Genomic DNA, 57,671 nt, shown 5'->3' on the forward strand with positions numbered 1-57,671 from the left:
CTGCTCAAGAGAGCTGTTACGTTTTTGTGTTGGCTTACTCGGCGTAAGTATTGCGTTTGCCGATATTGTCTCGCTCGGTATTACGCCACCATTAATTGTGATGGTGAGCATGTTGCTAACGATATTATTTGGCGTGCTGTTTGCTCGAGTTTTAGCTTTACCTAAAATGTTTGGTGTTTTGTCAGGCGGGGCAGTTGCCGTTTGTGGTGTTTCAGCGGCGGCGGCCATATCAACAGTATTACCCAATGATAAATCCCAAGAAAAATATTTTGCGTTAACTGTGATTGGTATTACCACTTTTAGTACACTGTCGATGATATTTTATCCCATCATTGCAAGCTATTTAGGCTTTTCTGACGAACTGGCTGGCGTTTTTATTGGTGGTGCTATTCACGATGTTGCGCAAGTTATTGGCGCTGGCTATAGCATTTCACCCGAAGCTGGCGATGTTGCAACTTATATTAAACTGCTCAGAGTCGCGTTACTAATGCCGATTGTTATGATGGTTTTTCTAGCGTACAAAGAAAAAGATAGCGAGATGCCAGGCGGTGTTAGTGCTTTTATTCCTAGTTTTTTGATTATGTTTTTTGTTTTAGCCTTTGTTAAAAACTTGGGCTTACTGCCGCTTTGGGTGATTGAGATAATTCGTAGTATGTCGAGTAATTTATTGGTGGTGGCAATTGTTGCTATTGGCGTTAAAACTTCGTTGAAACAAGTATTTTCTGTTGGCTGGCGACCGGTATTGTTAATGGGCAGTGAAACGGTAATATTAGCGACGTTAATTATTACTGGGATTATCTGCTTTTATTGATGCTGATATTTTAGTGGCGCTTGAGGTTTTAAGCCCAACACTTATGCAGTTGCGGGCTTAATTTTAAGGCTTAATTTACAGCTTGTTTGAACCCTAGTTAAACAGTGAGTTAAACAGTTAGTTAGTAGTCACTTTCAACAGCATTCGCTTCACTGATGCGTGCTACTCTGGCTTCTTCTTCCTCAAAAGCGGCTTTGATTTCTTCTAAAACGGTATCAACATCAGCACTTTGAGTGTTTTCTTTGAAAAGGCCTGTCAGGTTTGATTCTGCTGTTAGCTCACCACTTTCAAATAGAGCCCACATTTCTTCGCCATACTTACTGTGCTTTAATTCAGGGCAAAATTGAGCGTAGTAGTTGGTCATATTCGCGACATCACGCATTAACATTGCTTTAGCATTGTTGTTAGCTGAAGCATCTACGGCTTGCGGTAAGTCAATAATAACCGGGCCATAGTCGTCAACCAGCACGTTAAATTCAGATAAGTCACCATGAATAATGCCAGCACATAGCATTAACTTAACGTAATGCATGACTAATATGTGATCTTCTTGTGCTTGTTCTGCTGACATGACTACGTCATTTAAGCGTGGTGCAACATCACCTGCGTCATCAGTAACTAGCTCCATTAATAAAACACCGTCGAAGCAGCCGAAAGGCTGTGGCACTCGTACGCCAGCTTCCGCCAATTTGTACAGGGCGTCAACCTCAGCATTTTGCCAGGCAGACTCTTGTTGGTTTCGACCGTATTTTGAGCCTTTTTCCATTGCTCGGGCGCGACGGCTATTGCGACTCTTTCTACCTTCTTGGTATTGTGCCGCTTTTTTAAAGCTACGTTTAATGGCTTCTTTGTAAACTTTCGCACAGCGGACATCGTCGCCGCAACGTACCATATATACAGTGGCTTCTTTTCCACTCATTAATTGGCTTATTACTTCGTCTATTAGGCCATCATCAACGAGTGGCTGTATGCGTTTAGGTACTTTCATAGCGCCGTTATACCTTAGTTGGGCGTTGGAAGAAAGAACAAAATTATAAGTTTTTATTTATCAATAGATTAAAAGATTGTTCTGTTGGGGTATTATAAACAAAACAGCACCCTATTAATGTAACTTAGATGATCCCATTTATTAGTCAATTACCTGAGCAAGAACAAGCTATTTGGATTGCTGCGCTAAATCAAGCGTTGCCAAACGAAACGATTGTTGCTTTCAGTAATATGTCAGCGGCAGAAAAGACACACTGCCAACTTGCCATTGTTGCCAATCCTGATATTAGCCAATTAGCTGAGTTTGAAAACCTGAAATGGCTACATAGTGTTTGGGCTGGCGTTGAGCGCTTGATGATGGCGCTTGCAGATTCTACCATTGAGGTGGTTCGCTTGATTGATCCTACGCTCAGTCAAACCATGGCTGAGGCTGTATTGGCATGGAGTTTATATTTACATCGCGAGATGCCTCTATATGCTCAACAGCAACAAAGTAAGCATTGGCAACAACATCCTCATGTATTAGCAAGTGATAGGCGAATTGGTATTCTCGGTTTAGGCGAGCTAGGCCAAGCCAGTGCTCAGCAATTACAGCAAAATGGTTTTAAGGTGATGGGCTGGAGTCGTACAGCCAAGACTATTGAAAATATAACCACTTACAGCGGTGCTGAAGGCTTAACTGAAATGTTAACGCAAAGTGATATTTTAGTTTGCTTGCTGCCGTTAACTTCCGCAACACAAGGGCTGATCAATAAAGCGCTTTTAATGCAGCTACCTAAAGCGAGTCGTGTGATTAACTTTGCTCGTGGCGCTATTATTAATACCCCTGAGCTATTGCAGATGCTCGAGCTTGGACATATAAGTCATGCGGTGCTTGATGTTTTTGACCAAGAGCCTTTAAGCGCTGATAGTATACTTTGGCAACATCCCAATATAACTGTTCTACCTCATATTTCAGCGCCAACTAACATGGAGAGTGCCTGTGAAATTGTGGCAAAAAATATTCAGCGCTTTCGTGCTACAGGTGAAATACCTCCGTCAGTAGATAAAATTAATGGCTACTAACGGTTGAGTCGTCGGGATAATCGCTTTGCATAGCGACTGGCCCGCGTTTAGATATCGTGAATAAATTAACCTTATTGACTTAGGGATACTGTATTAGGGATATTGTATTAGGAAATAGTGTATTAGCAGTAGCGCATTAGGAATAGTGTTAGATATAGTTGTTTAGAGGTATTAATCTTTTCCAGCTAGCTGCTCTCATAGTTACTTTCAACTAACTAGGCTCAGCTAGCTGCGCTTAACTTGCTATATTTTCCGTAATTATTAGCGTCACGCCTCGCATTTTTTATATTGGCCTTGCGGTGATGACATAGCGCTCATTAGCATCGTTACCTATTCCTTCAAATGGGTAACAAGTGATAAGTACTAAGTTTGACTCATCTGCTAGTAATGGAAGCTGCCCTGAAGCAGCGTCGACAATATCGATACGCTCTACTTGATATAGTTGGTCTCGCCCTTGAGTATCCGTTAACGAAATAATATCTTTCATCGCAACCTCCTTTAAAAATGAAAAGTGACTATCGCGGTGCCCCGCAACCACAAAGGGTTTGGTGCCATTTGTTTGATTAAATGGTGCAATAGCCCCGGCAGAAAAAGCTAAAGTGGTTGGATCGCCGCCATTTAATACTACAAGGCTTTTATCTAAGCGTTGAAATGCTAGCTCAGCTATAGGGAAGGTATCTGCCCAAGGCCAAGGTTTACTTGCTGTTTGCGGATAGTTAGCACTGACCGTGTTTGCTTGTGTCGCCATTGCTTGTTGCCAACTGTGCTGTATTAATTGCTGCGATAGCCAAGCTTTTGCAGGTAGCCAACTTGCTTGAATAGACAGTAACATGCCAATTATTAGTAGGCCCCAGGCCAATAACATCCTACGGGGTTTGCTACTCGTTTTATTGGCCGTTTTATTACTTTGCTCAGCCAGGCTATTCATGTTGATTACCTTCGTGCAGGCCTGCATCGGCCTTACTTTTATTATACCTAAGGAGTAGTGATGCAAGCAGCATCAATAGTACACCGATAAGTAATTGTTGATGCCAACCCAATGCGGTTCTTGGCATAGCGACCATTAAATTTTCATGCGCTCTTGCTAAGGATTTTGCTTGACGTTTGGCGGTTGATGCTCGATTTTTTGCGGTCAATACGTTATTTTCTAGCGGTTTTTCTACAGCAATAAAGCTGGTATACGGTGACAATGTTTGATGGGCAATCGAGGTTGCAATCACTTCAGTTTTCACTTGTTCTTTGTTAGCCCCCGTAACTAAGCTATCAAGCAAGTCTGCGATTTTTTCTCGAGCCCAAAGCGTTGATACAGCTTGGGCTGAGCGGCTATCATCAACAATAACTTGCTGGTACCAAGGTAACGTAGCCGTATCTCCCATGACTTGAACACTGGTGATCGGGAGTTTAGATTTAAGGGTTACTTGCATCGGCTCACCTAGGTATAAATCGGTAATTTTTTTCGGATAAGCCTCAACTTGTTGATGAACCTGATTGTCGAACATTAAAGAAATATTGCTAATAGCAGGATGACTGATTTTTGCCATTAGTGCTGACATTTGGCTTTGCACATCAGCGTTATTTTGAATAAATACATAACTGCCGCGACCAAATTGCGCTGCTTTTTTCATAAAGTAGCCATTCGGTGCTGCGCCGATACCGACGGTAAATAGTCGAAAGTTTCGCTGCGCGCCATCAAGTAATTGCATCAATTCAAACTCATTTGCTACCGCGCCATCGGTAATAAATACTACTTGGCGAATTGCTTTTTCTGTTTGTTGTTGTGCTTTATCCATTATCAGTGCTTGGCTCAATGGTCGATACATTTCTGTACCGCCATCTGCTTGTAAGCGACTAATAAATTGTTGTGCTTGGCCAATATTACGTTGTGATGCCATATGCGTTATAGGAAACAACAAATCAACGGTGTTGTTAAAAGCAATAATGTTAAAACTGTCTTTTTCATTCAGTTGTAAAATAGCTTGCTCAAGGCTCGTTTTTGCTTGTGTCATTGAGTTCCCTTGCATTGATCCTGAGGTATCAATTATGAAGATAATATCGCGCGCTAAAGTTGCTGAGCTTTCAAGTTGAGGCGGGAAAAAAGTCAATAATGTGAAGTACTCACCGTTAACCTGCTCGGTAAAGCTGCTTATTTGCGGTTGTTGACTCGCTTGCAATTGCCAGTGCAGAGTAAAATCTCTATCGGCTAACGCTTGCTCATGAGTGAGTGTGATCAAATATGACGATTGGTCTTGTGTTATTGCTGTGCTATTTATTTTGTGGCTATTACTATTAATCGTTGAAATACTTGCACCAGCGTTGAGGGCAATGTTGATTGACGCTTGGCTGTCTGCTAATGACTTCGCGATTGGAGCGGTTAACTCGATTTCTTGTTGTGTTTTCGATTGCTGATCATCATTACTGTGATAACGCGTGGTTATTGCTAAAGGTAAGGTTAGGCTCAGTTTATTATCAACAAAGGTTACCGGCATAATAAACTCTAAAGTCACCACAACGGTTGATTGCGCAGGAATATTAGCAATATTGTTAGTGAATAAGTTTGGACGTTGTTGTTGTACTAAACTGGCTTTTTTGCCTTGTTGTTTTGCGCTGTTATAAACCGCTTTCGCGGCTTGCTTTTCCATTATTTGACCAATAATCTCTTGCTCGCCAACTTGTACTTTTAAGTGCTTAATCGCTGCATCTTCAGGTAATGGAAATTGATACTTTGCCTCTAGTTCAAGGTTATAAGGGTTAATAAAAACTTGCTTTATTTTGGCATAGGCAACGAGACCATTCACTTCAATATCAGCACTTATGTCTATGGGCAGGGCAATGTTTTGTAATTGCTCAGGATGATTAAATACCAATTGCGGACCGTGAATTAACCCGTTGCTTGCTGTTTCTGTTTGGTTTTCTTGCGCATTATTGACGGTATTTGCGCGCGCTAAAGGGGCAATAACAACGATTAATAGGCTTAAAAGCAGCCCTAAGGCGATTAACTTATACCATTTTCTTCGTTGTTTTTTACGTTTTTGCAGGTAGTAATATGAGTCTTGATAGTCGACAAGTGCTAATTTCTTATTTGATTTAAACATCTGATATCCAATATTTTGCTGATAGGCTTAGGGATATTTCAACAAAATAAAAGGCGTTTAGAGCGGTAAAAAAGAGGCAACTTTATGAGCAATAGTGGCGAGATTATGGCAATAGTGTATGACGTGATGATAAATCAGATAACCCTAAACTTTAGTCGCTTATTGAACAATGTCGGGGGGAAGCAGCTTTTGGCTAGTAGATATATCGTTTGCATAAATGTCAGCATATTTTTTTATGAGCTGAGAAACCCATTCGGAGTATGTAGGCTCTTGCATTAAGGCTTCAATTTCAGGTAGTAGATGTAAGTATTTAGAGTGCTTAGACATAGAGATATAAAGTTTGCCTTGCACAACAGGTTTATCCAAAATAGTAAATTGTTGGCGCATATTTAGTGATTGCAAAAATGCGATGCCAGCGTAACGACCATAAGGGGTAAAGTCCGCTCGTTCTAGCTCCAGTAGACCAAAAACTTGTTTATTATTATTAACGCGTTGTACCTGAATATTTTGCTCTAAAAAGTTATCGAAATCTTTCCCAATACTGACGCCACGCATCATAACACCAACTTTACCATTTAAATCAGACCATTGAGTAAACTGAAATTCACGGCCTTTTTTTACAAAAATTGCGTTTTCATTGTACCCCATTGGTGTTGCTATATATTCACTATAGTTTTGGCGCTTAGGGGTCATAAAAGAGCAAATATTGATATCTATGAGGCTTGCTTCAATATTTTTTTGGCACCTTTTCCAAGGGCCAATGTAGGTTAAGTCAACCTTCACTCCGATATTTGCAAATAGCTTTTCGGTTACTTCTGCACAAACACCAACAATTTTTTTATTTTTTGACCAATTCCAAGGGGGATAGTCGTGATGGCCACAGGCAGAAGCTACTTCTTGACTAAAAAGTGGTGCGTTAAATAAACTCATTAGTATTACTAGCAAGGTTGCTTGATATTTGCTTATCTTATCCATGATAATGCCTCTACTCGTCGAACTATAAATAATAATTTAATAGTAAATCAAACTATAAAAATAAGTGATTTGACTTTCTTGTAGATTAGCATAACTTCTTAAGTTATAAAGTAAAGTTAGAAGGTAAAGTTGCCAGTATCATAATACCTGTGGTAATTAACACTGTGAATGTGATTATTAGTTGTCGTTGTTAATTACATAGGACAACCTTCATTAGATTTACGCTAACTCTTCATGGAATTAGATTTTATTCATATGTGCTTTATTTTGGCGGTACTGTAAATTCTTTGATGTTTAATTGATGCTTTTGCAGTTTTCGATACAGCGTTCTGACGCTGATCTCTAAATGATCTGCGATGATTTTTGGCTGGTTACCATATTGATTGAGCAATTCAGTAATATGGTTTTTTTCGTTTATGGTTAAATTTATCGTGTCATTTTCTAGCGTTTTTAAGCCTTTGATTTGGTTGGGTAAGTGCTCAACACTGATTAGCTCGTCATCGCTCAACAGCGCACTGCGTTGCACTATATTGTTTAGCTCTCTGACATTTCCAGGGTAATGATAATGACTCAAGAGCGCCAAGGCTTCACAGGTGAATTTTTTCTCTGCAAACTCACTTTTTGATAATAAGTGCTCAGCTAATAAGGCGATATCAGGTTTTCTATCGCGCAGTGTTGGTAAGCTAATAGGGAAGGCGGCAATGCGATAATATAAATCTTGTCGAAATTCACCAGACTCTACCATCTGTTCTAAATTTTTATGGCTGGCGCAAATTAATCTAAAATCAGCGATTTGCTTGTCAACACTACCTACCCGGCGATATTGTCCTGTTTCAAGTAAGCGCAATAATTTTACTTGCAAATTAAGCGGCACATCGCCTATTTCATCTAAAAATAAGGTGCCGCCTTTCGCCATGCACACTAAACCTTTTTTACTGGTGCTTGCGCCAGTAAAAGCGCCTTTTTCGTGACCAAATAATTCTGACTCAAATAAAGATTCACTCAGCCCAGTACATTCAACTTCTATGAAGGGTTTAGTTGCTCGCTTACCGGCTTGGTGAATTGACTGTGCAGCCAACTCTTTACCTGTGCCAGTTTCGCCTTGTAGTAAAACACTGATGTTACTATTGGCACTGCGTGTGATCATTTTAAGCAGCGCTTGAAAAGGCTTACTTTTGCCAATTAATCTGCGATCGCTGCTCACGCTGCTGGCAAAATCCACTTTTTCTAATATCTCTAAAAAACCAATGGTTATGCCGTTATTATCTTTAACAGGTTTCATCAAAATATTGCAATAAATCTCGCCAGCGCCTGTTTTATGAATATGAAGCGCAGAACTATTCTTACCGGTTTTTTTACATGACGATAGCGGGCAGCTTTCTCCTTGTTGATCACAAGGTTGATTAGCATTATGTGAAACTTCGTAACACTTACTTTTCCCTAATATCACTTCTTTTTTGTAAGTATCTCGATAGGCTTGGTTTACTGCTTCAATGGCGTAGTCTGGAGTAATAAAAATAGCCGGTTTTTCGACCGACTCGATAATAGATTGAATAGTTTGATGGACCACAGGCTCTGCACCCTTTGCTATTGAAATTGTCAATAATGGCAAAATGATACATAGTTTAGTGACACTTATGGCGCAATTAAAGTGTATTTAAATATTTTTTTTAATCGTAAAGCTATATTTATAATTATTTCAGTCACTTAGTTTTATCTTTAAAGTTAATAATCTACAGATTTTTTTGGCACTCTTATTGCTATATCGATGTTAGCTATGCTTTTTCAGATTTTTTTAGCTTAGTAAATGGATACAAATGCACTGATTTCGACGGTAATCGCTTTTGTTTATAACTAAACTATCGTCGTGATAGTTCGTCAATATTAAGAGCAAATGCTATGTGGGTTAGTTATTCAACAGCATACTTACATCAGCACCTTTTTTTGCATATAAAGAATAATAACGAGAGTAATCAATATGATTAATGAAACATTAGTCGAGTTATCGCGGTGGCAGTTTGCTGTTACTGCTTTATTTCATTTTTTGTTTGTCCCTTTAACATTAGGGTTGACTTGGATTTTATTTATCATGGAATCCGTTTATGTCATGACAGGTCGAGAGATCTATCGTGATATGACCAAGTTTTGGGGCAAATTATTTGGTATCAATTTCGCCATTGGTGTCGCTACAGGCTTAACCATGGAGTTTGAGTTTGGTACTAACTGGTCATATTATTCGCATTATGTTGGCGATGTATTTGGCGCGCCTTTAGCCATCGAAGGTTTAATGGCCTTTTTTCTTGAGTCGACTTTTGTCGGCATGTTCTTTTTAGGTTGGGACAGGCTCAGTAAGCGTCAACATTTAATGGGGACGTTATTAATGGCACTGGGTACTAACTTTTCTGCTTTGTGGATATTAATTGCTAATGGTTGGATGCAAAACCCCATTGGCAGTGAGTTTAATTACCTGACTATGCGTATGGAGTTAGTGAGCTTCAGCGAGATTATTTTCAATCCTGTAGCACAAGTTAAGTTTATTCACACGGTGGCTGCTGGCTATGTTGCTGGCGCTATGTTCGTTTTAAGCATCAGTAGTTATTATTTACTTAAAGGTCGAGATGTAGCCTTTGCTAAGCGCTCATTCTCTGTGGCAGCCGGCTTTGGTCTAGCCGCTATATTTTCGGTTATTTTACTCGGCGATGAGTCAGGCTATGAAGTGGGGGAAGTACAACGGGTAAAACTTGCCGCAATTGAAGCGGAATATCATACCGAGCCAGCACCGGCGGCATTTACCTTAGTCGGTTTGCCTGATGACGAAGCAATGGAAACACATTATGCGGTAAAAATTCCTTACGCATTAGGTATTATCGCGACACGCTCTTTAGATGAAGAAGTGATAGGTTTACGTGATTTACAAAGCGAACATGAGCCGCGTATTCGAAATGGTATGATAGCTTATGAGTACTTAGTGAAGTTGCGCAATGGCGAAGAAACGCCAGAAAACCTCGCGAAATTTGACGAGACAAAACATGATCTTGGCTACGGATTATTGCTAAAACGTTATACCGATAATGTAGTTGATGCGACCGAAGCACAAATACAAATGGCAGTTAAAGACTCAACTCCTCCAGTTGCGCCTGTTTTCTGGGCATTTCGTCTGATGGTCGCGTCTGGTTTTATTATGTTATTGCTATTTTGTCTTGCTTTTTACTTTAATGCTCGACGCGTAATTGAAGAGAAACGTTGGTTATTAAAAGCGATATTTCTTGCACTACCATTGCCATGGATTGCGATAGAAACAGGTTGGTTTGTGGCTGAATTTGGCCGTCAACCTTGGGCAATTAGTGAAGTGTTACCCACCTTTATGTCGACTTCGAACTTAGCTGTTAGTGATGTATTGTTTTCACTGGTCGCCTTTATTGTGGTTTACAGTATTTTATTTGTTATCGAAATGTATTTAATGATTAAGTTTGCTCGTTTAGGCCCAAGTGCTTTACATACTGGGCGTTATCACTTTGAACAAGCGCCAGCGTCAACGTCTGGTCTTCGTAGCCAGAATTCTTAAGGGGAAAATAGATGTTTGATTACGAAACATTAAAACTAATTTGGTGGTGTCTGATTGGCTTCCTTTTCATCGGCTTTGCGATCACCGATGGTATGGATATGGGCGTGGGTGGTTTGTTGCCTTTCGTGGCGAAAAAAGATGATGAAAGTCGTGTTGTTATTAATACTGTAGGTGCGCATTGGGATGGTAACCAAGTGTGGTTTATTACCGCCGGTGCTTCTTTGTTTGCTGCCTGGCCTCTGGTTTATGCTACGGCTTTTAGCGGCTTTTATTTTGCTATGATGTTAACACTGTTTAGCTTGTTTTTACGTCCACTCGCTTTTGATTATCGTAGTAAAATTGAATCATTAAAGTGGCGTACAAATTGGGATAAAGCTTTATTTGTTGGCTCTATGGTGCCGCCACTGGTGTTTGGTGTTGCTTTTGGTAATTTATTACAAGGGGTGTCATTTGGTTTTGACGAATTAATGCGCGTTACCTATACCGGTTCATTTTTCGCTTTGTTTACTCCTTTTACTTTATTAGCGGGGGTGGTTAGTGTCGCGATGATGCTAATGCATGGTTCAACGTGGCTAGTAATGCGCACTGATGCTGATGTAGCAAAACGCTCAGCCAATATTGGCCGCGTGGTAGCGGTAATATTAGCGCTTTGTTTTGCTTTGGCCGGTGTGATGGTTTGGCAAAGTATTGATGGTTATTTAGTGGTGAGCACTATCGATACCATGGGACAAGCTCAACCTACCATGAAAGAAGTTACTACAGGTGCTGGCGCTTGGTTAACTAATTACAATGCGTCGCCGTTGTTATGGCTGGTACCTGCTATTGGTTTACTAGCTCCGTTGTTAGTGGCATTTTTATTGGGGCTAAAGAACAAAAGTACGTCGGTAAAAGTTACTGCCTTTGTTGGTAGTTCTGTCAGCATTATGAGTATTATTCTAACGGCGGGTATTGCTATGTTTCCTTTTGTTATGCCGTCGAGTAGCCAACCAAACCACAGTTTATTAATGTGGGATACGGTATCGAGTGAAGGAACTTTAGGGTTAATGTTTATTGTTGTAGCTGTTTTTATTCCCGTTATTATTGGTTACACCCTTTGGTGTTACAAAAAAATGTGGCGTACGGTCACCATTGCTGAAATTGAGCAAAACAAACATAGCGCCTATTAATTGGCTTGAACGTAATTTAAGCAAAAGTTGAATAACACTGGCTTAGGCGCTAATAAACTAGTGCCTAGCCACGTTAAAACGAGTTAAGCAAGTTAGCAAAAACTTAGTAAAAAAAGGATAAAATTATGTGGTATTTCAGTTGGATTTTAGGTGTGTTGCTCGCGGTTTCTTTGGGCATAATTAATGTTATGTGGTACGAAATGGAGCAGCATGTGGACAATGTTTCTAAAGATCAACATAACGACGATTAAACGCTTTAACTTGCTTTAACGCACTTAGGACTATTCTTAAAGCTATCCGTTATCAAGCGTGAATCAGCAGACGTACATCCTCAGTAAAGAACAATAGAAATGATCAGAATTAATGATCAATGAGTAACGAGCCAGTAATAATGACAGAGCAAACTCCGCAGCAAAAAAAACAAGTGAATAACTGGCTCAAATCTCAAAAAAAATACGCACACGGTAAGTTAAGCCGCGCTATTGCGTTGGGTGCGGTGAATGGCTTGCTGATGATATTGCAAACAGCCGTACTGGCTTATCTTATTAATTTAGTGATCTTTCCAAGTATAGAAAGCATACCAAGCACAGAACTGAGCAGCACAGCCTTCACTGGCACAGCTTTCACTGACACAAGCATGATCATGCTAGCACTAGTGCTGATTATCTGTTGTCGTGCCGGCTTTGGGTATTTTAGCGAATGTTATAGCCGCCGCGGTGCTATGGATATCAAAGCTAATATTCGTTCACGACTACTCCATCGTTTATTCGAATTTGGTCCTGCGTACACACAAACTAAAGGCAGCGCAAAATTAGCGCAGTTATTACATCAAGGAATTGATTCATTGGAGGATTACTTTGCTGGTTATTTACCTGTTGTAGCCTATTGCGCTGTTATTCCTAGCGCTATTCTCTTTGCTGTATTTCCGATCGATTGGCAGTCAGGTTTAATTTTATTGTTTACCGCACCTATGGTGCCATTTTTTATGATCCTTATTGGTCATAAAGCGCAGCGTTTAAATGAAGAACATTGGACTAAGCTGCAACGAATGAGCAGTCATTTCCTCGATATTATTCAAGGATTAACCCAGCTTAAAATATTTAACGCTTCACGCAGAGAAATTGCCGCGGTAAAAAAAATCAGTGATGACTATGGCGATGAAACCATGGGCATTCTAAAAATTGCCTTTCTTTCATCTTTTGTTTTAGAGTTTTTAGCTTCAATTTCTATCGCGTTGGTTGCTGTGGTTCTTGGTTTTCGTTTGTATTATGGCGATGTTGATTATGTTTTTGCCTTGTGGGTGTTGTTACTCGCGCCTGAATTTTACTTACCCTTTCGACAACTTGGCACCCAATACCATGCCAAAATGGCCGGTGTTACCGCCGCTGAAGATCTTGTGCAAGTACTGAATCAGCCCCGAGAACAATCCAGTTCAAAAACCCTTTTTACCGCTCCTTTTACCATCAAACTAGCAAAAGCTGATTTCGCCTATCCTGAGCGAAAAAACGCGTTAAGCCAGGTAAATTTAACCTTTTCACAGCAAGGTTTATATGCCGTAATTGGTGAAAGTGGTTCGGGAAAATCAACGTTAATCGATATGGTTTTAGGCTTTGTTCAACCAAGTGCAGGGCAAGTGACGGTTAACAGCAATGTATTAACGGGTAGTAATCGTGATCAGTGGTTACGCCATTGCGGTTGGATCTCTCAGCAGGCACAAGTGTTCTACGGCTCTTTAGCGTTTAATATTGCCTTATCAGACGACTATCAGCATGAAGATATTATGCAAGCACTTGAAAAATCTGGCTTAGCCAGCTTTGTGGCAAGTCTTGAGCAGGGGATTGAAAGCAAAGTGGGTGAAGAGGGAGCGGGGCTTTCTGGCGGTCAAGCGCAGCGCTTAGCGCTAGCGCGGATGTTTTATCATCAACCTGAAGTGTTAATTCTTGATGAGCCGACCAGCCACCTTGATCAAGAAACAGAGCAAATTATTACTTCTGTGATCAATGCCTATGCTGAGCATCACTTAGTGATCGTTATTGCTCATCGCTTGCAGACCGTGATGGCAGCGAAGGAAATTATCGTACTTGAGCAAGGTAAAGTGATTGAGTTGGGTACCCATCAGTCGCTTTTAGCCCATGGCGGCTATTATGCCAAGCAGGTGAACTTATGATGATTGATCATTTTTTTGAAAGTAAGTTAACCGAAAATAAACTTATCGAGAACGCACCTACCGAGAATAAAATTATTAGCGGTCGGTCACTTGAAAAACCGTCATATAAAAGTAAATCTCTTGAAAGTGAGTATCATGAAAATACATTGTTAAGAGGCATAGTATGAAGATATTTTTTCGCTTACTTGCTCTACTTAAACCTCAGCTACCGTTGATGCTGCTTGGCGCTTTATTGTCAGTTATTACCGTATTAGCTAATATCAGTTTATTGGCGATATCAGGTTGGTTTATTACTTTAATGGCCATTGCAGGCACAACCGGCATAACCGTTAACTATTTTACGCCGGCTGCTATTATTCGATTTTTAGCGATTGTACGTACGGCAGGGCGTTATGCTGAACGTATGTTAACGCATCGAGCAACCTTTAACGCATTAGCCGATTTACGGCATTACTTTTATCAGCAACTTGAACCGTTACTACCCTACTATCGTCTTAATTTACGTTCGGGTGATCTGTTAGCGCGACTTCAGCAAGATATAGATAACCTCGACAACTTTTACCTGCGTGTATTGCTGCCCATCTTCGTAGCCTTGATCTCAGTGCCTATTGTTTGTTTCGCTTTAGCTACGTTCTCAAGTACCATTGCTTGGATAATGCTAAGTGCTTTATTAACTGTTGCCATTATTTTACCTGTGATCAGTTACTTGGCATCAACAACGCTAGCCATAGAAAAGTCTCGTTTAGAAAGTCAGCTCAGTGAAGCGCTCGTTAATGGTATTGGTGCCATTAAAACATTATTGGTGTATCAGGTCGGCATTGGTTATCAGCGCTCAATCGCGCGCACTACTCAAAAATACTATGATGTGCGTTATGGTTTAGCCAAAATTAATGCTCGCTTAAATGCGCTTATATTTCTCCTTATCCATTTATCTGCGTTAGTGTGCTTTATTGTTTTATTGCCACCGTTAGCCACTGCTGACGTTGACAGCAAGTCTTTAGTGGCCATTATTTTACTGGTTTTAGTCAGCTTTGAAACGGTAAGCAGTATGCCGCTTGCCTTGCAATTGTTACCGCAAACCTTAGCAAGTGCCGCTAGGCTATTCACTATTATCGATAAAGAAAAACCTGTTGATATTGGTATTGAAGAGCCAAAACATGGTGATATAACTTTTGAAAACTTCAGCTTTAATTACCCTGAGCAGAAAAAGGCAAGCTTACATGCGATTAACTTATCAATAAAAGCTGGCGAAAAAGTGGCGATTATAGGGGCAAGTGGCGCTGGTAAATCAACACTAGTGAATTTGTTGATGGGATTTTGGCCGACAGGCGCAGCACTTTTGTCAACGGGTAGGTCAGGCAAACTAGTACCCATAAATAGTAAAAATAACAGTAAAAACAGCAATGACAACAGCAGTAGCGGGAGAATAACACTTGCAGGTACTGATTTAAGTCGCATCAAGCGTGAAGGTTTACGTCAGCACATTGCTTTAATGAGTCAGCAAGGGCATATATTTGATGCCAGTATTGCCGATAATTTACGTTTAGCTAAGCCCGACGCTACTGAAGAAGAAATGCGTCAGGTTTGTCAATTGGTTAATTTAAGCGACTTTATTGATGAGTTGCCCAAAGGCTTAAATACTTGGTTAGGAGCAACTGGCACTGGCTTGTCTGGTGGGCAAGCACAAAGGTTGCAAATTGCCCAATTATTGCTGCGTGCTGCCAAAGTACTGATTTTAGATGAGCCGACAAAAGGTTTAGACCGTCGAAATGAAGAGGCCATGATGGCGAACATCTTAGCGCATGTAAAAGATCGCCAACAAAGCTTGTTGGTGATAACACATAAACCGTTAATGCTTGATAAAATGGATAAAATTATCGTGATGGAGCACGGTGAGATTATCGCCCAAGGCAGTCACCAACAACTTTATGGTGATAATCAGTATTATCAAAAGCTACTCAATTATTTTTAATCTTTTATCTGAACAAATTATTACGTATCAGCTTAAACATACACACCCTGGAAATCGGGGATATTGGAGAACAATATGAAAGCATTAGCGGTAAAAACGTTATTCACTAGCGTTTTATTTAGCTTGCCGGCATTAGCTCATGCAGAAATAAGTCAAACTGAAGTCAGTGCTGGTGAAGTAAAAGTACCTAGCCAAGATATTGCCCAAGCACGCGCACTAGTGAAAGCTTTTGGTGGTGATTTAAAGCATGCTTTAATGACGGCGATGAAATCAGATGGACCGATCAAGGCATTAACCGTTTGTCATGTTGAAGCAGCGCCTATTGCCGATAAAAACTCTGCTTTATCAAGCTGGAATATAGCACGCACAGGAATGAAAGTTCGCAATGGCGAAAACGCTCCCGATGAATGGGAAGCAACCGTACTTCGTCAATTTGAACAACGTAAAGCGGCTGGAGAAGATCTAAAAACGATGGAATATACAGCGGTCATTCAAGAAGGCGAACAAACGGTTTACCGTTATATGAAACCTATAGCCACAGGCGGTTTATGCCTAACATGCCATGGCGCGCAAGTAGATAAAGCAGTTACTGAAAAAGTGCGTACGTTATACCCTAACGATCAAGCAACAGGTTTTACGTTGGGGGATATTCGCGGGGCATTCACCTTGAAAAAAATAGTTAAATAGTTAAATAGTTAAATAGTTATTCAGTGCAGAGTAATCAGCTGAGATGCTGTGCTTAAAAAGTGGGTATTATAGCTTAAGTTGTCAGCTTTATTCCTTATGTTCAAGAGAAAATAACTGATGTGCTTTCGTCCAAAACTGGCTAGATATTTTGTTAATGACATTCGATTCAGCGTTTATTAATACCGTAAAGCCGATATCTAACTCTGGTGAGTAGCCGATATCAGCTCTAAAACCAGCAACCCAGCCTGAATGATAAATAATAGGGTGACCATTAAATTGATAGATGCGCCATCCGTAACCGTAATGCGCGTCAGTTAAATGCTCGCGCCAGTAACGCCGACGTAAGTCTTTTTTAGTTTTAATACGTGGAGTGGTTAACTCATTAAGCAGTGTCGGTGAAAGCACTTCAGGGTTATGTCCTAAATTGGCAATTAACCACTTGGTTAAATCCGCTATGCTGGCGTTTACGCCTGCTGCGGGCGCCACTTTATAATAGTCAGGAGAAACTTTTACCGTGCGCCAAACATAGCGTTTAATATCTTTTCCCGCCTTATTTTTTTGACCCGTGTTGACTCTTTTTCTAAGAATATGGGGTTTAGCGGTATTTTTTTGCTGTAAAAAAACATCAATACCTACCGAAGCATTATCCATTGCTAGCGGTGCAAAAATTCTATCGTGAAGTAATGTTGAGTAGCTTTTAGGTTGACTCGCTTCAATAGCGGGTTGTAAAAAACCGTAAGCAATATTTTGATAACCGTAACATTTCTCTGGCTGGCAGATAGGCGTAACACGGTCGAAACGGCTGATGATTTTATCCATACTCCAATTTTCGTGTAATAAATTGTCATAGGCATTAGGCATTAAACCACTTGAATGACTTAATAGGTGTTTTAATTGAATTTTATTAGCCGCACCTTCGGTTGCTAAAACAAAGTTAGGCACATACTTAGTGACAGGATCGGATAAGTTTAGTTGCTGCTCTTGTGCCAACATTGTGGTGATTGTGGCGGCAAAAGGTTTAGAAACTGACGCGAGCCTAAAAACGGTATTATGGTTGATTTTTTGAGTTTTGCTCGTGTCGGTATAACCAAAGCTTTCCATGGCTATCACTTTATTGTTTTTAACAATCGCGTAGGCGGCACCGGGAATATTATATTTTTTTAAATCACGAGCAATATTGGCAGAGGTTGACTTGTGCAAGCTGTCAAGTTCGACAGCATGAGAAAGTAACGCTGAAAAACATAGAGCGAAAAAACTGATAAGGCGAAAAATCATTCAGATAACCATTTGGAAAAAGCGCGCTAATTCTAGCGACTAAAATGACAAATAAACAGTAAAAGTTAATGTTCTGTTACAAAAGGGCTGATTACTGAGATTATGTTTAGCCAAGCACCTTGCTAGCTTGTGAAAAAACGTTCTGTGCTGTATTCATTTCGACGTTAACAAGCTTTGAAAAACACGACATTTTGAATTGGCAATCATTTGATAGTTTTAACGTCATCCCTTGAAGTGGTTTAGCTATATAACGCTGATATTAACGCTGATATGGCCTAAATTTACCTAATTTTGATTCACATCAATACCGCTATTTTTTACTGCCATAGAATGACAAGGTACGCGCGCTGTCGCCTGATGTATATAGATAAACAGGAGCCAGTAAATTGATAAACTTTAAGTGGTAATTTAAATGAAAAACAAAAAACCGTTAGTTTTTGCTTGTTCTGGTTGTTCGCATCTAGCAACGATGGCAAACGATATAGCATTAACACTTGATAGCGACGGTATTGCTGAAATGTCTTGTATTTCATGGCTTATGGCGGCAACTCAGCAGCAAGTACAAACAAAAGCTCAAGGTAGACCGGTCATTTTAATTGAAGGTTGTGAAGAGTCGTGCAGTAGTCGTTGCCTTAAACAAGCAGGGGTGAATATAGCCGCCTACTTTAACATTTCAGCGTTGGGTTTTATTGCACGTAGTGCTAGCGATTGCTCATTACAAGAAAACAGCATTGCCATGAAACATATATACAAAGAATTAGCTGAACTTGAGCTTACTGCATGATAGTTAGTGTTAAATTTGACTGCAAGTGCTCAGGAATCATTACTTCTAAGCTATATGCTGAGCTAAATAGTCACCTCTAGTTTAACGTTTAAAGATGACTGATTTGCTCTTTGCTGGTTTTTTGCTTATTTGGCTAAGCGAGTTGTTTATTTATGGCTTTTGGCGCTAAACCAAAAATTCATAAAGTCAGCGGTAAGCTTATTTTCAATTTCCATCGCACGCTCTGTTGGGCAAAAAATAGTAAAAATAACCTGAGTATCACCAATGTCGGATGTTGCAACTTCAATATGAGGCTCAGGGCCGGCAATATTGATATCGAGTCGATGTTCAATGACTTGGTTATATCTTACGGCAACATCATTAAAGTCGGCGCAGTAATTATTAGCCTTCATTTTTAAATCATCAATAAAATCAAATGGATTTACACTACCATCACGGGTTATCGTGAAATGATGGACCGCATAACGCTTAAGAAAGTTTAAGTTTTTGATGGGAGTTGTCACTAATTGATTATTCGGAATATATAGCGTTTTACCGGTAAATTGATAATTACTAATATTAACCTCAAGTAAGGTTAAGTTTATCCAGTCAATCGAGTTGACCTCACCACAATAATTACCAACTTGGATCCAATCACCAATACGAAAAGGGCGATTAGAGACCACATAAATAAAGCCAATAAAACATTGAATAAACTCTCGCGTTGCCAGCACTATAGCAACCACAAAGGCGGCAATTGAGAAGGCAAACTTTTGGATCTCAACCGACCAAATATTAAACACCATAAAAATAAGTGCAAAATTGAACATGTTATTCAATAAATTAACGGTGAAGCGTTTATCTACTTTTTTCTTTTTGGCACGACGTTTAATAAAGCGAGTAATAACTAACTTAACCGTGATAAGAACGATAGCTAATAAAGCGGTGACTAAGGTCTTATTTTCAATAAGAGATTCTATAAAAGATTCCATCATATTTGTACTCGGTAAGTCATTACAGCGGTAACTCTAGTTGTCGGTGTTTATTGTCATGTTGTTTCAAACTTAAACTCTGTATTTTGAAACGTCATAGGGATATATTTAGCAAAATATGCAAGGTAGATTATTTTACCTGATAAATCGAGATAAGTTTGATTTAATTATCAAATTCTTCTGTTTATAGCGCTTTGTTGTTACATCAAAAGTAGCTAACCGCTGAGTCGTCAGTAAATTGGTTGCTGTAGATGTAATAAGCGTTAGCACGGCACTTGAATGGGCAATTTACCTTAGGCAGTTTAGCGTTTATTTTGACGATAAAGCTGCTCGCTATAACTATGAAATTATCCTAAAAGTGTACTCGGATGGGCATGATGCTTGTCAATGTATTGTCTGTTCAGCTTAGGTTCATTTATCCTTGCATAAAATAATGCTGAATTACCGAGAAATTACTGCTAATTTAAATGCTTAGTTGAGGGTTTTTATCAACGTAACTGATATATACGTGCTGCAGGCAACAAGCTTTAGTTAAGCTTAACTGTGGTAGCAATTGCTTTTTAATAGGATATATTATGAAATTATTTACCTGTGCTGTGCTGTTAACACTTTCCACTTGCTCTTTCGCTAATACCAGTTTGCCAGGCAACCGTCATATTTCGGTAACTGGCAATGCAGAAATGACAGCGATGCCAGATATTGCTGTTGTGCATTTAAGCGTTGAGAGTAACCAAGCGACAAGCCTAGATGCGAAAAGAGAAGTCGATGAGCGAGTTAATAACCTACTTGATGGGCTTGATGATTTTGGCGTAGATGAAGACAATGTTTCAGCATCCAATATCTCAACCGAAGTCCGGTATGCTTATAACCGCGGAGAGCGTGACAAAATAGAAGGCTATATTGCTCGTCGCACCTTAAAAGTAACATTAAATAATATTGATAAGCTAAATGCCTTTATGGATTTCGCCTTAAGCGTGAAAATTGATGCCATTCGTAATATTGAATTAAAATCTTCTGATGAAAAAAAATTGCAGGCTGAGGTTAATGCCCTTGCAGTTAACAATGCTAAAAATAAAGGCAAGTCACTCGCCAATGCTTTTGGTGCTGAATTAGGGCGTATTTATAGTATTAATGCGAATTCAAATCAAAGCCATCATAGATATGGTGCTAATAACGAGCTTTATGCCGTAAGTGCACGTATGGCTGATAGCTCGGCGAAGCAGGGACGTTATTTACAAGAAAACATTGTGTTTTCGGCTTCAATTAGTGTGGTTTTTGATCTCGAATTATAAGCCTCTATCAGTATCAGACTCTTACAGGTTTGAGTTTTGCTTTGCCTAAAGCCCCCTGTTTCAATTGAATTAGGGGGCTTTGTTATTCGAGCAAAGGGGTTTTACGTTTGAAGATAATTTAGTTAACTTGCATAGTATAAGGGGTACCTTTCTCTGTATATGTAAAGTTAGATACAACACCATCTGTAATTAATACATCAAGTGTTTTTTGTGTGCCAGTAGTTTCTACTTTCATAGTGACGATGTAACTTTGAGCTTTAGCTGTTCCATTAGAGTACATGTATACCCACTTTTCATCTTTAGCAGATATAACGCTTTTGGTAAAAGGTTCTCCAAATAATAAAACCATATCATTCGAGGTTGTTTTACCTTTTACAATTTTTGATACGTTTTCACTAGAGAAATCATTACCCACTTTGAAAGAAGATGTTGCACACCCAGCAAGTAAAAAGATTATTCCAGAAATCACTCCAAATATACGGTACGTCATAGCTTACTCCATTTACATATAATAATTTTATCAGAGGTTACTTTCTCTTTTCCTTTCAGAAAGTTCCTATTATTTTACCTATTAATAACAAACCTTTGCTGTCATTACCATTTATTGTTTATAAGTCAAACGCATGGTTTGTCATTTGTACGAAATAAGGAACATTTACAGTAACCGCTTTGACGAGTGCTAAAATTTCAACCTTAGATCGTAACTTTACAACTGAACCATTAAACGCTAATTATTCAGCTCTGCTAAATCAGTTTCGTTAATAAAATTGTCGTTGCTCCTCGTCATAAATTAACAACGCTATGGTACTAAGGTGCCAATTATTGATTTAAGTAAATACGATAACCTTAGAGACAAATTACTATAATAAGGAATCGTTATGCTTAACGAAAAAGTTGCCTTAATTACTGGCTCAACAAGTGGTATTGGTTTAGCCACTGCACATGTTTTGGCTGCTCAAGGTATCAACCTGGTGTTGCATGGATTAATGTCAGCGTCTCAAGGGCAGGAATTAGCGGATAGCTTTAAAGCGCAATATGGTATTAGTGTTTTATTTGATAATGCCGATTTAAGCGACGTTGCCCGTATTGAACATTTGATTAAGCGCGCTATTGAGCAAATGGGCAGCATTGATATTTTAATTAATAATGCTGGTATACAACATACTGAAAGTGCAGAAAATTTTCCATTAGATAAATGGAATGCCATTATTGCGATTAACTTATCTGCTGCCTTTCATGCGATTCAATATGCCTTGCCCAATATGAAAAGTAATGGTTGGGGGAGAATTATTAATGTTGCCTCCGTGCATGGGCTAGTTGGCTCGGTTAACAAGTCAGCTTATTGTGCGGCAAAGCATGGTTTAGTTGGTTTAACCAAAGTGCTAGCGTTAGAGTGTGCAGAGCAGGGGGTTACGGTGAATGCTATTTGCCCTGGCTGGGTTGATACTCCGCTGATTAATGATCAAATATCGGCGATTGCTAAGCAGCAAAATATCGCTTTTGAGCAAGCTAAATATCAACTCGTTACCGCGAAACAACCTTTACCAGAAATGATGGCGCCTGAGCAAATAGGGGAGTTTATTTTATTTCTTTGTAGTGAAAGTGCTAGAAGCATTACCGGCTCAGCCTTACCTATGGACGGTGCTTGGACCGCACAATAAACTGTAATAGTAGGTAAAAAAAAAGGGCTGCCACTAAATGTTGAGCAGCCCAATTAGGAAGTTTATCAATAGTTTTTATGTCGAAAGGCCGTTTAATTTTAGCTTGCTTTCTGCCCTGATATTTTTAGCGCTGACTTGCTCCGCACGCCCCTTTGCTACACGGCCCTTTCTGCGTTAATCTTTTCTACATTCAGCTTTTCTACATTCAGCTTTGAGTTTACATTGTTTTTATTAAAGCTCGCTTGTTGCTAGTTTTTACTAACGAACTTATCAATGATTTCATAGGTCCGTTTATACTGCTCAGGTATTAATTTTGATAACAGCATATAAGCATGGATCAATTCGCTAAATTGATAGTGTTCAACGCTCGCGCCTGCTTGTTTGGCTTTTTCCGCATACAATACTCCTTCATCTCTTAACGGATCGCAGCCAGCGGTGATCACTAAGGTCTTAGGCATATCGGCGGTAAATTCACTAAATAAAGGCGATGCGCTTGTTAGTAAGCGACTAACTGTTGAGTTTTCTGCAGTATTACTTATTTCAGGGCTGGTGTTGATAATACTAGTGTTGAGAAGATTGGCATCTTGGATGTTAAAGTATTGTTGAAAGTACCAGCGTACTTTATCTGCTTCTAATAAAAATCCCTGACCATTATCTATAATCGACTGACACCCCATAGTATAATCAACGCTGGGGTAGAACAATATTTGCTTATCAATATTAACCTTAGGATTATTCATGTTGTTCATTACCAAGCTAGTGCAAATAGCTCCGCCGGCGCTATCGCCAGCAAGGTAGAGTTGTTCACTATATTGATAGCCATTGAGCAAGCTTGGGTAGTTTTCTAGCAAGTACTGACAATCATTCAAGCCACACGGGTAAGGGTGCTCAGGTGCTAAGCGATAATCAAGACAAATAACAATGGCATGGGCGGCAATGGCAAGCTCTCGGCTGATAGGGTCATATAAATCAATGCTACCGCACATGTGCCCACCACCATGAAAGTGCAATAAAACCGGCAGCTGTTTATCAGGCTCAGGATGATAAATTCGTGCAGCAAGCTGATGATTTTCAAGCGTTAAAATGCTGTCTGTTACTAAGCTTACTTCAGGGCCAGGTAACATGTATGCAGATAAATTTTCTAAGTTTTGTCTAATAATCTCTGGCTCAAATGCTGCTCCACTTGCCTTAGCTTGTTCAAGCCCAGCGTTAACTTGTTCGAGTAATGGTATTAAGCTTTTTGATACATTGCCTCGCATATTAATTTCCCTTTTGCTGTGCATGTGCTTTTTTTGCTGTTTCCGGCAAAAAATAGCTACCGATAAATAAGGTTGAACTCAGTGCGGTGATTAAAATAAATGACCAAGTGTAATCACCTTGATGAATATCCACTAAGGCACCGAATACCCACAGGATCAAGGTCGATATAATGTAACTAATGGAATAAAACATACTGAATATTATGGTGATACGTGCAGCGGTCATTTTGGGTAATTCATGAGGAATTGACACTAATGCAGTGACTGGCAAGAAGATAAAAAAGCCTAAGGTAATCGCGGCTAGTGTTTGTAACCAATAGAGGCCGCTAAAAGAAAAAATAGCCGTGCTGACGATAACAGCTAAGCCCGACCAACGAATAACAGGTAAGCGAGCGGGCACTTTTTTACTGTAAATAATACCAAAAATAGTGCCGATAATGCCAAAGCCTATTACCCATTTACTTTGCACGATGCCGGCTTTGGGATAGAAGGTAAACAGGCATATATAAAACGCTAGAATACCTGAGTAAGCTAAGCCATAAACCCAGTTGAAGCGATCTTTTAAGCCTTGGCTATAACTGTAGTTCGCTGAAACTTCATCTTGTTGGTTTGTTGCTGTTGATGGTTGCTCAAACTTAACCAATAACCAAAGTAGGGCAATAACCAGACTGAAAATTGAGAATAGTGTTAAGCTATTTTGCCAGCCTCCGGTTAGTTGATTAATACTTTGCATTTGCCACAAAATTATCGCTGTTCCGATATTAAAGGCAACGGCATTAATACCGTTAATGGTGGCGCGCTCTTCGGCTTTAAAAAATTGTAAAACAATAGGATTAAAATATACCACCATAAAAGCGCCACCTAGCCCCATAAGAAATCGGCTCAATAGCAATAATTCATAGTTTGGCGCATAAGGGGTTAGCAAGCCTATCGTTATCAGTAAGCTAGAAAGGAAAAATGCATATTTGATCCCCAGTTTAATCGCTATCCAAGCCGCAATGAAAGTACCGACAATTTTAGCTAAAGTGACTGCGCCACTAATAAAACTTGCTGAGGCTAAGCTATGAACATCGAGTGAAAGCATAATACTCTGCATGCTAGCGGTGCCACCGACCCACGCCATAGCAAATAAAACATAACTAAAAAAAACAATAGCTTCTACTACATATTTGTTGGTAATTTTCATCTATGATAACTTTTAAGCTGATAAACAACGAATGGCTAGACTACCTTAGGAAATTCGGAAAATAAGTACTACCTTAGTGCACTACAACTTACTAATAAGCGTGATATGCTAAGTAATAAAAGCGCTAAAGGTCGTTATCTTCAAGCAATGCTTTGCCTAAATACGTTGCTAACTTCAGCTCAATCCTGCATCTTGAAATGACATGAATATATAAAGGAATAAATTTGTTAGCTTGGTTATCTATTGATACGTGGTTGGTTACCATTCTTTCGGTTGGTTATCTTTGTTTACTTTTTTTAGTGGCTTACAAAGGCCAAAATCAATCACCTGAACAATGGCGCTGTAAGCCTTGGGTGTATAGCTTATCGCTAGCGGTTAGCTGCACGTCTTGGGCTTTTTATGGCACTGTTGGGCAAGCGGCAACCACAGGAGCATGGCTTGCACCGATTTATATTGGATCAATGCTTTGTTTAGTGCTTGCCTGGCCAATGCTGTTAAAAATGTTGAACATTATTAAGCGACAAAACTTAACCTCGATTGCTGATTTTATTGCTTTTCGTTACGACCGCTCACCTAAGATAGCTATTACAGTTGCTTTGATCGCTTTAGTCGGCACTGTACCTTATATTGCTTTACAGTTACGCGCCATAAGCACCAGCTTTGATTTACTTACCGGTACCTTTCAATCGGGTATTAGTACGGCATTTGTTGTGACGGTTGTGTTGATTGTTTTTAGTATTTTATTTGGTACTCGGCAAATTGCCGCCAGTAAACAAAATCAAGGTTTAGTCTTAGCCATAGCATTTAGCTCAGTTGTAAAGCTGTTTGCGCTAACCGCTGTTGGCTTGTTTGCCAGCTTTTTTGTTTTTGATGGCTTTGCTGATCTTGCATCGCAACAACAAAGCCATACCTTGTTTAGTGAAAATAACTCCGTTTATCTGGCAATAGCGCAGGCAATATTAGGTGCTATTACCATTTTTGTTTTACCACAGCAGTTTCATATGATGATGATTGAAAACCATCATCCACAAGAATTAAAAACCGCGCGTTGGTTATTTCCGCTGTACTTTATTTTAATTAATATTTTTGTATTACCTATTGCGATTGCTGGATTGCTCACTTTTCCGGGCGGGAGTGTTGATGCAGATACCTATGTGCTGACTTTACCTTTATTTTTTCAACAGGCTTGGCTGGGTATTATTGTTTATATTGGTGGTTTAGCTGCGGCTACGAGTATGGTGATTGTTTCAGCTATTGTACTTAGCACGATGATTTCCACTGAGGTGATCACACCGCTGATGTTGAAGTTTAAATTATTTACTAAAGCGGGGGCCCCACAATTTTCTGGCTTATTGTTAAAGCAGCGCCGATTAGCCATTAGCGCTATTTTATTATTTGCTTTTGCGTTTGAGCGTAGCATAAACCAACAAAGTCATCTTGCAAGTATTGGGTTGCTGTCTTTTGTGTTGTTATCACAATTTGCTCCCGCGATTATTGGTGCTTTATATTGGCGTAAAGCCAATGGTAAAGGCGCATTAACTGGGCTGATTGTCGGTAGTTTAGTATGGTTTTATACTTTGTTATTGCCCATTATTGCCCCTAATTTAGCATGGGTAGAAAATGGCCTATTTGCTATTACTTGGTTAAAACCTACGGCGCTTTTTGGCTTAAATTTTCTTGATTTAACCAGTCACGGTGTATTTTATAGTTTAATGACTAACATTGTTTGTTTTGTTGTTGTTTCGTTATTAACCCATCGCAGTGTCGGTGAAAAATTACAAGCCGAAATATTTATCCGTAAAAGCCAGAGTAAATTTGAGCGTAACCTCAGTACCGAAGATCTCTACAGTTTATTATTACGCTTTATTGATAAAGACTCGGCTGAAGCCTTTATGAAAGTTGCCAAGTCAAATCACCTAAATAGTGATATTGAGCCGGTAAATTTGGTGGAATACACACGTTTACAGCTTTCTGGTGTCTTGGGTTCAGCTTCAACGCGTATGGTAATGAAAGCGGCGTCTAGAGCAGAGAAAATGCCACTAGAAGATGTTGTGAGTATCGTTGATGAAGCTAACCAAATGTTTCGTTTTAATCGCGAGTTATTGCAATCAGGAGTCGAGAATATCGAACAAGGCATTAGTGTGATTGATGCCGACATGAGGTTGGTGGCGTGGAACCAGCGCTATATTCAGTTACTCGACTATCCAGATGGCTTTGTACAAGCGGGTTTACCGATAGAAACTTTGCTGAAATATAATATTACGCGCGGCATTATTTCCGGTCATCATGATAGTGAACAGATGATCGCCAAACGTATTGCTCATATGCGAAATGGCGATAGCCATCATTTTCAGCGCAAAATGCCTAATGGCATTGTTTTAGAAATTCGTGGTCAATCGATGCCAGGTGGCGGCTTTGTTAGCACTTTTTCTGACATTACTGCACACATTGAAGCAGAAAAAGCACTGCAACAAGCGAATGAAACCTTAGAAAAGCGTGTTGAAAGTCGTACACAAGAGTTACAAAAAGCCAAAGCAGAAGCTGAAGCGGCTAATAGTAGTAAAAGTCGATTTTTAGCTGCGGCAAGTCATGATTTAATGCAACCGTTTAACGCCTTATCATTATTTACTTCTATGTTAAAAAAGAAAGTTCAAGGCGAAGAGTTAACAGCATTAGCTGAGCATATTGATGATTCGTTAAATGTGGTTGAAGCGTTATTATCGGATTTAGTTGAAATTTCTCGATTAGATAATAGCTCTGAAAAAATAGAAAAAAATCAATTTGCTCTAGATGATTTATTAAATCCGCTTAAAAATGAATTTACTGCGCTAGCACAACAAGCCAATATCGATTTTTCTTACCAATTAAGTCAGTGTGTGGTGCACTCTGATAAGCGAATGCTTAGGCGGATAATACAAAATTTTTTATCGAATGCGATACATTATTGTCATGATAAACAAGGTGATAAATCGCATGTCCGTAATCGAATTTTACTCGGCATACGACGTAATAAAACCATGATACGAGTTGAAGTTTGGGATAATGGTCCTGGTATTGCGTTAGCACAACAAAAAGCTATTTTTCGTGAATTTGAACGCTTAGAACAAAACCGTGAAATACCTGGACTTGGCTTAGGGCTGGCGATATCAGAGCGTATGGCTAAATTGTTAGGCTTAACGATTACCGTGAGATCTGAGTTAGGTAAAGGCACATGTTTTAGTATTGAAATTCCCCGTGTTAACGCCAGTGAGTCAACTATACCCCCTAGTGTAATTGGTCATGACTTGCGAGCAAATAAAGCCGTAGAGCCGTTAGCAGAATCAGAAAACCTGTTTAACCAACGTGTTGTGTTGTTGATCGATAATGATGAGTTGATGTTAACCGCAATGGCATCACAGCTTATCGATTGGGGTTGCAATGTGTTAACCGCACATGATCAACAGTCTTGCCAGCAGGCACTGGCCAATGCTGATTCGTCTCCCGATATTATTATTGCGGACTACCATCTTGATTATGGTCAAAATGGTGTGGATTTAGTGCAAGCTATGCTCACACGCGAACAGTGGCATCTGCCAGCTATAATTTGTTCCGCAGACCCTTCCGAAAGTGTTCGTCAGCATACCAGTGATGCTGAATATTTGTTTTTGCGTAAGCCAGTAAAATCTTTGGCACTTAAACGTATCATGCGCCAATTACTGACTTAGGTAGCAGTATTTCATATCAACAGTGGTTAGAAGTGTTGAGGGTTTAATGTTCGCTTTCGTTACTTTACTTGTAAAATGTACTGATGTACTGATGTACTGAAAGGGGCATTACCCGAGCTATCATCCTACCTTCCTCCTCCTCAGCTCTGATCAGCTGTTTCACCTGCTAGATATTCTAAGATAATCGCGAGTAAATAACTTAAGCTTACAAGGAGTAAATTTATTTATCGTATTCAAATAAATTTACTCCTTGTAAGCTATTGATAAAATTAATGGTTAACCAATTTTTGTTACCAAAGGGTGTTTTTTCTTTGTTTTTATGAATATTTGGTTATATCTTTTTGTTGACGGATATTGCTGGATTGGTTAGTTTAAGGTGTCGTTAATTTTAAAATAACAAAGGCTAAGATAAAGCTTTGAATAATTAGTAGACTTAAAAAACAAGGTGGGGAAGATGAAGAACATAATTACAACCAATAAAACAAAACTTGCTGCAGCTGTTCAGCAATTATTCATAGCAAAAAATATTCGCAATAATTTATCTATTGCTTGCATAGGTTTAGCATTACCATTTTCAGTAATGGCGCAAGAGCAAGTAAAAACCGATGATATCGAAGTTATTGAAGTTAAAGGCATGCTTGGCAGTCTCAAAGCTGCAGCACTACTTAAACGTACTGATGGCCGAATTGTTGATGCCATTGTTGCCGAAGATATCGGTAAACTACCTGATAACAATATCGCTGAAGCACTTCAGCGTATTACGGGTGTCTCAATCAACACTGACTTTGGTGTCGGTGATAGTGTTTCTATTCGTGGCTTGCCACAAAATCGCGTCGAGTTAAACGGTCGTTCAACAATTGGTGATTCACGCGATGGCATCAGCCTACAAGATTTTCCTTCAAGCTTTTTGAAAGCAGTAGAAGTTGTGAAATCACCAACAGCAGATATGATTGAAGGCGCGTTAGGTGGCACAGTAAGTCTTAAAACTGTTCGTCCGCTAGAGCTAGAAAAGTTAACTGCAGCGTTTTCACTAGATGGCGAATATGCAGATAAAACTGAAAATTGGGCGCCTGTATTTAGTGGCTCAGTTGGTAATAACTGGGACTTAGGTGATGCCGGTACATTTGGTGCGTTAGCGATGTTATCTTTTCAAGACCGCGAAATTCGACAAGATGAGTTTTTTAGCCGTATTAAACCACAAGATATTGATATTGATGGCATGAGTGCTAATACTGAAAGCGGCAACTTTATCGTTAGAGATCAGCATACTGTAGAGCAATATGTTGAAAACCGTAAACGAACAGCATTAAATTTCTCGCTGCAGTGGGCTCCGGTGTCTGGTGACGGCATGATATATCTTGATCTTAATGGCACTAAGCGCTCAGGAGAGCAAAATGGTAGTTCAATTATTGCCGTCGGTGGATCACTACAAACGGATGCTAACACAACACAAGATGCTAACGGTCAGCTTAACAATTACACCTTAACCAATGACTTTGCCATTCCTAAAACCTACAGTGATTTCCGTGATACAGACTCATACTCTCATGCTCTTGGTGGTGAGTGGACTATTTCTGATGGCATTATGATTTCAGGTGAAGTTGCTGTGGCATCTTCAGAAAGCTTTAGACCGGATTCAGAATTTACTTTAAGACCTATTGAACGTGCAACGGGTAATACACATACTTACGATGGTATCTTTTCTCAATCAGGCGATAGACTACCAAGTATCATTCATTCAGATCCTGCGGCGTTTACCAGTGCAGATAATTTAGCATTACGTACGTTTAAAACTGAAGAGAAAATTACCAATAACGATGAAACCGCAGCTCGTTTTGATGTTGTTATTGATGAGCCCCTTGATGTTGATTGGATATCGTCAATAAAAGCGGGTGTTCGTGTGACTGAGCGCGAATACGTTTACAAGCAATATAAAGAAGAAATAAAAGACATTTACAAAAACGCATTTAACGATGCTGATGGCTCATTGGCAACATTATGGATTGATGATTATAACGCAGCGTTCCCGAATAGTTTTTCAACCATTAGCCATGCACATTCGTTTAATCAATTAGGTTTGTCTGGTCAAAATGATTTGCTAACTTATGCCAACTTTAATGGTTTGTCTAATCCCGGTAATGCTTATGCGCAACTACAACAATTACTTGCTGGTACTAACTTAGCCACTACAGGTAGTTTAGCGGATAACCTTGAAGAAAATGAAGGCGCTTATCGAGATATTACTGAAGATACTGCTGCTATATATATATCAGCGCATTTAGATTTCGATGATATTACTGCCATTATTGGTGGTCGATATATTAAAACTGATCTTGAATCTGCAGTTATTCGTGATGGCGAAAAGGTTACGGGTGAAAATGATTACAGTGACTTTTTACCAAGCTTAAATGTAACTTATAACGTTACGGGTGATACGGTTGTTCGTTTTGCTGCAGCAAAAGTTATGCGCCGTGCTGACTTTGGTCAACTAAGCCCTGCATTTGATATAGACAACTCAATTGTTACAGCTAATCAAGGTTCAATTGATTTAGAACCTTTCCGTGCTACGCAATATGATCTATCTGTTGAGCATTACTTTGGTCAAGGTAACATGTTGTCGTTTGCGGTATTTTACAAAAATGTAGAGTCTTTCTTAAGCACTGAGTCTACTTGTGTCGCTAACAGTGCAACATCAGGACAAAATGTTACTGAATGGGAAAATGTATGTCAGCTTAATACTGCAGGAGTAAATAATAGTGATTTAGTTTTCTCAAGCGTTTCTGACTTTGCAAGTAATGCGGAAGGTGAAGCACATGTTGCTGCTTTACGTGATGCAGGTCTTACGGGTATTGATACCGAGAAGGATACTAATGGTGAAAACGGTAAAGTTAAAGGTTTTGAAATTGGCTACCAACAATTCTTTGACTTTCTACCAGGTGCATTTTCTGGTTTAGGTGTTAGCGCTAACTACACTTACGCTGATAGTGAACAGCCTAATGGTAATCCTCTTTTAGATATTTCTAAAAATACTTATAACCTACAAGTATTTTGGGAGTATGAAGGTGTTGCTACTCGTTTAGCTTATAACTACCGTGACAGCTTCTTGGATACTGAAGATGAAAAACGTGTTGAATCTATTGATGCAACAGGTGCTATTGGTGCTGATGACTCTGTTTACGGAAATAACTACCGTGACGATAGAGGTCAGTTAGACTTTTCAGCAAGTTGGGATATTAATGAGAATTTCACTTTAGTGGGTAACGCAACCAATATTACTGGCGAACCTTCTATCTTTAAATCTGAATTAGGTAGTAGCTGGAAATACACTGAAGCAGATCGTCGTTATACCATTGGTGTTCGTGCTAAGTTTTAAGCCAATCCGCAACAATCAACTTAGTAGCTTATTAGTTTGCTAAGTTGATTGGGGGCTAGTTTTAGTTCTTATAGTGACTACTTCATTAGATTAAAGCAACGCAGTATTTATTGACTTAAATACTGCGTTTTTTATTGTCAAATAAAAGCTAATGTTAGCAGGCGTCCCTCTTCATTATTATTGGTAAGACAGATTGGGAATATAGCCAAGTGCTGTTTTTTTCCTGTAATAAAAAGCTACTGAAGTGGTTTATCATTGGGTAATGTTACTTCAATGAATAATTTGATGCGTGTTATTACCAATAACCAGTAATTGGTTGACAGTTGGTTTTGCTTTGGTTAGTATCTAAGTTGTCTTGCAGTTATAGGTTTTAGTCGACCAAATCACTTGATTGATAAGCGCACAATTTGATTGCAGCGTAAGGTGATTATAAAGATATCGTGAATTTAATTTAGTAAATAACCCTGTACTTTATGAGCAAAACTGCGCTTGGCTGTAGTACTCGATGAGATGTTAAGTGACAAGTTAACTCAACAAATTACAGGATGTTGAGCAATATCTTATATACAGGAGCAAGTGCTATTACTTGAATCGGAAACGTTAAAATGTTTTCAATAAGTTTTAGTAAAATTTAAATTTATCAGATAGTTAGTTTATCATTTGATGAGACTCTATCGGATGGAAATACATTAGCAGGCCACCGAAACGGTGAGCAATTACACACGAAAATATTCATATAGCAATATATTTAGGAGCTAGTTATGACAAAACCTACTATAGGTTTCATCGGCCTTGGCCTTATGGGCAGCAACATGGTTGAAAATTTACAAAAGAAAGGTTTTGAGCCGATTGTTATGGATCTTAATAAAGATGCAGTAGCGGCAGTTGTTGCACGTGGAGCTACTGAAGCTAACTCAGCTGCAGAGCTCGCAGCAGCAAGTGATATTGTGATGCTATGTCTTACCACCTCAACAGTTGTTGAAAAGCTTGTTTATGCTGAAGATGGTATTTTAGCAGGAATAAAAGAAGGTGCTGTATTGATTGACTTTGGTACTTCTATCCCAGCTTCTACCCGTAAAATCGGTGCAGATCTTGCCAAAAAAGGCGCAGGAATGATCGACGCTCCTTTAGGACGCACACCAGCACATGCCAAAGATGGTTTACTTAATATTATGGCATCTGGTGATGCGGCAACATTTGAAAAAGTAAAGCCTATTCTTGAAATGCAAGGTGAAAATGTTTTCAATTTAGGTGCACTAGGTGCAGGTCATACAACTAAGTTAATCAATAACTTTATGGGTATGACAACTGTGGCTGCTATGTCACAGGCATTTGCTGTAGCAGATAAAGCCGGTGTTGACCGCCAGCAGCTTTTTGACATTATGTCTACGGGTCCTTCTAACTCACCTTTCATGGGCTTTTGTAAAAACTATGCTGTTGATGGCGTAAGTGATTTAGGTTTCTCGATTGATAATGCCAATAAAGATTTAGGCTACTTCTTAGAAATGGTTAAAGATTTAGGCACTCGCGCACAGATTGCCGAAGGTACTTCTGCTAACCTTAAAGCCGCTGTTGATGCCGGCATGGGCAAAGGTAATGTACCTGAAATTTATGACTATTTTCGTGAACTAGACGTTGTACGCTTATAATGTCATTACTGTGCTGCTAAGAAAATATGTAAGCATTATGCTTAGCTAGCTTCAGCACAGTAAAATTTTGTTTACCAATAAAAAAGCTTCGCAAGAAGCTTTTTTCTATTGAGCCTCACTACTTTATACCAATATCGATAGTCTTTTATTTCAACTGCTTTGATAGCACCTTAACTGCTATTTATTGAAACTACGCTTTACATATACCGTATGTCGCGCCCAGCGGTACTTAGGTTTTTTGCTTCTCTTATCCTGTTGTGGCGAAATGCGGCCTATACAGCATAAAAGTACTAAAAATAGAATTAACACTAAGGAGACTAATAGAAACAGGGTTGAAAGTAAAAGAGTTGATAGTATGAGCAATAACAGCGCTCTAGAGGTAATGACTGGCGATAACTTGATTGTGTGGTTCTGGTCTCAACCAGAGACCAGAAGTTATGAAACAATGATGATGGGCTTACATATGCGCAGAGTTTGGAATTGAATACAAGCCACGTTTTTCGCTATTTCTTTGTTTGATTTCTTCTAAAGCTCTGGTTTCAACAGCATCAAACAAAGCATTGATTAAACGATTGAAGTGGCTATGCATTGCCACTCTAGCTTGTGTTGAGTCGCCTGACTTTAACGCAAGGTATATTTCTTTATGTTCAGCCAGGGTTTTAGAGTTATCTTTACTACAAACACTGTCGTAATCTTTAATTATTTCTGGTGTTGAAGAGCGAAGTTTCCATAAATTTTGTGCAGAGAGCATCAAAGCACTATTACGTGTTGAGTTGGCGATAATATGATGGAACTCTTTATCTGCAGCAGCAATAAACTCACTATTTTCCATGTCAACTAGCGTTTGATGTAAGCGCGCTAATTCATCTTCAGAAATGGTGGTTGCCGCAATAGCTGCAATCTCGCCTTCAATTAATGCACGAGCTTGTGTTACTTCAAAGGCATTAACCTTGTTTTGTGCACCAATTTGATTAGCAGGTTTAAGTACATAGATGCCAGAGCCGGTTTTTACTTCAATTTTCTCTCTAACTTCTAAGGCGATAATAGCTTCACGTATCGTGGGTCTACTAACATTGAAAGTTTCAGCTAGTTCTCTTTCTGGTGGCAAGCGACTGCCAGCCGAATATGCGCCAGAGTCAATTAAGGCTTCTATTTTATCTACAATGCTCCAAAACAGCCTACGGTTGCTGCTCATAATATTTCCTTAACTAATATACTGATTATTTATCACATCTATAATAAATATCATATCGCTTTCTTTACCCCTTAGCAAAATTATTAAGCTAAATTAAGTGATTTTTTCAAATTTTGGTATGGTCAGTTTTGTGATTTTGGTATAAGGGGACGTATTAATTACTTTACTTTGTTGTTACCAGTTCTGTTTTTTATCTTTTTATTGGTAATGTAATTTGGTTGACAATTGCGTGGTGAGTTGGTTAAATCAAACAAGTTTTAAGTTAAAGAGGTTAAATGAGTATTGTTGGGGCGCTCTGTGCTGCACATACTGACATACCATTAACTTTAAATGCTGTATTTGTATTGCTTTGTTTAGCTAATAATAAAGCTGAGCAGGGTGTATCGGTTTAATTGGGTTAATTTTAAGTAATTAAGCCGATTATATTAATGTTGTTTTAAATATTACCTCATAGGTTAGTTTATGAACCCAGCTAGAATATCTATACCATTAATGTCATGTATCGTTGCATTAATGTCTTGCATCTTGGCGATAACACCAGTAGCTGCGAAAGAATGGCTAGTTGAAAACCAGCAAGCCTATGAGCAAGTATTGAGTAAAGTGAAAGCCGGCGATGACATTATACTCGCTAATGGCACATGGCATAATTTTGAAATACTCTTTAAAGGTGAAGGTAGCAAAGAGCAACCAATAACCCTTAAAGCTCAAACCAAAGGCAAGGTCATTCTTACCGGGCAGTCAAACTTAAGGTTAGCCGGTCAGTACCTGGTTGTTTCTGGTTTAGTTTTTAAAGACGGTTTTACACCTAGTAGTGCAGTAATTGCATTTAGAAGCAACAAAGAAACGTTAGCTTATCACTCTCGGGTAACTGAAGTGGTGATTGATAACTATAATAATCCGGATAAACGCGAGTCAGATTATTGGGTAGCTATATATGGTCAACATAATCGTTTTGATCATAACTACTTAGCGGGTAAGCGCAACAAGGGCGTTACTGTCGCTGTACGCCTTGATAGCAAAAATAGTCAAGAGAATCATCATCAAATTGATCATAACTATTTTGGTCCGCGTCCTATTTTTGGGTCGAATGGTGGTGAAACCTTACGTATTGGCACTAGTCATTACTCGTTATCAAATTCATATACTTTAGTTGAAAATAATTACTTTGATCGCTGTGATGGCGAGGTAGAAATTATTTCAGTTAAATCTGGCAAAAATAACATCCGTAATAATGTCTTCTTTGAATCAAGAGGCACGCTGACCCTGCGCCACGGCAATGGGAACGTTATTACTGAAAATGTATTTTTTGGGAATGGCGTAGATCACACCGGCGGTATTCGTGTGATTAACAAAGACCAAATAGTGCGAAACAACTACATTGAAGGTTTAACAGGTTACCGTTTTGGTAGTGGTTTTACGGTAATGAATGGCGTACCAAACTCAAAAATTAATCGTTATCATCAAGTTGAAAATGCCCTGATTGAAAATAATAGTTTGATCAATGTTGCTCATGTGCAATTAGCCGCTGGAAGTGATGCAGAAAGATCAGCTGTTCCTATCAGTTCTACCATGCAAAACAATTTAATTTTTAATGACAATGGTCAACAACCTTTTACTTTATTTGATGATGTCAGTGGTATTAATTTTCAAGGCAATATTGCCAATACTCAGGCACATGAAAAGTTAACGGCTGGTATTAGCCAAGAAAAAATAGCACTGAAGCGAGCCGCTAATGGCTTGCTTTATCCTGTTGACAGTAAGTTTGCCAATAAAGGTGCGCCCAAATCTCTTTCTCCTATTGCAAAATCAGCAACAGGTCCGCGCTGGTATGCAAAAAAAGATAGCTTAGTTGCCTTTGAGTCGGGAAAAATTACTCAAGTAGCCGCAACAGATGATGCTTTGTTTAATGCTGTGCTTGCTGCAGGCGAGGGTGATACCTTGCTGCTAGCGGATGGAAAGTATGATGTGAGAAAGATGATTGATATTAATAAAACCTTATCAATTAAAGCTCAACACCAAGGTATGGCAAAAGTTACTTTTCAACGTTCAACATTGTTTCAAATTTCTGATGGCGGCAGTTTAACACTTGATGGTCTAGACTTTAGTGGCAGTAATAGCCCTGACGCTGCAGGTAACAGTTTAATTCGCTCACAAAAATGGGGCATGGTTGATAACTATCGATTTGTTATGCGTAATAGCAAAGTCAATGCGCTTGATATTAACCATTCGTTTCACTTTTTTGACTCTGGTAGTGGTGCGTTTGCTGATTATATTGAGTTAACGAATAACCAGTTCAGTAATATTACCGGCGACGTATTACGTTTGAATAAGGAAATGGAAGACCTCGGCATTTATAACGCTGAATACGTTACCTTAAAAGGCAATAACTTTGATAATGTGCAAGGCGCTCTAGTGAGCCTATATCGTGGCGGCACTGACGAAAGTACTTTCGGTCCACATTTTGAAATGACTAAAAATACCATTAAAAACAGTAGCCAAGGTAAACGTAATAAATCAGCTTCAAGCCTTTATTTACATGGTGTACAAGTGACTAATATCGTAAACAATACCTTTGACAATAGCGCTATTGTCACTATTGAGCATACGGTAGGCGAGCCTAAAACGGTGTTAAAAAATAACAAGTTTAACAAAACAGCAGCGCCAAGCATTGAAGAATTACATGCAAAAGGCCCTCACACCGCCGTCTTGGTTAATAATCAGCAATCTTTATAACAGATATTAATGAGCTTTTTTATGCTAACTACAATAATTAAATCAATAAAGCCTTTGTCTTCACGTTACAGCATGGTTACTAAAGCTGCGCTTAACATTACCCTTTTAGCGACGTTAACTATCAGCCAATCGGCATCGGCAAGAATCAGTCCTAATCTTGTTGTTACACCAGCTGATGTAAATAATATGCGCGCGGCAATTACCGTCGATGGGCAGTTCAAGTCAACTTTTCTTGCCAATAAAGCGGCTATTGAACAACAAATGCTCAGCGCTATTACCGTGCCTTTGCCAAAAGATGGTGGTGGTGGTTATACCCATGAGCAACATAAGAAAAACTATAAATTAATGTACGATGCGGGTATTGCTTATCAATTAACGCAAGATGAACGTTATGCACAGTATGTTCGAGATATGTTATTAACCTATGCTGAGCTATATCCTGCATTGCCTTTACACCCGGCAAGAAAAATGGGTAAACAAAACCCCGGTAAATTGTTTTGGCAAAGTTTGAATGAAGCCGTATGGTTAGTTTATACCAGCCAAGCTTATGATCTGGTGATTGCCTCATTAACTTCTGCAGAAAAAAGCAAGATAGAGCAAGGCTTATTCCGACCTATGGTGAAGTTTTTGTCGGTTGACTCACCTGAAACTTTTAACAAAGTACATAATCATGGCACATGGACAACCGCGGCCGTTGGTATGACTGGCTACGTATTAGGTGAGCCTGAATGGGTTGAACAAGCACTTTATGGTTTAGACAAATCTGGCAAGGGTGGTTTTTTAAAGCAACTTGATGAATTATTTTCGCCGCAAGGTTATTACAACGAAGGCCCATATTACCAGCGTTATGCATTAATGCCGTTTGTTACTTTTGCTAAAGCAATTGAAACTAATCAGCCAGAACGTAAAATTTTTCAATACCGTGACGGTATTGTGCTAAAAGCCATCGACACCACTATACAACTTAGTTATAACCAATTGTTCTTTCCTATCAATGATGCCATTAAAGACAAAGGTATTGATACCATTGAATTAGTCAACGGTGTAGCCATTGCTTACGGCTTAACAGCTGACGCTGGCTTACTTGATATTGCTAAGCAACAAAAACAAATTATATTAACCGGTGACGGTTTAAAAGTAGCGCAAGCATTAGATAAAAATCTAATGCAACCTTATGGCTTTAAATCAGTGGCTTTTGGCGACGGTAATGATGGCAAACAAGGCGCGTTAGTGATTATGCGCCAAAATGTTGCAGGCGAACAAGCGGTGCTATTTAAGCCAGCAGCTCAAGGGCTAGGGCATGGACACTTTGATAAGTTAACGTGGCAATTTTATGATAAAGGCGAAGAAATAGTTTCAGATTATGGTGCTGCACGCTTTTTAAATGTTGAGGCAAAATACGGCGGCCGCTACTTACCAGAAAACCAAACTTGGGCTAAGCAAACCATTGCACATAACACGGTTGTGGTCGATGAGGAAAGCCACTTCAATGCTAATGTGGAAAAAGGTAACGCTAATCATCCTGAGTTAATCTTTTTTGCCGAAAATGAGCAGGTAAAGGTTGGCGCTGCACATATTGATAGTGCCTATGAGGGCGTTGATTTAAAAAGAACTATTGCACTTATCAACTTACCTGTAAATTTAAAATCAAAGCAAAAACAATCATTTGTTGTTGATGTTTTTGAGGTCACTTCAGATGAGTCACACCAATATGACTTACCGGTTCATTATAAAGGGCAGTTGATCAGCACTGATTTTGAGTTAAATACGCAAGTAGCCAGTTTGTCAGTGCTAGGCAAAGACAATGGCTACCAACATTTATGGCTAAAAGCGCAAGCCCAGCCAAAATCGGGTTTATCGCAAATTACATGGTTAAATGAAAATGGTCGATTTTATACCCATTCGACCATTCTAGATGGTGACAGTTCGGTAATGTTCACTCAAATAGGTGCGAATGATCCGCTGTTTAATTTACGTAATGAAAATGCTTTTATTACTCGTAAAAGTCAGGCGAAAAGCCATACATTTGTTAGCGTTTTAGAGCCTCATGGTGAATATAACCCAGCAAAAGAATTTACGCTTTCGGCGGTCAGTGATGTTAAAAAATTATCACATCAAAAAATTAATAATATTGATGTTGTAGAACTTGTGCTGACAAGTGGGCAAAGTTATTTACTTGCTTTTAATTCAGTAGCAAAGCTTCAAGGAACACAATCAAATAGCTTTGTATTTAACAACAATAAATATCATTTCAATGGTCGCTCTAAATTGTTCGAAATGAACAATTAAGTAACTAAATAGTTAAACAATTATAGATAAATAAAATAAGTAGTAGGGGAAGCATTATGAGTCAAAGTGAAAATTTTTCATTTGGTAACGAAACAGAAATTGAAGATATTGGCGGTGGACTAAAACGCCAAATGTTGGGTTACAACCACGAACTAATGGCGGTAAAAATTTGGTTTGAAAAAGGCGCTATTGGTTACAACCATGCTCATAGACATTCTCAAGTGACTTATGTTGTTGAAGGTGAGTTCCACTTTAATATTGACGGTGTAACCAAAATATTAAAGCCAGGTGATAGTTGCATGATACCTCCGCATGCCGATCACGGCGCTACATGTCCAACGGGCGGTATTTTAATTGATACATTCAGTCCGGCTCGAGAGGACTTTGTTGAAGCAGGTGCTTTTGATCATATTCACAATCAGGAAAGCAGCTCATGAAAATCAAAAATTTACGCTGGTGGGTGATTCTATTAATCGCACTTGCAACGGTGATTAACTATATCGATCGCTCTGCGCTTAGCGTACTTTGGCCTGATATTGTTGAAGAATTATTTCCAGACGAGAGCGCCTTAGAACGTAAACAAATTTATGCCAATATTTCGATTGTATTCATTTTGTCTTATGCTTTTGGTCAGGCAATATTTGGTAAAATATTTGACTGGATAGGCACACGTTTAGGGTTTGTGCTATCTATTGGTGTTTGGTCGCTAGCTACTGCGGCTCACGCCCTTGCTCAAGGTGTACTTAGTTTTAGTATTTTTCGCGCTATTTTAGGTGTGGCTGAAGCGGGTAATTGGCCGGGTGCAGCAAAAAGTAATGCTGATTGGTTTCCAACTAAAGAACGTGCGCTAGCCCAAGGTATTTTTAACTCTGGTGCCGCTATTGGCGGTATTATTGCTATTCCGTTGATTGCTTATTTAACAGTTTATTTTAGCTGGCAAATGGTTTTTGTTGTCATTGGTATGTTAGGTTTTTTATGGCTTATTCCTTGGATTATTCTTGTGAAAGCGCCACCAAAATCACACCCATGGATCACTGATGAAGAGCGTGAATATATTTTAACGGGTCAAAAGAATACTGAAGCCGAAAGTGATAACGACGAAGATGAATACAACCCTTCAACTAAAGAGTTACTTTCTCGCAAACAAAGTTGGGGCGTTATTATTGCTTCAGCCGCTATTGACCCTATTTGGTGGTTATTTGTTTTCTGGATCCCAATTTATCTAAATGAAGTGTACGCAATGGATGTTAAATCTATTGGTATCTATGGATGGGTGCCATACGTTGGCGCTATGTTTGGAGCTTGGTTCGGTGGCTTACTTGCGCAAAATCGTATTAAAGCGGGTTGGAATACCGACAAAACGCGTAAACTTACTATCACACTCGGTTGTCTTATTATGCTACCTGCGCTCTTAGCAATGGCAAACCCTGGTGGGCCAACAACGGCAGTACTTATTATGGCGGTTATTTTATTTGGTTTTCAAACTGCTATTGGTAACGTGCAAACCTTACCTAGTGATTTATTTGGTAAAAAAGCGGTTGGTACGCTGGCTGGCTTTTCAGGCATGGCAGCAAAACTTGGCGCTTTAGGCTTAACGGCTTTAGTACCTTATTTAACTGCTGACGGAAATTATACTCCTGCATTTGTTATCGGTGCTTCATTAGCAATAATTGCCATGGCTGCCGTTTGGTTTCTAATTCCTAAAGTTGAACCATTAAAGGCTAAGCAATAAATACTCAGTAATCGATAGCTTATTATCGAAAAATTTTAATTACAGTTAATAAGGTTTGTAAATGAAAAACATTTTTTTATTCGGTGAATGCATGATTGAGTTGATGGCTGCTTCACAAGGTCAGTCATCCAATACCATGCAACAATCATTTGCTGGAGATGTTTTTAACACTGCTGTGTATTTAAAACGTACTTTTGCCGACGTACAGGTAAATTTAGTCACTGCGGTAGGTAAAGACCCGTTTAGCCTTGATATGATCCAATATTTTGAAAAAGAAAATATTGGCACTGATTTAGTCTTTAAATCAGCCTCTAAAATTCCTGGCTTATATTCTATTCAGCTGGATGCACAAGGAGAGCGAAGCTTTACTTACTGGCGAGAAAACTCAGCAGCACGTCAAGTTATGCAACATATTGACGATGCCGCTACTGAGCAGTTATCAAAAGGTGATATGTTCTTTTTTTCTGGTATCTCTTTAGCTGTTATTGAGCCCGATGCTAGACCTGCATTTTGGCTTTTAATTGACAAGCTAAAAGCGGCGGGTGTGCAAATTGTTTTTGATCCTAATTATCGACCTCGCCTGTGGAGCGGTCCTGAAGAGGCGCAAGCACAATTTGCTTTAGCATTACAGAAGTCAGACTTATCTTTGCCTGGTGTTGATGATTTTGAGCAGCTATTCGGCATGACCAATGTTGATGAAGTTTATACTTACTGTCAGCCATTTCATGTTAATGAGTTAGTGATTAAAAACGGTGAACAAAGCATTTTAGTTGTTGTTGATGGCGTCAGCACTGAGTTTGCTATTACCCCTGTAGCAAACGTAGTTGATACCACGTCAGCTGGTGACTCTTTTAATGGTGTTTACCTTGGTGCGCGTATTGAAGGCTATGAAATTAGTGACGCTATTGCCTTAGCATCTAAAGCCGCGGGGTTTGTTATACAGCACAGAGGTGCTATTACGCCAGCGCAAGAATTTAGTGAATTTATCAACGCTCAGCTTGCCTCTGTGGCAAAATTAAAAAAGGATTAATTATGACATCATTTTCCACCTTGATGGGAAATCAAAAGCTCTTGCCCATTATACAAGCCAGTTCAGTGTCACAAGGACTAGCAATCGGCGAGGCTATGGCTGCAGCAGGTATTCATTTAGTTGAAGTCGTACTGAGAACCGAAGCATCACTAGATGTTATTAAGGCGCTTAAGCATGAGTTACCGGCCTTGAAAGTAGGGGCAGGTACCGTGACGGATGCCGATATTTTAAAACAAGCACTTGATGCGGGTAGTGACTTTATTATTACGCCAACAATTTCAAACAACTTGCTGACTCATCTATCTAGTTGCACCGTTCCTGTGTTACCAGGTGTATCTAATGCTGCTGATATTTTAATGGCGAAAGAATATGGTTATCGAGAGCTGAAGCTTTTTCCTGCTTCGTTATCTGGCGGTGTCCCATTTTTAAAAGCTATGGCAGCTGTATTTAGTAACATTACTTTTTGTCCAACGGGCGGCATTAATGAAAGTAACCAACAAGCATATTTGGCATTAAAAAATGTTTTTGCTGTTGGTGGTACTTGGATTGCCTCACCTGATTGGGTTGCTAACCAAGAATGGTTGAAAATAACTCAAGCTTGTAAAGCTGCACAAGTGATAGCGTAGCTATAAAATAGCTAACAACCCGACCATAAAATTAGCAGTAATTTTGATTGTTAAAATGCATTAAAACATTACTGCTAAATACTCATACTCATACTCATACTCATACTCATACTCATACTCATACTCATACTCATACTCATACCTGTTCTTGTTCAGCCAAAAGAGGCTCTGTGAAGTTCACTTCTTGACGTTATCGAACATTTTATCTCGACATTAGCGTAATTCTCCCCTGATAGTTGGTCTTTTATTTAGACTGAGCTATATAAAGTAATAACTGTTTTTTTAGAAAAATAAATAATAAACAACAAGAAGCTAGCTATTTAATTAAACGGTATAGCTCATGAATTTAGTGTCGTTTTATTAACCCTTACATGAGTTATGGTTTTCTTGAGTTAGTGCTTGCCAAACTTGATTTGCATCAACAAAGTAAATAGTGATGTGTAGTATTGTTGGTACATGGCAATTACTGTGACAAATGTCACTTTACTGTCGCTTTTTATGTTGATGTTGTAGGAATTTATGGTTGATTTAAGTCGTCGCAACTTTATGCGAGCTAAAAAGGTTTCATCGCCACCAGCGATTAGATTACCGTGGACTGCTGATGAGGCATTGTTCACTAGAGGCTGTACACAATGTGGTGACTGCATAAGTGCCTGTGAAGAAAATATTATTATTAAAGGCGATGGCGGCTTTCCTGAAATCAACTTTTCTGCTGGCGAATGTAGCTTTTGTCAAGCCTGTGTTAAGTCCTGTAAAGAACCATTATTCAATTCATTAGATACCTTACCTTGGCAGCTAGATATTGAAATTCAATCTAACTGCTTAGCTAAGAAACAAATCCATTGTCAAATATGTCAAGACAGCTGTGAACCTGAGGCTATTGTTTTTAAATATCTACACGGGAGCGTACCTCAGCCTGAAATTACATTAGAAGATTGTACTAGCTGTGGGGCTTGTGTAGCAGTTTGCCCTGAATCAGCAATTAACTTGTCTGTATCGAGACAGTCAACATCCTATTTAGGAGCAAACAATGAGTGATTTAGAGCAATTAATATGGAATGTTTTGGGATATACCTCAATGCCCTTCATATTTCTATTCGGTTTTATTGCAACAGCGTTAGTCGCAGTTGTTATTTTAAAAATATTTGGTGCAAAACCAAAAAACTAATACTGAAGCTGATCAGTAAGAGGGGAGAAAATGATTAACCTTTTAGAAGAAAGCCCAGTAAATATAGCTGGGGTTATGTTCATGGCTTATCCTGAAAAAGCGGATAAAGTGGCTGATGAACTACAAGCATTCCCAGGCGCAGAGATACATGCAAAAGGCGAAAATGGCAGTTTAGTGTTTACTGTTGAAGGGCTTGAAGGCGAAACCAATCAAGCAAAACGTATTATTGATACCATTACCGATATGAGTAAAGTGTCAGGTGTAATTTCATCGTCACTTATATTCCATCATAACGATGCAGGTTTAGTGCAACATCAGGGGAAAAAACTATGACTTTAACTCGACGTGACTTTATTAAAGCTAACGCGGTTGCAGCAACTGCCGTTGCTGCGGGGGTTGCCGTGCCTGCATCAGCAGCAAATTTAATTACTAAGTCATCAGAAAGCGCAATAAAATGGGATAAAGCACCGTGCCGATTTTGTGGCACCGGCTGTAGTGTTTTAGTGGGCACTCAACACGGTAAAGTAGTCGCAACACAAGGGGATCCTGAAGCCGAAGTGAATAAAGGCTTGAATTGTATTAAAGGCTATTTTTTATCAAAAATTATGTATGGTAAAGACCGCTTAACGCAGCCCTTATTGCGAATGACCGATGGTGAATTTGATAAAGAAGGTGAATTTGCGCCTGTTAGCTGGGATAAAGCTTTTGATGTGATGGCTGACAAGTTTAAAGCGGCGATTAAGAAAAAAGGCCCTACTTCTGTCGGTATGTTTGGCTCAGGTCAATGGACCGTTTGGGAAGGTTATGCCGCTTCGAAATTAATGAAAGCGGGTTTTTTAAGTAACAATATTGACCCTAATGCGCGTCACTGTATGGCATCTGCTGTGGGTGGTTTTATGCGTACCTTTGGTATCGATGAGCCAATGGGGTGTTATGATGATTTAGAGCATGCCGATGCCTTTGTACTTTGGGGCTCTAATATGGCTGAAATGCATCCTATTTTATGGTCACGATTAACCGACCGTCGCTTAAGTTCGCCGCATGTAAAAGTTAATGTTTTATCGACATACAAGCATCGTAGTTTTGAGCTTGCTGATAATGGTATGATTTTTACTCCACAAACTGATTTAGCCATTTTGAACTTCATCGCTAATTACATTATTGAAAACAATGCTGTTAATGAAGACTTCATGAAAAAGCATGTCAATGTTCGTGAAGGTGTGACTGATATTGGTTATGGTTTACGTCCTACGCACCCGTTAGAAAAAGCCGCAAAAAATGCTGGCTCAGGTGCTTCTAAACCGATGACATTTGAAGCTTATGCCAAATTTGTCAGTACTTATACGGTTGAGTACGTTTCTAAGTTATCGGGTGTGCCAGAAGCTAACCTAATTGAAATGGCAAAACTGTATGCTGATCCTAAAGTAAAAGTTACTTCGTTTTGGACTATGGGCTTTAACCAACATACTCGCGGTGTTTGGGCTAACAACTTAATGTATAACGTACATTTGTTAACCGGAAAGATCTCTGAAGCAGGCAATAGCCCATTTTCATTAACCGGACAACCTTCAGCATGTGGTACCGCACGTGAGGTGGGTACTTTCTCTCATCGTTTACCTGCTGATTTAGTGGTGAAAAATCCTGAGCATAGAGCTATTGCTGAAAAAATATGGCAACTGCCTGAAGGCACTATTCCACCTAAACCAGGTTACCATGCTGTGCTACAAAACCGCATGCTAAAAGACGGTAAGCTCAACGCTTATTGGGTGATGTGTAATAACAATATGCAAGCGGCTGCGAACATTAATGAAGAAGCCATTCCGGGTTATCGTAATCCTGAAAACTTTATTGTAGTGTCAGACCCGTACCCAACCGTGACCGCACAAGCCGCTGATTTGATTTTACCTACGGCTATGTGGGTAGAAAAAGAAGGTGCTTATGGTAACGCTGAGCGCCGGACACAATTTTGGCATCAACAAGTGAGTGCGCCAGGCGAAGCGCGCTCTGATTTGTGGCAATTGGTTGAATTCTCGAAACGTTTTAAAGTTGAAGAAGTCTGGCCTGAAGAGCTCATTGCTAAGCAGCCTGAACTTCGCGGAAAAACCTTGTTTGACGTGCTGTATGCGAATGGCAAAGTCAATAAGTTTCCTTTGTCCCAATCCAAAGGCGATACCAATTTTGAAGCTGATGCCTTTGGGTTCTATATTCAAAAAGGTTTATTCGAAGAGTATGCTGAGTTTGGTCGCGGCCATGGCCATGACCTCGCTCCTTTTGATCGCTATCATGAAGAACGCGGCTTAAGATGGCCTGTGGTCAACGGTAAAGAAACTAAATGGCGCTTTAGAGAAGGTCATGACCCTTATGTTGCAAAGGGCAGCGAAGTGCAGTTCTATGGTAAAAAAGATAACAAAGCGATTATTTTTGCACTGCCTTATGAACCTGCAGCTGAATCACCAGATGAAGAATATAATTTATGGCTAAGTACCGGCCGAGTACTTGAGCATTGGCATTCAGGTTCGATGACAGCGCGTGTTCCTGAGCTTCATAAAGCTTTTCCTGATGCTGTGATTTTCATGCACCCTGATGATGCTAGAGAACGAGGTTTACGCCGTGGCGATAAAGTATTAATGGCATCGCGTCGAGGTGAGGTTGAATCGCGTGTTGAAACTAGGGGTCGTAACCGTCCGCCGAAAGGTTTGGTATTTATGCCTTGGTTTGATGCTAAGCAACTTGTGAATAAACTGACACTCGATGCTACTGATCCATTGTCAAAAGAAACTGATTATAAAAAATGTGCCGTTAAAGTAACGAAGGCTTAATGTTGATAAATTTACGCATTGATAACAGCGATTATCAATGCGTGGGAGAGTTAAAATGAAATTATTATCTTTATTCGTTGCCGTTGTCGCCTTTGCTGTTACGGTGAATGTCATCGCGCAAGAAACGGTAAACCCTGGTGGCTTAGCGACTATTCGTGGTGCCTCAAATATTGATGAAACACGTCCTGCTGAAAAGCTCAAGCGTGTCATCAAGGATAAAAATCCAATCGCGCGTAACTATGTGCATCAACCGCCGGTTGTACCACATCAAACACGCGGTTATCGCGTTGATTTAAATAGTAATAAGTGTTTAAGCTGTCATAGTTGGAAGCATGCAGCACAAACAGGAGCAACTAAAATCAGCTTAACGCATTTTGAAACTCGTGACGGTAAAACTTTGTCAGATGTTTCTCCACGTCGTTATTTTTGTTCGCAGTGCCATGTGACACAAGCTGATGCCGCACCATTAGTTGAGAATACCTTTGAACCGGTTGAATCATTAGGTAATGAGTAAACCGCAGCGATATTAAGGGGTATAAAATGCTTAAAAATTTATGGACGTTTTTAACATCACCAAGCAGTGCAGCCATGTGGTTTATTTTAGCTATAGGGTTTGCCGGTGGTATTATTTTCTGGGGTGGTTTTAATACTGCGCTAGAAGTCACCAATACAGAAGAGTTTTGTATTGGTTGTCATGAAATGCAAGATAATGTGTATGAAGAGTACCGTGAAACTATTCACTATGCCAATCGCTCGGGTGTACGTGCAACCTGTCCTGATTGCCATGTGCCTAAAAAATGGACCGATAAAATTGTCCGTAAAATTGCTGCCAGTAAAGAAGTCTGGGGTATGTTAACCGGTGTTATCGACACGCGCGAAGAGTTTGTTGATCATCGCCGCTCTATGGCCGAGCGAGAATGGAAACGGATGAAAGAAAATGACTCTCTAGAGTGTCGTAACTGTCATAACTTTGAATACATGGACTTTTCTGAACAAGGTAATCGCAGTGTGAAAATGCATTCTGATGCTTTAGCCTCAGGTGAAAAAACCTGTATCGACTGTCATAAAGGTATTGCCCATGAATTACCAGATATGAAAGGTGTGGAAAACTGGTAATTGTTTGCAAGCAATGGATAAATATTCTCTAGCGTAAAATGTAAAAAGCAAACCACTAGGTTTGCTTTTTTATTTTAACAACGCGGCGCTAACTGCGAGTTTTTGCACAACTTCAACTATGGTATCTATGTCAGACAAACGCAGTAGCAGCAGATCACTTTGTTAAAAATTTAAAAGTAACCTGAGATCATGTTTTGGGCTTTAAACCAAGATGGCCTAACTAGGTGTGTTAGAGTTTTTTTGACATCACGATAGCGTCTTCATAGCCAAAACCGCTATTACTTGGGTAATAACCTGTTCTACGTGATATCTCGCTAAAACCATGATTGATATAGAGCATTTGTGCACTGATGTTTTTTGCACGTACTTCTAAAAAAATGCTTTGTGTTGAACGTTCTTTACAGCCTTGGAAGAATTGCAGCAGTAGCGCTTTGCCATAACCTTTACCTTGCTGTGCAGGAGCAACACAAATGTCCATCAAGGTGGATTCACCAGCAACATACTCACCGACATAAAAGCCGACAATGGTATTATCAACTGTGAGGTAATCACCAAAGTATCGGCCATCAATACAACTACGAAAGGTTTTTTCACTCCACGGGTGTGGGTGGCAAGCCAATTCAATAGCCATGAGTTGTTCAACAATATCTTGATTTATTGGGCTAAATTCAGTGCTATTTGCCTGGTTCATAGTGAGCTTAATGGTCCTATTGATTGCCATAAGGCCTTTTTAAGTGCTGGCGAATTGGCAAGAGTGGTTAAATCTGGCGTTTTTAAACAGTTATGTTGAAATTCGATACGGTTGTTATCAGTGAATTGCCAGTTAATAATCCCTAAATCTAGCTGATTTTGTTTAACCGTTAAATCAGCATAACTGACCCCTAAGCAACGTATCACATCATTAAATAACGGTAACTTAAATAAGCTTTCGAGATCATAACTGATCGACTTTACATTAGATGATTGCTGTGGCGCAGATGAGGTTGCTTCGGTCGTGGATTTATCCGCTAAGGTCTTGTTAGAAATATCAGCTTGGCTTAAATTAAGATTAGATAAATCACGTCTTTGCCAAACGGTAATACCCATGGCTTGTAATAAATCAAATTGTCTTTTGCTAATGCTCATATTATTTTAGCTATGTTTAAAACTCGTTATTATCATGACAGAGTTTTTAGTTAGGACAAACTAGAATTTATTAATATTTGAGAAATAACATTGCTGTGTTATTTAAAGAAGAAAATGGCAGGGGTGGAGAGATTCGAACTCCCAACCGTCGGTTTTGGAGACCGCTGTTCTACCAATTGGAACTACACCCCTGCAACAGATTCGAATTATACTGATGCCAAGCTAAAGGTAAAGAACAAATTTAAAATAAATGACTGTTCGGCTAAATAAGCAGCATACTGTTCTTTTTTTAACTTTTAAAGCTGATTTTTTGCTTATTTATTCACCATAACTAACTTTAAAGTAAAGTTATAAGGTTGTTAATTATTTTTCCAGTGACAAAAACGTGATTTTTCAGGGTAAGGATAAACATCGGCAAAAACGCCTTTGGCGACATTAGCTTGGCAATCTTGCCAGTATTTAGCTTCCAGCAAATTCGCATGGTAACGTAAAAATGCATTACGATAGCGCGTGTTCGCTAAAGCAAAGGTGGCTATCTCTTCTGGAAATACGTCGCCGGGGTCAACAGAATACCAAGGCTCTGAAGCATAAATTTGCTCTTCTGTTACTGGCTCAGGTTTGACACGAAAATTGACTTCATTCATATAGGTTATTTCATCATAATCATAAAAAATGACGCGACCGTGACGAGTGACACCAAAATTTTTCAGTAACATATCACCCGGAAATATATCTGCGGCAATCAACTGTTTAATCGCTTTACCATAACCGTACATGGCATTGTCAACTTCAGCATCAGTTGCTGTTGCTAAGTACAAATTCAACGGTGTCATTTTACGTTCGATATACATGTGTTTAATGATCACTAAGTCATCTTCAAAGCGTAATAAGGATGGCGCAACGCTATTAAGTTCTTCTAATAGCTCTGCTGAGAAACGCTGTTTAGGAAAAGCCACCTCAGAATATTCCATCGTATCAGCCATTCGGCCCACACGGTCATGTAGTTTTACTAAGCGATATTTGCCTTTAACATCTGCCCGAGTCATATTTTTACTGGGTGAAAATTTGTCTTTAATAATTTTAAAAACATAAGGGTAAGATGGCAGGGTGAAAACTGACATCACCATGCCTTTAATACCAGGAGCGAGCTCTAGTTTGTCATCACTATTATCAAGGTGATTTAAAAAGTCACGATAGAACTGGGTTTTACCTTGTTTATGAAAGCCAATGGCGGAATACAAATCTGCGCGAGTTTTATGGGGAATTAAGCGATTGAGAAAATCAACTAAGGCATGAGGATGCTGGCAATCAACAAAGAAATAAGCGCGAGCAAAGCCAAATACAACGGCCATATCTTCACCTTTTGTAATTAAGGCATCAATAAATAAACCATCTTTTTCAGTATTTAATAATGAGATAATAAACGGTGTTTCACCGGCCGGAGAGATCACTCTTCCTATAATATAGGCGCCCTTATTACGGTAAAAAACAGAATCTAAAATATCAAATTGCAGATCAGATAATTGGTAGCGAGTTTTATGTGCCTGTTGGCGAAATTTGGCGATTAAGGTATTAATATCTTTTTTCAAGTGTGCAAAAGGCAGTGAGAATTTTTGGCTCTTAATGATCAATGTAATGGTTTTATAAAGCCCATGTTCATCAGGATGATAGCTAGTGAAAATTTTTGGTGTTGGTAACTTGTCTAAGCGGGTGGCGGTTGATTGCACGAAAATATAGCCATTATGATAATACTTTCGTTCAAAAAGGTGACAGAAAACTGAATTGTAGAAGCTTTCCGCTAATTCAGGTTGCGGATGTAAACTCAGCAACTCAATATAACTGGTTTTTACATGCTGCCATAATTCGTTATCGAGTGTGGTGATAAAAAAATCTTGCTTAATGGTATCTAAGGTTTCACTAACCCGTTGATCATAGAAATCTGTACGCGCCTTTGCTGCTGTTTGGATGTCATGCCAGCGATATTGTTCAAAGCGCTGTTTGGCTGCTTGGGTTATTTCACTATAAAGATATATATGTCGCTCAAAACCGTTAATAATAGTTTTAGCGATGGCGAAAGCAAGATTTTTCATGGGTTACCTACTGCCAATTTCAGTCAGTTATTAGCCGATTGTGCTGATTAAGCTATAGCAAGTCAATGCTAGGTGTCATGACAAGTGCTTGCTTTTGATCAAGCGAACGTATTGTGCTGACATACTTGCTCCGTACACAATCAGAAAACAAACGAAATAGAATTGGTGTCACAATAAAGTTTGATTTCAGCATACGTCAAAATATCGCTTTAGGGGGATTGTTTTTAGTTTATAGTCGCTATTAATGATAGTGATGCTGACTACGCAATAGTCACTTAACCGTACGCTTAGCCTAGGCTCGTTTTATAAGTTAATGCTTGCTATTCGTGCCGTGCAGCACTAAAATTACGCGTTTTTTCATCTTTAAACTAGTTTATTTATCATGCGCGTAGCCGATTTCTCATTTGACTTACCCGAAGAGCTTATTGCTCGATACCCGAAAGCCAACCGTTCTGCCAGTCGTTTATTAACCCTCGATGGTAATAGCGGTGAATGTCGCGATGAAACTTTTACTGATATTATTAACCACGTTGAACCCGGCGACTTATTAGTTTTTAACAATACTCGCGTTATTCCAGCGCGTATGTTTGGCCAAAAAGCGAGTGGCGGCAAGTTGGAAGTGCTGGTAGAACGTTTACTAGATGAACACAGAGTTTTAGCGCATATACGCTGTAGTAAGTCGCCCAAAGCCGGCAGTGAAATACTGCTTGAAGGCAAAGTTAAAGCTACTATGGTCGCAAGACATGATGCTTTATTTGAGCTTGAATTTCATGGTGAACAAACGGTACTTTCAGTACTAGATGATATTGGCCATATGCCATTACCCCCTTATATTGATCGTCCTGACGAAGACAGCGACCGTGAGCGTTATCAAACCGTATATAATGAAAAGCCCGGTGCGGTAGCTGCACCCACGGCAGGTTTACATTTTGACGATGCATTAATGGCAAAGTTAACCGCTAAAGGTGTTGATTTCGCTTTTGTCACGTTACATGTTGGCGCAGGAACATTCCAACCGGTTAAAGTCGATGAAATTGCTGATCATATTATGCATGCCGAATATGTAGAGGTAGCGCCAAATGTTGTTGAGCAGATAAAACAGACAAAAGCGCAGGGCGGTAGAGTGATCGCCGTGGGCACAACTTCTGTTCGTTCATTAGAAAGCGCGGCAAAAGTAGCGAAAGCACAAGGCCAACCGTTTAGTGCTTTTTATGGTGATACCGATATTTTTATTACCCCAGGCTATGAGTTTGAAATTGTTGATGCTCTCATTACTAACTTTCACCTTTCTGAATCAACCTTATTAATGTTAGTGAGTGCATTTTCTGGCTACGACAATATTATGAAAACCTATCAACATGCGGTTGAGCAGCAATATCGATTTTTTAGTTATGGTGATGCGATGTTCTTAACAAAACGAGATAATCATACAAAATAGCTTGTAAATTATAGTGCTTTAGGTATTAACCTAATGGCTAAACCAGAAAAGCTACTAGCCTGTTTCGCTAGTGGGCAAAGGATAAAAAATGACGAAAGATACAAAAAATACAGAAAAAAAAGCGATGCAGTATGAACTGCTAACTACCGACGGTAAAGCGCGACGTGGCCGCTTGACCTTTGAGCGTGGTACAGTAGAAACACCAGCATTTATGCCGGTAGGAACCTACGGCACAGTAAAAGGCATGAAAACTGAAGAAGTTGCTGATACCGGTGCTGAAATATTGTTAGGCAATACATTTCACCTGATGTTACGTCCAGGTACCGAAATTATTGAACAACATGGCGGTTTACATGGTTTTATGAATTGGGATAAGCCAATTCTAACTGACTCAGGCGGTTTTCAGGTTTTTAGTTTAGGCAAAATGCGTAAAATCACTGAAGAAGGTGTTAAGTTTAGCTCACCGGTTAACGGTGAAAAAATAATGTTAACACCTGAGCGTTCAATGGAAGTGCAAAACAGCTTAGGCTCAGATATTGTGATGATATTTGATGAGTGTACGCCTTATCCTGCGAGCCATGAAGAATCTAAAGTTTCTATGGAGTTGTCATTACGTTGGGCACAGCGCTCAAAAGATGCACATCAAGGTAATTCAAATGCTTTATTTGGCATCGTCCAAGGTGGTATGTATGAAGATTTACGTGAAGTTTCGGTTAATGGCCTAACCGCTATCGACTTTGATGGCTATGCCATTGGTGGTTTGTCAGTTGGCGAGCCTAAAGAAGATATGATTCGAATATTAGATCATACCACGCCCTTGATACCAGAAAATAAACCCCGATATCTTATGGGAGTAGGCAAACCTGAAGATTTAGTTGAAGGGGTTCGTCGCGGTATTGATATGTTTGATTGTGTAATGCCAACACGTAATGCCCGTAACGGACATTTATTTGTCACTAATGGTGTTATTAAAATCAGAAATGCCCGTCATAAAACAGATACTGGGCCATTAGATGCTGAGTGTGACTGTTACACTTGTAAAAATTATTCGCGCGCTTATTTACATCATTTAGATAAATGTAATGAGATTTTAGGCTCGCAATTAAATACCCTGCATAACTTACGTTTTTATCAACGTGTTATGAAAGGATTGCGTGATGCGATAGAGCAAGGCAAACTAGATGAGTTTGTAGCCGAATTTTACGCACTACGTGATTTACCTGTTCCGCCATTAGTTGGCGCAGAAGCAGGTTAAAAAATTTTCAACTTCACCATTTTATAAAATTAATTAGAAGAAATAATAAGAGGAATTTATGAGTTTATTTATTAGCCAAGCCCACGCTGCTGCAGGTCCTGCTCAAGGTGCTGACGGTACATCAATGTTAATTATGTTAGCGGTATTTGGTTTAGTGTTTTACTTTATGATCTACCGTCCACAGGCTAAACGTGTGAAAGAACATAAAAACTTAATGGCTGAATTGTCAAAAGGTGACGAGGTTTTAACACAAGGCGGCATTGTTGGTAAAATTGTTAAAGTTTCAGATGAAAAAGATTTTATCGTCGTTAGTGTTGCTGAAGGTACTGAAGTTACAGTACAAAAAGGTGCAATTAACGCCGTATTGCCAAAAGGCACAATGAAGTCTCTATAACGAGATAGAATTGGTTTAGCTATAGCGATATTAAAAGTGCTAGTTGATATCATTATCAATTGGCACTTTTGAGTAACTATAACAATGAAAAATTTATAAATTTCACTCCAATATTAAATCGTTATATTCGAGTGATTTAAAAGAAAATAGGATGATATTGTGTTAAACAAATATCCATTATGGAAGACATTAATGGTGCTATTTATAGTTGCTATTGGTGCAATCTATGCGTTGCCAAATCTATATCCTGAAGATCCTGCGGTACAGGTTTCTGGTTTACGTGGCATAGAAACAACTGCCGCAACTTTAGATACAGTTAAATCTCATCTAGACGAAAATAAAATATCTTACGCAAGTATCTCAATGGAAGGTGGCCAAATTTTGGCTCGTTTTAAAGATACTGAACAACAATTACGCGCGCGTGATTTACTCGATGACAGTATTGGCGACCAATACTCAGTTGCGTTAAATCTGACACCAGCAACACCACAATGGTTAGCTAGTATTGGCGGTACGCCAATGAAGTTAGGCCTAGATTTAAGTGGTGGTGTTAGCTTCTTGATGGAAGTTAACATGCAGGAAGCTATTGTTAAGGTGCAAAAAAGTTTAGTTGATGATTTTAGAACAGGCTTACGCACGGAAAATATTCGTTATCGTTCGGTTAAACAAGTTAACGATGCCATCAATATTCAGTTTCGTAATGCTGAAGACTTAGCTAATGCGGAGTCTTTTTTAGAAAAGCAAAATCGTGATTTATTGTTTAGCAGTGATGAAAGTAACTTAACGTTATCTGCTAAGATGAGTGAGCAAAAATTAAAAGAAACTCGCGAGTACGCGCTTCAACAAAACATTACTATTATTCGTAATCGTGTCAACGAGCTCGGTGTTGCTGAGCCGTTAGTGCAGCGCCAAGGTAAAAAACATATTGTTATTGAATTACCAGGTGTCCAAGATACGGCAAAAGCAAAAGAGATCTTAAGTGCCACTGCAACTATTGAATTTCGCCTAGTTGATACCGAAGGTGATTTAAGTGCAGCACTTAATGGCCGTGTTCCGGGTAGCTCACAATTATTAAAAGAGCGAAGCGGTCAACCGGTACTGTTGAAAAAACGCGTCATGCTTACAGGTGATCATATTGTTGATGCCGGTTCAAGCTTTGATGAATATAGCCGCCCACAAGTGAATATTACTCTAGATTCTGCTGGCGGTAACAAAATGTCAAACAGTACTAAGAGCAATATTGGCAAGCCAATGGCGACGGTATTTATTGAGTTTAAACCGACCAATCGTGTCGATGCTCAAGGCAATACTATCTTTGAGAAAGTTGAAGAAGTGATCAGTGTCGCGACTATTCAAGCACGTTTAGGTAAAACTTTCAGAATTACGGGGGCGGGAAGCCAAGCTGAAGCACATAACCTGGCGCTATTACTGCGAGCAGGTGCTTTAGTTGCGCCTATTCAAATTGTAGAAGAGCGTACTGTTGGGCCAACATTGGGTGCTGAAAACGTCCAATTAGGCTTCCAAGCTATCATGTTAGGTTTTGCTTTAGTATTCGCATTTATGTTGATTTACTACCGTGCTTTTGGTGTGGTTGCTAACTTAGGTTTAGGTGCTAACTTAGTGTTGATTATTGGTGTTATGTCAATGATCCCTGGTGCAGCTTTAACTTTACCTGGTATGGCGGGTATCGTACTAACCGTCGGTATGGCTGTAGATGCTAACGTGCTTATTTTTGAGCGTATTCGTGAAGAAATGCGTGCTGGTAAGTCGATTCAGCAATCAATTCATCAAGGTTATGATGCTGCATTTTCAACGATTATTGATGCTAACATCACGACGTTAATTGCTGCCTTGATTTTATTTGCTGTTGGTACTGGGCCTATCAAAGGTTTCGCGATTACCTTATCAATCGGTATTATTACTTCAATGTTTACTGCGGTTGTTGGTACTCGTACTGTTGTTAACGCTGTTTGGGGTGGTAAACGCCTCGATAAACTGTCTATATAAGTAAGGCTTCAATATTATGCAAATTTTACAATTAAAAAATACTGTTGCCTTCATGAGTTACCGCAAGGCAGCATTACTATTAAGTCTTGTACTTATGCTTGCTTCGGTTTTTTCTTTGGCAACAAATAAACTGAATTTCGGTTTAGATTTCACTGGCGGTACGTTAATTGAGATTGGTTTTGATAAAACTGCTGATTTAAACAAGATCCGCGAAATCATGGACACAAATGGCTTTGATGATGCTGTTGTTAAATTTTATGGTTCAAGTCGTGATGTTGTTATCCGTTTAGCAACACGTGAAGACGTTAAAGCTGAAATGCTAGGTAACCAAGTGCTTGATATTCTTCAATCAGGTACCGGCGAAACTATCGATATGCGTCGTATCGAGTTTGTTGGTGCAAGTGTGGGTGATGAATTAGCTGAGCAGGGTGGTTTAGCTATGCTGACCGCATTAATCTGTATCTTGGTTTATGTTGCGTTTCGTTTTGAGTGGCGCTTTGCTTTAGGCTCTGTTTTTGCTTTGTTTCACGATGTTTTACTGACACTGGGCTTATTCTCTGTTTTACAGCTAGAGTTTGATTTAACAGTACTTGCGGCAATACTGGCGGTAATTGGGTACTCACTTAACGATACTATTGTGGTCTCAGATCGTATTCGAGAAAACTTCAGAAAAGTTCGTGTTGGTGGTGCTGAAGAAATAATTAATATCTCTTTAACACAAACCTTATCTCGTACTGTTATTACCTCAATTACGACCTTATTGGTATTAGCTGCTTTGTTCTTTAAAGGCGGAGCATTAATACATGGTTTTGCTACAGCATTACTTTTAGGGGTGTTTGTTGGTACGTACTCATCAGTATATGTTGCGAGCTCTGTTGCTTTAGCATTAGGTATTTCAAAAGAAGACCTTATCCCTGAAGTGATTGAAAAAGAAGGTGCAGATCAAGACGAGATGATGCCTTAAGCAATTGTCAATCGGTGCGAACCGATTAACTAAAGTAAACACAAAAACC

At 39.3% G+C, this 57,671-nt stretch carries 46 protein-coding genes and 1 tRNA gene (1 of these 47 only partly in view); 32 read left to right on the top strand and 15 right to left on the bottom strand.

The genetic code is table 11. From position 1 onward, the window contains the following. Nucleotides 1-811, top strand: partial view of a YeiH family protein gene (locus B0169_RS14150; protein ID WP_158077099.1) — the 3' portion only. The gene continues 164 nt to the left of window position 1, outside the view; 811 of the gene's 975 nt are visible here — the last part of the coding sequence; its start codon lies beyond the left edge, outside the window; it ends in the stop codon at nucleotides 809-811. Nucleotides 812-932: 121 nt separating this feature from the next. Here the strand turns inward: B0169_RS14150 and B0169_RS14155 are convergent, their stop codons facing one another. Next, the gene (locus tag B0169_RS14155; protein ID WP_077286868.1) at nucleotides 933-1,799 is read right to left on the bottom strand and encodes a PA4780 family RIO1-like protein kinase; all 867 of its coding nucleotides are present in this window, start codon (nucleotides 1,797-1,799) and stop codon (nucleotides 933-935) included. Between the two features lie 128 nt (nucleotides 1,800-1,927). Here B0169_RS14155 and B0169_RS14160 point away from each other — a divergent pair, with 128 nt between their 5' ends. Next, nucleotides 1,928-2,863, top strand: a complete 936-nt coding sequence (locus tag B0169_RS14160; RefSeq protein WP_077286870.1) for a 2-hydroxyacid dehydrogenase — start codon at nucleotides 1,928-1,930, stop codon at nucleotides 2,861-2,863. 283 nt (nucleotides 2,864-3,146) lie between these two features. On the opposite strand, the gene B0169_RS14165 is transcribed toward B0169_RS14160, so the two are convergent. The 4 genes from B0169_RS14165 to B0169_RS14180 form a co-directional block, all read right to left on the bottom strand. Then, a complete protein-coding gene (locus B0169_RS14165) occupies nucleotides 3,147-3,791 on the bottom strand; it encodes a class GN sortase (protein ID WP_158077100.1) in 645 nt (214 codons plus the stop codon). Continuing rightward, nucleotides 3,784-5,955, bottom strand: a complete 2,172-nt coding sequence (locus B0169_RS14170) for a marine proteobacterial sortase target protein (RefSeq protein WP_077286874.1) — start codon at nucleotides 5,953-5,955, stop codon at nucleotides 3,784-3,786. Before B0169_RS14170 ends, B0169_RS14165 begins: the two co-directional genes overlap by 8 nt. Nucleotides 5,956-6,114: 159 nt before the next feature. Then, nucleotides 6,115-6,930 carry a substrate-binding periplasmic protein gene (locus tag B0169_RS14175; RefSeq protein ID WP_077286876.1) on the bottom strand — a complete coding sequence of 272 codons (816 nt, stop codon included), beginning with the start codon at nucleotides 6,928-6,930 and terminating at the stop codon, nucleotides 6,115-6,117. A 262-nt stretch (nucleotides 6,931-7,192) separates the two neighbouring features. Then, the gene (locus B0169_RS14180) at nucleotides 7,193-8,533 is read right to left on the bottom strand and encodes a sigma-54 interaction domain-containing protein (RefSeq protein WP_235838587.1); all 1,341 of its coding nucleotides are present in this window, start codon (nucleotides 8,531-8,533) and stop codon (nucleotides 7,193-7,195) included. A 375-nt stretch (nucleotides 8,534-8,908) separates the two neighbouring features. Here B0169_RS14180 and B0169_RS14185 point away from each other — a divergent pair, with 375 nt between their 5' ends. The 7 genes from B0169_RS14185 to B0169_RS14210 all read left to right on the top strand — a co-directional run bounded on the left by B0169_RS14185 (nucleotide 8,909) and on the right by B0169_RS14210 (nucleotide 16,487). Further along, nucleotides 8,909-10,495, top strand: coding sequence for a cytochrome ubiquinol oxidase subunit I (locus B0169_RS14185; protein WP_077286878.1), 1,587 nt, complete (start codon nucleotides 8,909-8,911; stop codon nucleotides 10,493-10,495). 11 nt (nucleotides 10,496-10,506) lie between these two features. Further along, entirely contained in the window at nucleotides 10,507-11,661 is a 1,155-nt protein-coding gene (cydB, locus tag B0169_RS14190) for a cytochrome d ubiquinol oxidase subunit II (RefSeq protein WP_077286880.1), read from the top strand. A gap of 125 nt (nucleotides 11,662-11,786) precedes the next feature. Beyond that, nucleotides 11,787-11,912: a cytochrome bd-I oxidase subunit CydX gene (gene cydX, locus B0169_RS14195; RefSeq protein ID WP_077286882.1), complete on the top strand. Its 126-nt coding sequence runs from the start codon at nucleotides 11,787-11,789 to the stop codon at nucleotides 11,910-11,912. 140 nt (nucleotides 11,913-12,052) lie between these two features. Further along, nucleotides 12,053-13,828, top strand: a complete 1,776-nt coding sequence (gene cydD, locus B0169_RS14200; protein WP_077286884.1) for a thiol reductant ABC exporter subunit CydD — start codon at nucleotides 12,053-12,055, stop codon at nucleotides 13,826-13,828. Then, the gene (locus B0169_RS19270; RefSeq protein ID WP_158077101.1) at nucleotides 13,825-13,995 is read left to right on the top strand and encodes a hypothetical protein; all 171 of its coding nucleotides are present in this window, start codon (nucleotides 13,825-13,827) and stop codon (nucleotides 13,993-13,995) included. The genes cydD and B0169_RS19270 overlap by 4 nt, the downstream gene beginning before the upstream one ends. Next, on the top strand, nucleotides 13,992-15,800 hold the full coding sequence (locus B0169_RS14205) for an amino acid ABC transporter ATP-binding/permease protein (RefSeq protein ID WP_077286886.1): 1,809 nt from the start codon (nucleotides 13,992-13,994) through the stop codon (nucleotides 15,798-15,800). The genes B0169_RS19270 and B0169_RS14205 overlap by 4 nt, the downstream gene beginning before the upstream one ends. A gap of 75 nt (nucleotides 15,801-15,875) precedes the next feature. Then, the gene (locus B0169_RS14210) at nucleotides 15,876-16,487 is read left to right on the top strand and encodes a Tll0287-like domain-containing protein (protein WP_077286888.1); all 612 of its coding nucleotides are present in this window, start codon (nucleotides 15,876-15,878) and stop codon (nucleotides 16,485-16,487) included. A gap of 87 nt (nucleotides 16,488-16,574) precedes the next feature. Here the strand turns inward: B0169_RS14210 and B0169_RS14215 are convergent, their stop codons facing one another. Continuing rightward, nucleotides 16,575-17,762: a serine hydrolase domain-containing protein gene (locus tag B0169_RS14215; protein WP_077286890.1), complete on the bottom strand. Its 1,188-nt coding sequence runs from the start codon at nucleotides 17,760-17,762 to the stop codon at nucleotides 16,575-16,577. 412 nt (nucleotides 17,763-18,174) lie between these two features. Here B0169_RS14215 and B0169_RS14220 point away from each other — a divergent pair, with 412 nt between their 5' ends. Continuing rightward, nucleotides 18,175-18,546 carry a putative zinc-binding protein gene (locus B0169_RS14220; RefSeq protein ID WP_077286892.1) on the top strand — a complete coding sequence of 124 codons (372 nt, stop codon included), beginning with the start codon at nucleotides 18,175-18,177 and terminating at the stop codon, nucleotides 18,544-18,546. Nucleotides 18,547-18,692: 146 nt separating this feature from the next. Here B0169_RS14220 and B0169_RS14225 read toward each other — a convergent pair whose 3' ends face one another. Beyond that, nucleotides 18,693-19,520 (bottom strand): mechanosensitive ion channel family protein, encoded by an 828-nt coding sequence (locus tag B0169_RS14225; RefSeq protein WP_235838580.1) that lies wholly within the window; start codon nucleotides 19,518-19,520, stop codon nucleotides 18,693-18,695. Nucleotides 19,521-20,092: 572 nt separating this feature from the next. Here B0169_RS14225 and B0169_RS14230 point away from each other — a divergent pair. After that, entirely contained in the window at nucleotides 20,093-20,809 is a 717-nt protein-coding gene (locus B0169_RS14230) for an SIMPL domain-containing protein (protein WP_077286896.1), read from the top strand. Nucleotides 20,810-20,927: 118 nt separating this feature from the next. Here the strand turns inward: B0169_RS14230 and B0169_RS14235 are convergent, their stop codons facing one another. Beyond that, nucleotides 20,928-21,299 carry a hypothetical protein gene (locus B0169_RS14235; protein WP_077286898.1) on the bottom strand — a complete coding sequence of 124 codons (372 nt, stop codon included), beginning with the start codon at nucleotides 21,297-21,299 and terminating at the stop codon, nucleotides 20,928-20,930. Nucleotides 21,300-21,687: 388 nt separating this feature from the next. On the opposite strand from B0169_RS14235, the gene B0169_RS14240 reads away from it, so the two are divergent. Then, nucleotides 21,688-22,470 (top strand): 3-hydroxybutyrate dehydrogenase, encoded by a 783-nt coding sequence (locus B0169_RS14240; RefSeq protein WP_077286900.1) that lies wholly within the window; start codon nucleotides 21,688-21,690, stop codon nucleotides 22,468-22,470. A 248-nt stretch (nucleotides 22,471-22,718) separates the two neighbouring features. Here the strand turns inward: B0169_RS14240 and B0169_RS14245 are convergent, their stop codons facing one another. After that, nucleotides 22,719-23,729, bottom strand: coding sequence for an alpha/beta hydrolase (locus tag B0169_RS14245; protein ID WP_077286902.1), 1,011 nt, complete (start codon nucleotides 23,727-23,729; stop codon nucleotides 22,719-22,721). Nucleotide 23,730: 1 nt separating this feature from the next. After that, nucleotides 23,731-24,915: an MFS transporter gene (locus tag B0169_RS14250; protein ID WP_077286904.1), complete on the bottom strand. Its 1,185-nt coding sequence runs from the start codon at nucleotides 24,913-24,915 to the stop codon at nucleotides 23,731-23,733. 224 nt (nucleotides 24,916-25,139) lie between these two features. On the opposite strand from B0169_RS14250, the gene B0169_RS14255 reads away from it, so the two are divergent. From B0169_RS14255 to B0169_RS14265, 3 genes are all read left to right on the top strand, one after another. Then, entirely contained in the window at nucleotides 25,140-28,619 is a 3,480-nt protein-coding gene (locus tag B0169_RS14255) for a PAS domain-containing hybrid sensor histidine kinase/response regulator (protein ID WP_077286907.1), read from the top strand. 454 nt (nucleotides 28,620-29,073) lie between these two features. Continuing rightward, nucleotides 29,074-31,992, top strand: a complete 2,919-nt coding sequence (locus B0169_RS14260; protein WP_077286910.1) for a TonB-dependent receptor — start codon at nucleotides 29,074-29,076, stop codon at nucleotides 31,990-31,992. Nucleotides 31,993-32,753: 761 nt separating this feature from the next. Next, entirely contained in the window at nucleotides 32,754-33,641 is an 888-nt protein-coding gene (locus tag B0169_RS14265; RefSeq protein ID WP_077286913.1) for an NAD(P)-dependent oxidoreductase, read from the top strand. A 457-nt stretch (nucleotides 33,642-34,098) separates the two neighbouring features. Here the strand turns inward: B0169_RS14265 and B0169_RS14275 are convergent, their stop codons facing one another. Further along, nucleotides 34,099-34,836, bottom strand: coding sequence for a FadR/GntR family transcriptional regulator (locus B0169_RS14275; RefSeq protein WP_077286919.1), 738 nt, complete (start codon nucleotides 34,834-34,836; stop codon nucleotides 34,099-34,101). Nucleotides 34,837-35,298: 462 nt separating this feature from the next. On the opposite strand from B0169_RS14275, the gene B0169_RS14280 reads away from it, so the two are divergent. The 12 genes from B0169_RS14280 to B0169_RS14335 all read left to right on the top strand — a co-directional run bounded on the left by B0169_RS14280 (nucleotide 35,299) and on the right by B0169_RS14335 (nucleotide 48,349). Then, nucleotides 35,299-37,569, top strand: a complete 2,271-nt coding sequence (locus B0169_RS14280; protein ID WP_077286922.1) for a chondroitinase-B domain-containing protein — start codon at nucleotides 35,299-35,301, stop codon at nucleotides 37,567-37,569. A 21-nt stretch (nucleotides 37,570-37,590) separates the two neighbouring features. After that, nucleotides 37,591-39,858, top strand: a complete 2,268-nt coding sequence (locus tag B0169_RS14285) for a heparinase II/III domain-containing protein (RefSeq protein WP_412842142.1) — start codon at nucleotides 37,591-37,593, stop codon at nucleotides 39,856-39,858. 56 nt (nucleotides 39,859-39,914) lie between these two features. After that, the gene (locus tag B0169_RS14290; RefSeq protein ID WP_077286927.1) at nucleotides 39,915-40,295 is read left to right on the top strand and encodes a cupin domain-containing protein; all 381 of its coding nucleotides are present in this window, start codon (nucleotides 39,915-39,917) and stop codon (nucleotides 40,293-40,295) included. After that, nucleotides 40,292-41,590: an MFS transporter gene (locus B0169_RS14295; RefSeq protein ID WP_077286930.1), complete on the top strand. Its 1,299-nt coding sequence runs from the start codon at nucleotides 40,292-40,294 to the stop codon at nucleotides 41,588-41,590. The genes B0169_RS14290 and B0169_RS14295 overlap by 4 nt, the downstream gene beginning before the upstream one ends. A gap of 61 nt (nucleotides 41,591-41,651) precedes the next feature. After that, on the top strand, nucleotides 41,652-42,620 hold the full coding sequence (locus B0169_RS14300; protein ID WP_077286933.1) for a sugar kinase: 969 nt from the start codon (nucleotides 41,652-41,654) through the stop codon (nucleotides 42,618-42,620). Nucleotides 42,621-42,622: 2 nt separating this feature from the next. Further along, a complete protein-coding gene (gene eda / locus B0169_RS14305) occupies nucleotides 42,623-43,246 on the top strand; it encodes a bifunctional 4-hydroxy-2-oxoglutarate aldolase/2-dehydro-3-deoxy-phosphogluconate aldolase (protein ID WP_077286936.1) in 624 nt (207 codons plus the stop codon). A gap of 519 nt (nucleotides 43,247-43,765) precedes the next feature. Continuing rightward, nucleotides 43,766-44,284, top strand: coding sequence for a ferredoxin-type protein NapF (gene napF / locus B0169_RS14310; protein ID WP_077286939.1), 519 nt, complete (start codon nucleotides 43,766-43,768; stop codon nucleotides 44,282-44,284). Next, nucleotides 44,277-44,414: a TIGR02808 family protein gene (locus tag B0169_RS14315; protein WP_077286942.1), complete on the top strand. Its 138-nt coding sequence runs from the start codon at nucleotides 44,277-44,279 to the stop codon at nucleotides 44,412-44,414. The genes napF and B0169_RS14315 overlap by 8 nt, the downstream gene beginning before the upstream one ends. Before the next feature lie 30 nt (nucleotides 44,415-44,444). Beyond that, nucleotides 44,445-44,747, top strand: a complete 303-nt coding sequence (locus B0169_RS14320; protein WP_077286945.1) for a chaperone NapD — start codon at nucleotides 44,445-44,447, stop codon at nucleotides 44,745-44,747. Next, nucleotides 44,744-47,233, top strand: coding sequence for a nitrate reductase catalytic subunit NapA (napA, locus tag B0169_RS14325; RefSeq protein ID WP_077286948.1), 2,490 nt, complete (start codon nucleotides 44,744-44,746; stop codon nucleotides 47,231-47,233). The genes B0169_RS14320 and napA overlap by 4 nt, the downstream gene beginning before the upstream one ends. 55 nt (nucleotides 47,234-47,288) lie before the next feature. Then, the gene (locus B0169_RS14330) at nucleotides 47,289-47,747 is read left to right on the top strand and encodes a nitrate reductase cytochrome c-type subunit (RefSeq protein WP_202971831.1); all 459 of its coding nucleotides are present in this window, start codon (nucleotides 47,289-47,291) and stop codon (nucleotides 47,745-47,747) included. Between the two features lie 26 nt (nucleotides 47,748-47,773). After that, nucleotides 47,774-48,349, top strand: coding sequence for a NapC/NirT family cytochrome c (locus tag B0169_RS14335; RefSeq protein WP_077286955.1), 576 nt, complete (start codon nucleotides 47,774-47,776; stop codon nucleotides 48,347-48,349). A gap of 229 nt (nucleotides 48,350-48,578) precedes the next feature. Here the strand turns inward: B0169_RS14335 and rimI are convergent, their stop codons facing one another. The 4 genes from rimI to aceK all read right to left on the bottom strand — a co-directional run bounded on the left by rimI (nucleotide 48,579) and on the right by aceK (nucleotide 51,564). After that, nucleotides 48,579-49,040: a ribosomal protein S18-alanine N-acetyltransferase gene (gene rimI, locus B0169_RS14340; RefSeq protein ID WP_235838581.1), complete on the bottom strand. Its 462-nt coding sequence runs from the start codon at nucleotides 49,038-49,040 to the stop codon at nucleotides 48,579-48,581. Continuing rightward, complete coding sequence (locus B0169_RS14345) at nucleotides 49,037-49,474, bottom strand: DNA polymerase III subunit psi (RefSeq protein ID WP_077286958.1); 438 nt, start codon at nucleotides 49,472-49,474, stop codon at nucleotides 49,037-49,039. Before B0169_RS14345 ends, rimI begins: the two co-directional genes overlap by 4 nt. Before the next feature lie 115 nt (nucleotides 49,475-49,589). After that, nucleotides 49,590-49,666, bottom strand: a tRNA-Trp gene (locus tag B0169_RS14350). A 167-nt stretch (nucleotides 49,667-49,833) separates the two neighbouring features. Then, the gene (gene aceK / locus B0169_RS14355) at nucleotides 49,834-51,564 is read right to left on the bottom strand and encodes a bifunctional isocitrate dehydrogenase kinase/phosphatase (RefSeq protein ID WP_077286961.1); all 1,731 of its coding nucleotides are present in this window, start codon (nucleotides 51,562-51,564) and stop codon (nucleotides 49,834-49,836) included. Between the two features lie 382 nt (nucleotides 51,565-51,946). Between aceK and queA the strand changes: the two genes are divergently transcribed. The 5 genes from queA (at nucleotide 51,947) to secF (ending at nucleotide 57,622) form a co-directional block, all read left to right on the top strand. Next, nucleotides 51,947-53,002, top strand: a complete 1,056-nt coding sequence (queA, locus tag B0169_RS14360; protein WP_077286964.1) for a tRNA preQ1(34) S-adenosylmethionine ribosyltransferase-isomerase QueA — start codon at nucleotides 51,947-51,949, stop codon at nucleotides 53,000-53,002. A 124-nt stretch (nucleotides 53,003-53,126) separates the two neighbouring features. Further along, entirely contained in the window at nucleotides 53,127-54,257 is a 1,131-nt protein-coding gene (gene tgt / locus B0169_RS14365) for a tRNA guanosine(34) transglycosylase Tgt (protein WP_077287175.1), read from the top strand. A 58-nt stretch (nucleotides 54,258-54,315) separates the two neighbouring features. Beyond that, nucleotides 54,316-54,651, top strand: a complete 336-nt coding sequence (gene yajC, locus B0169_RS14370) for a preprotein translocase subunit YajC (RefSeq protein WP_077286967.1) — start codon at nucleotides 54,316-54,318, stop codon at nucleotides 54,649-54,651. A gap of 159 nt (nucleotides 54,652-54,810) precedes the next feature. Then, nucleotides 54,811-56,658 (top strand): protein translocase subunit SecD, encoded by a 1,848-nt coding sequence (gene secD, locus B0169_RS14375; RefSeq protein ID WP_077286970.1) that lies wholly within the window; start codon nucleotides 54,811-54,813, stop codon nucleotides 56,656-56,658. Nucleotides 56,659-56,674: 16 nt separating this feature from the next. Beyond that, nucleotides 56,675-57,622: a protein translocase subunit SecF gene (gene secF, locus B0169_RS14380; RefSeq protein WP_077286973.1), complete on the top strand. Its 948-nt coding sequence runs from the start codon at nucleotides 56,675-56,677 to the stop codon at nucleotides 57,620-57,622. Nucleotides 57,623-57,671 lie beyond the last annotated feature (49 nt).

Origin of the sequence: Cognaticolwellia aestuarii (assembly GCF_002000025.1) — a bacterium.
In the GTDB taxonomy this organism is placed as follows: domain Bacteria; phylum Pseudomonadota; class Gammaproteobacteria; order Enterobacterales; family Alteromonadaceae; genus Cognaticolwellia; species Cognaticolwellia aestuarii.

What these genes read in the sequence shown, in the direction of transcription:
- B0169_RS14155 (WP_077286868.1), bottom strand. Translation starts at nt 1,799, where the DNA reads ATGAAAGTACCTAAACGCATACAGCCACTCGTTGATGATGGCCTAATA.
- B0169_RS14160 (WP_077286870.1), top strand. Translation starts at nt 1,928, where the DNA reads ATGATCCCATTTATTAGTCAATTACCTGAGCAAGAACAAGCTATTTGG.
- B0169_RS14165 (WP_158077100.1), bottom strand. Translation starts at nt 3,791, where the DNA reads ATGAATAGCCTGGCTGAGCAAAGTAATAAAACGGCCAATAAAACGAGT.
- B0169_RS14170 (WP_077286874.1), bottom strand. Translation starts at nt 5,955, where the DNA reads ATGTTTAAATCAAATAAGAAATTAGCACTTGTCGACTATCAAGACTCA.
- B0169_RS14175 (WP_077286876.1), bottom strand. Translation starts at nt 6,930, where the DNA reads ATGGATAAGATAAGCAAATATCAAGCAACCTTGCTAGTAATACTAATG.
- B0169_RS14185 (WP_077286878.1), top strand. Translation starts at nt 8,909, where the DNA reads ATGATTAATGAAACATTAGTCGAGTTATCGCGGTGGCAGTTTGCTGTT.
- cydB (WP_077286880.1), top strand. Translation starts at nt 10,507, where the DNA reads ATGTTTGATTACGAAACATTAAAACTAATTTGGTGGTGTCTGATTGGC.
- cydX (WP_077286882.1), top strand. Translation starts at nt 11,787, where the DNA reads ATGTGGTATTTCAGTTGGATTTTAGGTGTGTTGCTCGCGGTTTCTTTG.
- cydD (WP_077286884.1), top strand. Translation starts at nt 12,053, where the DNA reads ATGACAGAGCAAACTCCGCAGCAAAAAAAACAAGTGAATAACTGGCTC.
- B0169_RS19270 (WP_158077101.1), top strand. Translation starts at nt 13,825, where the DNA reads ATGATGATTGATCATTTTTTTGAAAGTAAGTTAACCGAAAATAAACTT.
- B0169_RS14205 (WP_077286886.1), top strand. Translation starts at nt 13,992, where the DNA reads ATGAAGATATTTTTTCGCTTACTTGCTCTACTTAAACCTCAGCTACCG.
- B0169_RS14210 (WP_077286888.1), top strand. Translation starts at nt 15,876, where the DNA reads ATGAAAGCATTAGCGGTAAAAACGTTATTCACTAGCGTTTTATTTAGC.
- B0169_RS14215 (WP_077286890.1), bottom strand. Translation starts at nt 17,762, where the DNA reads ATGATTTTTCGCCTTATCAGTTTTTTCGCTCTATGTTTTTCAGCGTTA.
- B0169_RS14220 (WP_077286892.1), top strand. Translation starts at nt 18,175, where the DNA reads ATGAAAAACAAAAAACCGTTAGTTTTTGCTTGTTCTGGTTGTTCGCAT.
- B0169_RS14225 (WP_235838580.1), bottom strand. Translation starts at nt 19,520, where the DNA reads ATGATGGAATCTTTTATAGAATCTCTTATTGAAAATAAGACCTTAGTC.
- B0169_RS14230 (WP_077286896.1), top strand. Translation starts at nt 20,093, where the DNA reads ATGAAATTATTTACCTGTGCTGTGCTGTTAACACTTTCCACTTGCTCT.
- B0169_RS14235 (WP_077286898.1), bottom strand. Translation starts at nt 21,299, where the DNA reads ATGACGTACCGTATATTTGGAGTGATTTCTGGAATAATCTTTTTACTT.
- B0169_RS14240 (WP_077286900.1), top strand. Translation starts at nt 21,688, where the DNA reads ATGCTTAACGAAAAAGTTGCCTTAATTACTGGCTCAACAAGTGGTATT.
- B0169_RS14245 (WP_077286902.1), bottom strand. Translation starts at nt 23,729, where the DNA reads ATGCGAGGCAATGTATCAAAAAGCTTAATACCATTACTCGAACAAGTT.
- B0169_RS14250 (WP_077286904.1), bottom strand. Translation starts at nt 24,915, where the DNA reads ATGAAAATTACCAACAAATATGTAGTAGAAGCTATTGTTTTTTTTAGT.
- B0169_RS14260 (WP_077286910.1), top strand. Translation starts at nt 29,074, where the DNA reads ATGAAGAACATAATTACAACCAATAAAACAAAACTTGCTGCAGCTGTT.
- B0169_RS14265 (WP_077286913.1), top strand. Translation starts at nt 32,754, where the DNA reads ATGACAAAACCTACTATAGGTTTCATCGGCCTTGGCCTTATGGGCAGC.
- B0169_RS14275 (WP_077286919.1), bottom strand. Translation starts at nt 34,836, where the DNA reads ATGAGCAGCAACCGTAGGCTGTTTTGGAGCATTGTAGATAAAATAGAA.
- B0169_RS14280 (WP_077286922.1), top strand. Translation starts at nt 35,299, where the DNA reads ATGAACCCAGCTAGAATATCTATACCATTAATGTCATGTATCGTTGCA.
- B0169_RS14285 (WP_412842142.1), top strand. Translation starts at nt 37,591, where the DNA reads ATGCTAACTACAATAATTAAATCAATAAAGCCTTTGTCTTCACGTTAC.
- B0169_RS14290 (WP_077286927.1), top strand. Translation starts at nt 39,915, where the DNA reads ATGAGTCAAAGTGAAAATTTTTCATTTGGTAACGAAACAGAAATTGAA.
- B0169_RS14295 (WP_077286930.1), top strand. Translation starts at nt 40,292, where the DNA reads ATGAAAATCAAAAATTTACGCTGGTGGGTGATTCTATTAATCGCACTT.
- B0169_RS14300 (WP_077286933.1), top strand. Translation starts at nt 41,652, where the DNA reads ATGAAAAACATTTTTTTATTCGGTGAATGCATGATTGAGTTGATGGCT.
- eda (WP_077286936.1), top strand. Translation starts at nt 42,623, where the DNA reads ATGACATCATTTTCCACCTTGATGGGAAATCAAAAGCTCTTGCCCATT.
- napF (WP_077286939.1), top strand. Translation starts at nt 43,766, where the DNA reads ATGGTTGATTTAAGTCGTCGCAACTTTATGCGAGCTAAAAAGGTTTCA.
- B0169_RS14315 (WP_077286942.1), top strand. Translation starts at nt 44,277, where the DNA reads ATGAGTGATTTAGAGCAATTAATATGGAATGTTTTGGGATATACCTCA.
- B0169_RS14320 (WP_077286945.1), top strand. Translation starts at nt 44,445, where the DNA reads ATGATTAACCTTTTAGAAGAAAGCCCAGTAAATATAGCTGGGGTTATG.
- napA (WP_077286948.1), top strand. Translation starts at nt 44,744, where the DNA reads ATGACTTTAACTCGACGTGACTTTATTAAAGCTAACGCGGTTGCAGCA.
- B0169_RS14330 (WP_202971831.1), top strand. Translation starts at nt 47,289, where the DNA reads ATGAAATTATTATCTTTATTCGTTGCCGTTGTCGCCTTTGCTGTTACG.
- B0169_RS14335 (WP_077286955.1), top strand. Translation starts at nt 47,774, where the DNA reads ATGCTTAAAAATTTATGGACGTTTTTAACATCACCAAGCAGTGCAGCC.
- rimI (WP_235838581.1), bottom strand. Translation starts at nt 49,040, where the DNA reads ATGAACCAGGCAAATAGCACTGAATTTAGCCCAATAAATCAAGATATT.
- B0169_RS14345 (WP_077286958.1), bottom strand. Translation starts at nt 49,474, where the DNA reads ATGAGCATTAGCAAAAGACAATTTGATTTATTACAAGCCATGGGTATT.
- aceK (WP_077286961.1), bottom strand. Translation starts at nt 51,564, where the DNA reads ATGAAAAATCTTGCTTTCGCCATCGCTAAAACTATTATTAACGGTTTT.
- queA (WP_077286964.1), top strand. Translation starts at nt 51,947, where the DNA reads ATGCGCGTAGCCGATTTCTCATTTGACTTACCCGAAGAGCTTATTGCT.
- tgt (WP_077287175.1), top strand. Translation starts at nt 53,127, where the DNA reads ATGCAGTATGAACTGCTAACTACCGACGGTAAAGCGCGACGTGGCCGC.
- yajC (WP_077286967.1), top strand. Translation starts at nt 54,316, where the DNA reads ATGAGTTTATTTATTAGCCAAGCCCACGCTGCTGCAGGTCCTGCTCAA.
- secF (WP_077286973.1), top strand. Translation starts at nt 56,675, where the DNA reads ATGCAAATTTTACAATTAAAAAATACTGTTGCCTTCATGAGTTACCGC.